The organism is Stutzerimonas stutzeri, from assembly GCF_013522825.1.
Lineage (GTDB): Bacteria > Pseudomonadota > Gammaproteobacteria > Pseudomonadales > Pseudomonadaceae > Stutzerimonas > Stutzerimonas stutzeri_AK.
Window position 1 is genome coordinate 56951 of sequence record NZ_JAAMQZ010000007.1, and the last position, 57671, is coordinate 114621.

Annotated in this window: 55 protein-coding genes and 4 tRNA genes (2 of these 59 running past the window's edge); 22 read left to right on the plus strand and 37 right to left on the minus strand. The window is 60.9% G+C overall.

Going from position 1 to position 57671, the window contains the following annotated elements; translation table 11 throughout:
* The 15 genes from G7020_RS06490 to G7020_RS06560 form a co-directional block, all read right to left on the minus strand.
* Positions 1-159, minus strand: partial view of a YkvA family protein gene (locus G7020_RS06490; RefSeq protein WP_181083118.1) — the beginning only. Its footprint begins 279 nt before the window's first position; the window shows 159 of its 438 coding nt (coding positions 1-159); it begins with the start codon at positions 157-159; its stop codon lies beyond the left edge, outside the window.
* A 509-nt stretch (positions 160-668) separates the two neighbouring features.
* Positions 669-983: a ComEA family DNA-binding protein gene (locus tag G7020_RS06495; protein WP_181083119.1), complete on the minus strand. Its 315-nt coding sequence runs from the start codon at positions 981-983 to the stop codon at positions 669-671.
* Positions 984-1117: 134 nt separating this feature from the next.
* Complete coding sequence (flgL, locus tag G7020_RS06500) at positions 1118-2380, minus strand: flagellar hook-associated protein FlgL (RefSeq protein ID WP_181083120.1); 1263 nt, start codon at positions 2378-2380, stop codon at positions 1118-1120.
* 11 nt (positions 2381-2391) lie between these two features.
* Positions 2392-4422, minus strand: coding sequence for a flagellar hook-associated protein FlgK (flgK, locus tag G7020_RS06505; protein WP_181083121.1), 2031 nt, complete (start codon positions 4420-4422; stop codon positions 2392-2394).
* Between the two features lie 3 nt (positions 4423-4425).
* Entirely contained in the window at positions 4426-5607 is a 1182-nt protein-coding gene (gene flgJ / locus G7020_RS06510; protein ID WP_181083122.1) for a flagellar assembly peptidoglycan hydrolase FlgJ, read from the minus strand.
* A gap of 277 nt (positions 5608-5884) precedes the next feature.
* A complete protein-coding gene (locus tag G7020_RS06515) occupies positions 5885-6985 on the minus strand; it encodes a flagellar basal body P-ring protein FlgI (RefSeq protein ID WP_181083123.1) in 1101 nt (366 codons plus the stop codon).
* An 11-nt stretch (positions 6986-6996) separates the two neighbouring features.
* The gene (gene flgH, locus G7020_RS06520) at positions 6997-7692 is read right to left on the minus strand and encodes a flagellar basal body L-ring protein FlgH (protein ID WP_181083124.1); all 696 of its coding nucleotides are present in this window, start codon (positions 7690-7692) and stop codon (positions 6997-6999) included.
* A gap of 77 nt (positions 7693-7769) precedes the next feature.
* Positions 7770-8555: a flagellar basal-body rod protein FlgG gene (gene flgG / locus G7020_RS06525; RefSeq protein ID WP_181083125.1), complete on the minus strand. Its 786-nt coding sequence runs from the start codon at positions 8553-8555 to the stop codon at positions 7770-7772.
* Positions 8556-8600: 45 nt separating this feature from the next.
* The gene (gene flgF, locus G7020_RS06530; protein WP_181083126.1) at positions 8601-9341 is read right to left on the minus strand and encodes a flagellar basal-body rod protein FlgF; all 741 of its coding nucleotides are present in this window, start codon (positions 9339-9341) and stop codon (positions 8601-8603) included.
* A gap of 174 nt (positions 9342-9515) precedes the next feature.
* Positions 9516-10928, minus strand: a complete 1413-nt coding sequence (gene flgE / locus G7020_RS06535) for a flagellar hook protein FlgE (RefSeq protein WP_181083127.1) — start codon at positions 10926-10928, stop codon at positions 9516-9518.
* A gap of 56 nt (positions 10929-10984) precedes the next feature.
* Positions 10985-11662: a flagellar hook assembly protein FlgD gene (flgD, locus tag G7020_RS06540; RefSeq protein ID WP_181083128.1), complete on the minus strand. Its 678-nt coding sequence runs from the start codon at positions 11660-11662 to the stop codon at positions 10985-10987.
* A gap of 18 nt (positions 11663-11680) precedes the next feature.
* Entirely contained in the window at positions 11681-12124 is a 444-nt protein-coding gene (gene flgC / locus G7020_RS06545; RefSeq protein ID WP_181083129.1) for a flagellar basal body rod protein FlgC, read from the minus strand.
* A gap of 14 nt (positions 12125-12138) precedes the next feature.
* The gene (flgB, locus tag G7020_RS06550; protein WP_181083185.1) at positions 12139-12543 is read right to left on the minus strand and encodes a flagellar basal body rod protein FlgB; all 405 of its coding nucleotides are present in this window, start codon (positions 12541-12543) and stop codon (positions 12139-12141) included.
* A 203-nt stretch (positions 12544-12746) separates the two neighbouring features.
* On the minus strand, positions 12747-13571 hold the full coding sequence (gene cheR / locus G7020_RS06555) for a protein-glutamate O-methyltransferase CheR (RefSeq protein WP_423835567.1): 825 nt from the start codon (positions 13569-13571) through the stop codon (positions 12747-12749).
* A gap of 39 nt (positions 13572-13610) precedes the next feature.
* The gene (locus tag G7020_RS06560) at positions 13611-14537 is read right to left on the minus strand and encodes a chemotaxis protein CheV (protein ID WP_181083131.1); all 927 of its coding nucleotides are present in this window, start codon (positions 14535-14537) and stop codon (positions 13611-13613) included.
* Between the two features lie 81 nt (positions 14538-14618).
* On the opposite strand from G7020_RS06560, the gene flgA reads away from it, so the two are divergent.
* The 4 genes from flgA to G7020_RS06580 all read left to right on the plus strand — a co-directional run bounded on the left by flgA (position 14619) and on the right by G7020_RS06580 (position 17138).
* On the plus strand, positions 14619-15371 hold the full coding sequence (flgA, locus tag G7020_RS06565; RefSeq protein WP_258189264.1) for a flagellar basal body P-ring formation chaperone FlgA: 753 nt from the start codon (positions 14619-14621) through the stop codon (positions 15369-15371).
* A 92-nt stretch (positions 15372-15463) separates the two neighbouring features.
* Complete coding sequence (gene flgM, locus G7020_RS06570; protein WP_181083132.1) at positions 15464-15799, plus strand: flagellar biosynthesis anti-sigma factor FlgM; 336 nt, start codon at positions 15464-15466, stop codon at positions 15797-15799.
* A 46-nt stretch (positions 15800-15845) separates the two neighbouring features.
* The gene (locus G7020_RS06575) at positions 15846-16316 is read left to right on the plus strand and encodes a flagella synthesis protein FlgN (protein ID WP_181083133.1); all 471 of its coding nucleotides are present in this window, start codon (positions 15846-15848) and stop codon (positions 16314-16316) included.
* A 72-nt stretch (positions 16317-16388) separates the two neighbouring features.
* A complete protein-coding gene (locus G7020_RS06580; protein ID WP_181083134.1) occupies positions 16389-17138 on the plus strand; it encodes a flagellar brake protein in 750 nt (249 codons plus the stop codon).
* Between the two features lie 127 nt (positions 17139-17265).
* Here G7020_RS06580 and G7020_RS06585 read toward each other — a convergent pair.
* Positions 17266-17342, minus strand: a tRNA-Arg gene (locus tag G7020_RS06585).
* 532 nt (positions 17343-17874) lie between these two features.
* Here G7020_RS06585 and G7020_RS06590 point away from each other — a divergent pair.
* Together G7020_RS06590 and G7020_RS06595 are read left to right on the plus strand one after the other, a co-directional pair.
* Positions 17875-18057 (plus strand): PA3371 family protein, encoded by a 183-nt coding sequence (locus G7020_RS06590; RefSeq protein ID WP_181083135.1) that lies wholly within the window; start codon positions 17875-17877, stop codon positions 18055-18057.
* Between the two features lie 200 nt (positions 18058-18257).
* Positions 18258-18584 carry an Arc family DNA-binding protein gene (locus G7020_RS06595; protein ID WP_181083136.1) on the plus strand — a complete coding sequence of 109 codons (327 nt, stop codon included), beginning with the start codon at positions 18258-18260 and terminating at the stop codon, positions 18582-18584.
* A gap of 67 nt (positions 18585-18651) precedes the next feature.
* On the opposite strand, the gene G7020_RS06600 is transcribed toward G7020_RS06595, so the two are convergent.
* The 4 genes from G7020_RS06600 to mgtE all read right to left on the minus strand — a co-directional run bounded on the left by G7020_RS06600 (position 18652) and on the right by mgtE (position 23439).
* A complete protein-coding gene (locus G7020_RS06600) occupies positions 18652-19788 on the minus strand; it encodes a sodium ion-translocating decarboxylase subunit beta (protein WP_181083137.1) in 1137 nt (378 codons plus the stop codon).
* A 10-nt stretch (positions 19789-19798) separates the two neighbouring features.
* Positions 19799-21586: a sodium-extruding oxaloacetate decarboxylase subunit alpha gene (oadA, locus tag G7020_RS06605; protein ID WP_181083138.1), complete on the minus strand. Its 1788-nt coding sequence runs from the start codon at positions 21584-21586 to the stop codon at positions 19799-19801.
* Positions 21587-21607: 21 nt separating this feature from the next.
* Positions 21608-21853 carry an OadG family protein gene (locus G7020_RS06610; protein ID WP_181083139.1) on the minus strand — a complete coding sequence of 82 codons (246 nt, stop codon included), beginning with the start codon at positions 21851-21853 and terminating at the stop codon, positions 21608-21610.
* A gap of 140 nt (positions 21854-21993) precedes the next feature.
* Positions 21994-23439, minus strand: a complete 1446-nt coding sequence (gene mgtE, locus G7020_RS06615) for a magnesium transporter (RefSeq protein ID WP_181083140.1) — start codon at positions 23437-23439, stop codon at positions 21994-21996.
* A gap of 323 nt (positions 23440-23762) precedes the next feature.
* On the opposite strand from mgtE, the gene G7020_RS06620 reads away from it, so the two are divergent.
* Positions 23763-24251, plus strand: coding sequence for a DUF4124 domain-containing protein (locus G7020_RS06620; RefSeq protein ID WP_181083141.1), 489 nt, complete (start codon positions 23763-23765; stop codon positions 24249-24251).
* Positions 24252-24299: 48 nt separating this feature from the next.
* Here the strand turns inward: G7020_RS06620 and G7020_RS06625 are convergent.
* The 10 genes from G7020_RS06625 to rnd form a co-directional block, all read right to left on the minus strand.
* A tRNA-Arg gene (locus G7020_RS06625) sits at positions 24300-24376 on the minus strand.
* A 72-nt stretch (positions 24377-24448) separates the two neighbouring features.
* Positions 24449-24525: transfer RNA gene (locus tag G7020_RS06630), tRNA-Arg, on the minus strand.
* Positions 24526-24632: 107 nt separating this feature from the next.
* Positions 24633-24723 (minus strand) — tRNA-Ser (locus tag G7020_RS06635).
* 61 nt (positions 24724-24784) lie between these two features.
* Entirely contained in the window at positions 24785-24970 is a 186-nt protein-coding gene (csrA, locus tag G7020_RS06640) for a carbon storage regulator CsrA (protein WP_003085981.1), read from the minus strand.
* A 180-nt stretch (positions 24971-25150) separates the two neighbouring features.
* The gene (locus G7020_RS06645; protein ID WP_181083142.1) at positions 25151-26386 is read right to left on the minus strand and encodes an aspartate kinase; all 1236 of its coding nucleotides are present in this window, start codon (positions 26384-26386) and stop codon (positions 25151-25153) included.
* A gap of 108 nt (positions 26387-26494) precedes the next feature.
* Positions 26495-29116 carry an alanine--tRNA ligase gene (gene alaS / locus G7020_RS06650; protein WP_181083143.1) on the minus strand — a complete coding sequence of 874 codons (2622 nt, stop codon included), beginning with the start codon at positions 29114-29116 and terminating at the stop codon, positions 26495-26497.
* Between the two features lie 427 nt (positions 29117-29543).
* Positions 29544-30770 carry a hypothetical protein gene (locus tag G7020_RS06655; RefSeq protein ID WP_181083144.1) on the minus strand — a complete coding sequence of 409 codons (1227 nt, stop codon included), beginning with the start codon at positions 30768-30770 and terminating at the stop codon, positions 29544-29546.
* 52 nt (positions 30771-30822) lie between these two features.
* Positions 30823-31272 (minus strand): YcgN family cysteine cluster protein, encoded by a 450-nt coding sequence (locus tag G7020_RS06660; RefSeq protein ID WP_181083145.1) that lies wholly within the window; start codon positions 31270-31272, stop codon positions 30823-30825.
* A 31-nt stretch (positions 31273-31303) separates the two neighbouring features.
* Positions 31304-31597 carry a YcgL domain-containing protein gene (locus G7020_RS06665; RefSeq protein WP_181083146.1) on the minus strand — a complete coding sequence of 98 codons (294 nt, stop codon included), beginning with the start codon at positions 31595-31597 and terminating at the stop codon, positions 31304-31306.
* The gene (gene rnd, locus G7020_RS06670; RefSeq protein ID WP_181083147.1) at positions 31594-32718 is read right to left on the minus strand and encodes a ribonuclease D; all 1125 of its coding nucleotides are present in this window, start codon (positions 32716-32718) and stop codon (positions 31594-31596) included. The genes G7020_RS06665 and rnd overlap by 4 nt, the downstream gene beginning before the upstream one ends.
* A gap of 116 nt (positions 32719-32834) precedes the next feature.
* Between rnd and G7020_RS06675 the strand changes: the two genes are divergently transcribed.
* Positions 32835-33692, plus strand: coding sequence for a sulfurtransferase (locus G7020_RS06675; protein ID WP_181083148.1), 858 nt, complete (start codon positions 32835-32837; stop codon positions 33690-33692).
* Positions 33693-33703: 11 nt separating this feature from the next.
* On the opposite strand, the gene G7020_RS23990 is transcribed toward G7020_RS06675, so the two are convergent.
* A complete protein-coding gene (locus G7020_RS23990) occupies positions 33704-33832 on the minus strand; it encodes a hypothetical protein (protein ID WP_336509712.1) in 129 nt (42 codons plus the stop codon).
* Positions 33833-34073: 241 nt separating this feature from the next.
* On the minus strand, positions 34074-34496 hold the full coding sequence (locus G7020_RS06680; protein ID WP_181083149.1) for a transcriptional regulator: 423 nt from the start codon (positions 34494-34496) through the stop codon (positions 34074-34076).
* Between the two features lie 243 nt (positions 34497-34739).
* Here G7020_RS06680 and G7020_RS06685 point away from each other — a divergent pair, with 243 nt between their 5' ends.
* A complete protein-coding gene (locus G7020_RS06685; protein WP_258189265.1) occupies positions 34740-35273 on the plus strand; it encodes a BRO-N domain-containing protein in 534 nt (177 codons plus the stop codon).
* A 1-nt stretch (position 35274) separates the two neighbouring features.
* Here G7020_RS06685 and G7020_RS06690 read toward each other — a convergent pair whose 3' ends face one another.
* A complete protein-coding gene (locus G7020_RS06690) occupies positions 35275-36126 on the minus strand; it encodes a CAP domain-containing protein (RefSeq protein ID WP_181083150.1) in 852 nt (283 codons plus the stop codon).
* A gap of 92 nt (positions 36127-36218) precedes the next feature.
* On the minus strand, positions 36219-38129 hold the full coding sequence (locus G7020_RS06695) for an alkaline phosphatase family protein (protein ID WP_181083187.1): 1911 nt from the start codon (positions 38127-38129) through the stop codon (positions 36219-36221).
* A 166-nt stretch (positions 38130-38295) separates the two neighbouring features.
* Between G7020_RS06695 and G7020_RS06700 the strand changes: the two genes are divergently transcribed.
* The 8 genes from G7020_RS06700 to G7020_RS06735 all read left to right on the plus strand — a co-directional run bounded on the left by G7020_RS06700 (position 38296) and on the right by G7020_RS06735 (position 46697).
* Complete coding sequence (locus tag G7020_RS06700; protein ID WP_181083151.1) at positions 38296-38694, plus strand: hypothetical protein; 399 nt, start codon at positions 38296-38298, stop codon at positions 38692-38694.
* A 107-nt stretch (positions 38695-38801) separates the two neighbouring features.
* The gene (locus tag G7020_RS06705) at positions 38802-39503 is read left to right on the plus strand and encodes a response regulator transcription factor (RefSeq protein ID WP_181083152.1); all 702 of its coding nucleotides are present in this window, start codon (positions 38802-38804) and stop codon (positions 39501-39503) included.
* Positions 39504-40835, plus strand: coding sequence for a HAMP domain-containing sensor histidine kinase (locus G7020_RS06710; protein ID WP_181083153.1), 1332 nt, complete (start codon positions 39504-39506; stop codon positions 40833-40835).
* Positions 40836-40978: 143 nt separating this feature from the next.
* Positions 40979-43039, plus strand: a complete 2061-nt coding sequence (locus G7020_RS06715; RefSeq protein ID WP_258189266.1) for a TonB-dependent receptor domain-containing protein — start codon at positions 40979-40981, stop codon at positions 43037-43039.
* 120 nt (positions 43040-43159) lie between these two features.
* Complete coding sequence (locus G7020_RS06720) at positions 43160-44458, plus strand: class I SAM-dependent methyltransferase (RefSeq protein WP_181083155.1); 1299 nt, start codon at positions 43160-43162, stop codon at positions 44456-44458.
* A gap of 48 nt (positions 44459-44506) precedes the next feature.
* The gene (locus G7020_RS06725) at positions 44507-44794 is read left to right on the plus strand and encodes an iron transporter (RefSeq protein ID WP_181083156.1); all 288 of its coding nucleotides are present in this window, start codon (positions 44507-44509) and stop codon (positions 44792-44794) included.
* An 8-nt stretch (positions 44795-44802) separates the two neighbouring features.
* Entirely contained in the window at positions 44803-46362 is a 1560-nt protein-coding gene (locus G7020_RS06730; RefSeq protein ID WP_181083157.1) for a PepSY-associated TM helix domain-containing protein, read from the plus strand.
* Positions 46359-46697, plus strand: a complete 339-nt coding sequence (locus G7020_RS06735) for a DUF3325 domain-containing protein (RefSeq protein WP_181083158.1) — start codon at positions 46359-46361, stop codon at positions 46695-46697. The genes G7020_RS06730 and G7020_RS06735 overlap by 4 nt, the downstream gene beginning before the upstream one ends.
* Before the next feature lie 58 nt (positions 46698-46755).
* On the opposite strand, the gene G7020_RS06740 is transcribed toward G7020_RS06735, so the two are convergent.
* Positions 46756-47940, minus strand: a complete 1185-nt coding sequence (locus tag G7020_RS06740; protein WP_181083159.1) for a sugar transporter — start codon at positions 47938-47940, stop codon at positions 46756-46758.
* Between the two features lie 203 nt (positions 47941-48143).
* Between G7020_RS06740 and G7020_RS06745 the strand changes: the two genes are divergently transcribed.
* Positions 48144-50144 (plus strand): peptidase U32 family protein, encoded by a 2001-nt coding sequence (locus tag G7020_RS06745; RefSeq protein WP_181083160.1) that lies wholly within the window; start codon positions 48144-48146, stop codon positions 50142-50144.
* A 65-nt stretch (positions 50145-50209) separates the two neighbouring features.
* The gene (locus G7020_RS06750) at positions 50210-50707 is read left to right on the plus strand and encodes a copper chaperone PCu(A)C (protein ID WP_181083161.1); all 498 of its coding nucleotides are present in this window, start codon (positions 50210-50212) and stop codon (positions 50705-50707) included.
* A 29-nt stretch (positions 50708-50736) separates the two neighbouring features.
* On the opposite strand, the gene gorA is transcribed toward G7020_RS06750, so the two are convergent.
* Together gorA and galU are read right to left on the minus strand one after the other, a co-directional pair.
* Positions 50737-52095 carry a glutathione-disulfide reductase gene (gene gorA, locus G7020_RS06755; RefSeq protein WP_181083162.1) on the minus strand — a complete coding sequence of 453 codons (1359 nt, stop codon included), beginning with the start codon at positions 52093-52095 and terminating at the stop codon, positions 50737-50739.
* A 138-nt stretch (positions 52096-52233) separates the two neighbouring features.
* Positions 52234-53073, minus strand: a complete 840-nt coding sequence (gene galU, locus G7020_RS06760; protein WP_181083163.1) for a UTP--glucose-1-phosphate uridylyltransferase GalU — start codon at positions 53071-53073, stop codon at positions 52234-52236.
* Positions 53074-53663: 590 nt separating this feature from the next.
* On the opposite strand from galU, the gene G7020_RS06765 reads away from it, so the two are divergent.
* The 3 genes from G7020_RS06765 to G7020_RS06775 form a co-directional block, all read left to right on the plus strand.
* Positions 53664-55286, plus strand: coding sequence for a methyl-accepting chemotaxis protein (locus tag G7020_RS06765; RefSeq protein ID WP_181083164.1), 1623 nt, complete (start codon positions 53664-53666; stop codon positions 55284-55286).
* A 186-nt stretch (positions 55287-55472) separates the two neighbouring features.
* Complete coding sequence (gene hemN, locus G7020_RS06770; RefSeq protein WP_181083165.1) at positions 55473-56861, plus strand: oxygen-independent coproporphyrinogen III oxidase; 1389 nt, start codon at positions 55473-55475, stop codon at positions 56859-56861.
* An 82-nt stretch (positions 56862-56943) separates the two neighbouring features.
* Positions 56944-57671, plus strand: the 5' portion of a protein-coding gene (locus G7020_RS06775; protein WP_181083166.1) for an EamA family transporter. 184 nt of this gene lie beyond the right edge of the window; only the first 728 of its 912 coding nucleotides appear in the window; it begins with the start codon at positions 56944-56946; the stop codon falls past the right edge of the window.

The window sequence follows — 57671 nt, forward strand, 5'->3', positions numbered from 1 at the left end:
GGCCTGAAGCAGCCCGAGCTCCTCACGCAGGCCCTTGATCAGCCCGCCTCGCGAGGAGCTCTTGCGAGCGACGGCGAGAAGAACCGCCGGCAGCCTTCCACGGGCCAGAACCCGTTGCGCTATCGGTAGATATTTCATCAATCGCCAAGGTACTTTCATCGCCGCACTCCAAAGCCAGCCCTCAAAGCCCATCCTGTTTGGGCTCCAGCCGCTTATCCACAAAAGCTGTGGATAACACTGTGAACAGATTATGGATGACTGCCTCAAACGCCCGTCTGATGCGGTCTCCAAACAGATCGACGAGTTTTTGCGCAGTCTTCAAAAAAGCTTATAAATCAATAGGTTATGTGATTCAGAGAAAAACCGTGAATCCGCTTTCACAAGCGAGGCAGCTTGCATTCAAGAATGTGCATAACCGTAACATGTCAATGCTTTTTTCACGCGCTTTCAGCTTTTCCTGACAAAGAAGGTTGTTCCAGCAGAGACAATGACGCGCAGCTTGGCGTTCACGGCCAATCACAGCTTTGCTGTCTGCCATGAGAAGACGCCAGCCAAGCATTTTTCACGGCAGCTCACAACGGGCCACATTGCTATAGGCAGGGTATATACCTGAAGCACGACGAAAAAAGCCGGTCGAAAGACCGGCTTCAGGGCGATTAAATACCTGTTCAGTTCAGGCTGAGTTTGGCCCGGTTTCTGTCCAGGATTGACGTACCGATACCCTTGACCTCCAGCAACTCGTCAACGGAGCTGAACGGGCCATGCGCTTCGCGGTATTCGACAATCGCCTTGGCTTTTGCCGCACCTATTCCCTTGAGTTCACGGGTCAGGGTTTCGGCGTCGGCGGTATTGAGATTCACTTGTGCAATCGCCGCCAGCGCAACGCTGGTGGATTCGACAGGCTTTGTCTCGGCGGCGTGGCCGCCCACGGAAAAACCAGTGAGCAGGGCCAGCAATGTTGCGCAGATAAACGACTTGTTCATTGTTCACATCCTTTTGAGTGTCGGAATGATCCGGCGCGGTACTCCATGCGCCGCGCAACCACTTTAAGATGCAATCATCACAAGTCAAACAGGGGACTGCCTGTTTTGTGATTCAGATCGCTCGAGCGCTCTTATCACATTTTGTTGAACAGATTCAGGCCCGCGATCTTCACGTAGCTCTGCTGGGCCGCTTCGAGAATGATGGTCTGGAATGACAACCGCGACAGTGCTTCGGCGTAATCCAGCTCGCGCAGTTCTGCCTGCACCGACTTGTTGACCAGCGCCACATCTTCGTTGTCGGTCAGGGTGGTCTCGATCACGTTCCGTCGCGCGCCGATGTTGCCCCGGGTGGCATCCACACTGACCATGCCGTGATCGAGATTGGTCAGGCTCACGGCCACCGCATCGCGTATGTCGGCATTGCTGGAGGACGGATCTTCCAGGGTCATGCGCAGGCTGGCGATGGTGTCGAGAATACCCTGCTTCTGTGCGCTGGGATCCAGCCGGATTTCTACCGATTCACCTTGGATCGGCACACCATCGAACTTGATCATCACGCCGCGAAAAACCAGCTCGTCGGCAGTTTTCTCATCACCATCGACCACTCCCGAATCGATCACCTGAGACGGGTCGGCATAGGGATCGGAGAAATCGCCAGGTGGATTGGCCAGATCGTAGACGATGTAATCGGTATCGGACGTGAAGTGGATACCAATGCCCGCCGCCGGAAATGCCGGATTCCCCGCAACAGCCACTTCATCCTGCACCAGGGGCGCGGAAACGCTCCACGTCGAGCCTGGTGGGGGTGGAGTCGATACGGTATATCGCCCTGCGTTGGTCACATTCTCGAATACCGCCTTGCCGTTGTCGCTGATGGCGATGTTCAACGAACTGGCGATCTGCAGCTTGCGCTGGCCTTCATCCCCCTGATAGCTGTAACTGCCATCCGCGCCGCGCACGAAAGGCTGGGTCTTGCCCTGGAAGCCGGAGAACAGGTACTCGCCGCGCGCATTGCGGGTATTCATCAGCGACAGCAGCTCGTCTTCACGCTCACGCAGCTCGGCAGCGATGGATTTGCGATCCTCAGCATCGAGAGAACCGTTGCCGGCCCGCAGAGCCAGTTCGCGCACGCGAAGCAGCACGGTATTCACCGAGCTGAGTGTCACTTCTTCCTGGGTCAGGCTGTTGTCCGCCGCCGTCAGGTTGGCGTTGTACTGGCCGAGCACGTTCTGTTGCTGTTCGAGCTGCAACAGGCGCACCGAAGCGACCGGATCGTCGGCCGGCGTAAGAATACGGTTGCCGGAGCTGATCTGTTCCTGGGTCCGGATCGCGTTGGCGTAGTTGCGCTGCAGCCCGGCGACGCCATTGTTGAAGGATTGCAAGGTGGAGATGCGCATGGTCGGGCCTATTAGCGGAAGGTGCTGATCAATGTATCGAACAGAGAGCGCGCAACTTGAATGATCTGAGCCGAGGCGTTGTAGTACTGCTCGAACTTGATCAGGTTGGCGGCTTCTTCGTCGAGATTCACCGCCGACAACGAGTCGCGATTGTCCTGGGCCTGCTTGAGGATCGCGCCGGTGGCCTCGCTGTCCATCCGGGCCTGGGCGGTCAGGGTGCCGACCCGCTCGACCAGCTCACCGTAGCCATCGGTGAGACTGAAGCCCGAACCCGGCACATTGTTATCGACACCCACGGTCTGCTTGCTTTGCAGATCGACCAGTTTCAGGGCGTTGCGGTTGTCCGATACGCCGCTCTGGTTGTATTCCAGGGTGAACTCGTCCCCCTCGGCGGGACGACCGCTGAAGGTCTGTGAGATTTCAACGGTGCTGCCACCCGAGGTGACCGTGTAGTTGAGGGTATTGCTCTGCCCCGGGGTAATGCTCAGGGTGGCCGGTGAGACCGTAACGCCAGCAGGCGCGCTCAATGTGAAAGTCCCCGTGGTAGCCGGTGCGACTGGCGCGGCATAGGTCAGGGTCAAAGGCGACAGGTTGCTCAGATCCGCCGGGACCAGCGGGTTCTGCAGATTCTCGATGGAGGGCTGGCCAATGACGCCGTTACCCCCGTTCTGCAACTCAGCCTGGGAATGCAGTGGCGCGGCAAAGGCCAACTGGTCCGCCTGATCGAGCACGGTGCTGATATCCGTGGCGCCGCGTCGCGTGGGCTGCAGGGTGAACTTGTCATTGAGTGCAGGCGGTGGATTGCCCACGACGACCTCGAAACCCTGAACGCGACCATTCGGGTCGGTGAAGGACAGGACGCCGCCGTTGTTCTGCACCGTCATCGGCTGGTTGTCGCTCAACCGCCGGACCTTGTAGCCGCTCGGGAGGCTGCCGTCATATTCCATCAGGTAGTCGCTGGTGGTCAGCACGCTGGTGTCGGTGATGTTCAGCGCCGGCTGCGCGTTGCTGGCATTGCCAACGAAGGCATTGACGCGCAGTTTTGCCAGCGCCTCATCGTTGTAATTTCCAAACAGTGCCGAGCCCACCTGCCCCTTCAGATCCAGGCCTTGCCCCAGTTGACTATTGACCTGGTCGCTGACCGCCAGCGCCAGTCGGCCCAGCGAGTTCATGGTCGAATCCAGCACTTCTTCGCGATAACGGATCAGCCCGCCCAGCTCGCCGCCGGTGATCTGCGAGGTGATGCCCTGCCGCGAGCCGCCGCTGACGAACTGCACCTCATGGCGGTTGGGATCGCCCTGACCCGGCACGACTTCCAGCCGCGCTGCACTACCGCCCACCACCAGTGGCTGGCCGCTGCCGATGAAGATATTGAAGCTGCTGTCGTCCTGCGGAACCACGGTGACACCGATATAGGTCGACAGCTCGCGCACCGCCTCATCCCGCGCATCGAGCAGGTCATTGGGTTGCTTGCCGTTGGCGGCAGCGACAGCGATGGCCTCGTTCAGGCTGCCGATACTCCCCGCCAGCCGGTTGACCTGGTCGGTTACGGCGGACATCTGCTTGTTGGTGAAGCTGTTCTGCTCCGAAAGCCGGTCATAAACGGTATTGAAGCGACGCGACAGCCCTTCGGCTTCCGCCAGCACCAGTTGCCTGGCCGGGATATTGGCCGGATCTTCGGCAGCCGTCTGCAGCGCCGAGAAGAATTTCTGCAAGGATGGGGTGATGCCCGTGGTAGTACCGGCCAGCAACGAATCAAGTTGATTGATCTGGCTCTTGTAAGCCTCGACATCACTGCTCAACGCGGTGCTGCTGCGCAACTGGTTGGTGAGGAATTCACTGTAGGTCCGGCGAATCTCCACCAGCGTGGTGCCGGAGCCGATATAACCAGCGCCGCTGAACTGCGGCGAACGCGTCGCCTGGGTCGCATCCTGGCGGCTATAGCCCGGCGTGTTGACGTTGGTGATGTTGTGGCCGGTGATGGACAGCTGGGTCTTGCTGGCGGAGAGGCCCGACAGGCCAATGCTCAGTAGGTCAGACATGTTTTAGCCTCTGGTCCGCATGGCGGACGCCGTGCTGGCGTCGGCAATGGTTTGATAGGTCTGTACCTTGCGCGCGATCTGGTTGATCTTGCGCGCGTACTGCGGGTCGGTGGCATAACCGGCCCGCTGCAATTCGTTGACGAAGCCTTCCGAGTCGCCGGACGTGCTCGCCACCTGGATCGCCTTCTGATAGCGACCGTTGTTCTCCAGCAGTCTCACGTAGTCATTGAAGCTCTGCTCGAAGGAGTCATAGGCGCGAAATCCCGCCTTTTCGCGAGTGGCCTTGCCGTTGACATATTCGGTGGTCGTGACGGTCGCCGATGCGCCTTTCCAGCCGGTGGCCTTGATGCCGAACAGGTTGTGACTGTTACTGCCGTCCTGCTGACGGATCATGGACTTGCCCCAGCCGGTCTCCAAGGCAGCCTGGGCGACCAGGAAACGTGGTTCAACCCCAAGCCGCGCAGCGGCTTTTTCGGCCATGGGCAGCATGGTGGCGATGAATTCTGCCGGCGAATCGAAACGGGTCTTGCTCGGAGGACGGGCTGCCGTCGCTTCGACGCCGTTGACGGTCAACGGCTTGTCCTGCGGCGCGGCGAAAGCCGTAGCCGGCTGCCAGTCGGTATTCACTAATGACTGCGGCTTGCCCGACTGCTGGCTTTCAGGATTGTTTTTAGCGATCTCGACAGAGGTCGCGGCCATTGCGGCAAGCTTGCCCGGCAATGCCAGACGCCGCTGATTGAGCAGCCGGGAATCATCCCTGGCGGGTTCTGCTACGGCGTTCGGATTGCTTGCCCATTTGGCGCCTGTCGTTTGCGCAACCTGATTGAACGGATTGGGCTTTTCAGCAGGCTCCTGCCGCTTGTTCAACTGCCGCATCAGCACATCAGCCAGACCGATGCCACCGCCTTCTCTGGCCAGGGTGACCGAAAGCTGCTGGTCATGCATATCCTGGTACTGCTTGCTGGCCTGGCTGTTGAGCGGATTGTCCTGGGACAGCACCTCGGTAGCCGAACGCATCGACTTGAGCATTTCATTGAGGAACAGCGACTCGAACTCCTGCGCCACCTTGCGCACGTTCTCTTCGCCATCCCGATCCTTGCCCACCTTGAGCTGGTTCAGGCGATTCAGGTCGGAGTAGCTGCCACTGTCAAGCGTGCGCTGGCCGAGCCCCAGTCGATTTTCCATGTCCTCGTCCTTAGGGTCTGTTGACGTTTCGGCGCAAGCCGCGTTGCTGCGCCAAATATCGCCAGGCAAGGCGCGGGACGCAGGCAAGGGTCATTCCCTTGCCAAGTTCCGCAACGCCGCATGGCGATATTTGCCGCGCAACCCGAAGGGCCGGGCCTGTTTTTGCGCGGCGCTGCGTTATTCGTCGTTCATTTGGAATGACCAAACTTCTCTCCTCATGCCTTGCTCCGCGCAAAAACAGGCTCCGGCGCGGTCGCGAGCGAAACGTCAACAGACCCTAAATCACGATCAGGTCGGCTTGCAGCGCACCTGCCTGCTTGAGCGCTTCGAGAATGGCCATCAGATCACTGGGCGCAGCGCCTACCTGATTCACCGCCCGAACGATTTCGTCCAGCGTGGTGCCAGGGCCGAACTTGAACATCGGCTTGGCTTCTTCCTCGGCCCGAACCCTGGAGTTGGGCACGACCACCGTCTGCCCATCGGAAAACGGATTGGGCTGGCTGACCTGCGGGTCTTCGGAAATGGTCACGGTCAGGCTGCCATGGGTCACCGCCGCCGGCTGCACACGCACGTTCTGGCCAATGACGATGGTGCCGGTGCGCGAGTTGATGATGACCTTGGCCATTGCCTGGCCGACATCGACCTCAAGATTCTCCAGAATCGACAGGTAATCGACCCGCTGACTGGGGTCCAGCGGCGCAGTGATACTGACCGAACCGCCATCGAGCGCCTGCGCCACACCCGGCCCGAGCAGGTCATTGATCTGATCGACGATGTTCTTCGCCGTGGTGAAATCCGGACGATTGAGGTTCAGCGTCAGCGTGTTGCCCTGGTTGAAGGCAGTCGGCACCGGCCGCTCGACCGTCGCGCCGCCGGGAATGCGTCCGGCCGAAGGCACATTGACGGTAATCCGCGAGCCGTCGGCGCCACCGGCATCGAAACCGCCCACTACCAGGTTGCCCTGGGCGATGGCATAGACGTTACCGTCGATCCCCTTGAGCGGCGACATCAGCAAGCTGCCGCCGCGCAGGCTCTTGGCGTTGCCGATGGACGACACCGTGATGTCGATGGTCTGGCCAGGCTTGGCGAAAGGCGGCAGGTCGGCATGGATGGAAACCGCGGCGACGTTCTTCAACTGGACGTTGCCGCCCGCGGGCACCTTGATGCCGAACTGCGCCAGCATGTTGTTGAAGGTCTGTACGGTAAACGGCGTCTGCGTGGTCTGGTCGCCGCTGCCGTTGAGGCCGACGACCAGGCCGTAGCCGATCAGCTGGTTGCTGCGCACGCCCTGGATGGTGGCGATATCCTTGAGGCGCTCGGCGTGGGCCGATGCGCCGATGGCGAGCAGGCCGAGAAGCACGATGGCTTTTCTGAACATGACGATGACCCTCAGAACGGCCACAGCGGGCTGACGAAGAAGCGGCTCAGCCAACCTGGCTGACTCGCATCGGCGAAAGCGCCCGTGCCTGAATAGGTGATACGCGCATCCGCCACGCGCATGGACGAAACAGTGTTATCGGTGGCGATATCGTCCGCACGCACCAGGCCGGCGATACGCACCAGTTCATCACCGGTATTGAGCGTCAGCCACTTCTCGCCACGAATCGCCAGAATGCCGTTGGGCAACACCTCGGACACGGTGACGGTGATCGAGCCGGACAGGCTGTTGCTCTGCCCCGCCTGGCCTGCGCCGGAGGCTTCGCGCGAAGCGTCGAACTGAGCGTCAAGCGACATCGTGTTGCCAGTCAGCGGGTTAGCCATCGATACCGCGCCGCCGAACAGCGAACCGAGCCCGATGTTGGCATTGCTATCCTTGGAAATCTGCGAGTTGGCGTTCTTGCTGGCCTGGGTCCGCTCGTTGAGCGTGATGGTAATGATGTCCCCGACCCGGAAAGCCTTGCGGTCATCGAACAGGCTGGTCTCGAAACCGGCCTGATAGATAGCGCCATTGTTCTGCGCCGCCGGCAGCGGCGTGCGTGGCAATACCGGGGCGTAATAGGGATCGTCAGGCTTGGGTGCGGGGGCGACGCAACCGCTCAGCGCAACAGCCGAAACCAGCGAGAAAGCAATCAATACGCGACTCATGAAGCACCTCAGCCCAGTCAGGGCCATTGAAACGGCGACAGGCGCCTCAGCCACCTGCCTACAACGGCCAGCACACGTCAGAGCTGCTGGGTTACGAAAGACAGCATCTGATCGGCGGTGGAAATCACCTTGGAATTCATCTCGTAGGCGCGCTGGGTGGTGATCATGTTCACCAGCTCCTCGACGACACTTACGTTGGAGTTTTCCAGCGTGTACTGCGCCACGGTTCCCAGACCGTTGAGGCCCGGCGTGCTGACCTGGGGCGCGCCGCTGGCGGCGGTTTCCAGGAACAGGTTGCTGCCCATGGCTTGCAGTCCGGCCGGGTTGACGAAGTCGGCAGTCTGCAGGTTGCCGATGATCTGTGGGGCCGGGTTGCCAAGCGTAGTGACCGAGACCGTACCGTCTTCACCGACAGTGAATGTCTGGGTTTCCGGCGGCACGACGATTGCCGGTTCCAGGGCGTAGCCATTGGACGTCACGACCTGGCCGTCGGCATTCAGATGAAAACTGCCGTCGCGGGAATAGGAAACCGTACCATCGGGCAGCAGTACCTGAAAAAAGCCACGACCATTGATAGCCATGTCCAGCGGCTGCTCGGTGGTTTGCAGGCTGCCGCTGGTGAACTGCTTCTGGGTGCCGACGATGCGCACGCCCGTGCCGAGCTGAAGACCGGAAGGAAGCTCGCTGTCCTGGGTCGATTGCCCGCCCGGCTGGCGACGGATCTGATAGAGCAGATCCTGAAATTCGGCACGGTCCTTCTTGAATCCGGTGGTGGAAACGTTGGCCAGGTTGTTGGAAATGGTGGTCAGGTTCATGTCCTGTGCGGACAGACCCGTCTTGCTCACCCAAAGTGCTGGAAGCATATTCTTCTCCTCATGCGCCGGTATTCGGGCGCCACGCGCTGTTTACTAGCTGATTTGCAATACTCGGGCCGCAGCGGCGCCATCTTCTTCGGCGGTACGCATCATCTTCACGTGCAGCTCGAACTGTCGGGCCAGCGACAGCATCGAGGTCATCTCGGCCACCGCATTGACGTTACTCGCCTCGAGAAAGCCGGACGTCACACGCACCGCCGCATCCGCCTCCAGAGGCTGGCCGTCCTTCATGCGAATCATGCCGTCGGTGCCCTTCTCCAGCTGCCGGGAATCGGGATTGACCAGCTTGAGGCGGTCGACCATCACCACCACGTTGGGGTCTTCGCCCAGGGCACGAATGCTGATGGAGCCATCGTGGCCGATCTCGACCTTCTCTTCCGGCGGAATGGCAATCGGCCCGGCATTGCCGAGTACCGGCAAACCGTCGCCGGTGCGCAGCATGCCCAGGGTGTCGATGTTGAAGCTGCCGGTACGCACATAAGCCTCGCTGCCGTCGGGCGCCTGGACCGCGATCCAGCCATCCCCCTCTACGGCAACGTCCAGATCCCGCCCGGTCTCCTGCAGGGTGCCAGAGGTGAAATCGGTGCCGGGGCGCTCGGTCATGGCATAGACACGCGCCGGAAAACTGTCGCCGAACACCTGCATCGACCGCGCCTGCTCGAAATCGCGACGAAACCCCGTTGTGGACAGGTTGGCCAGATTGTTGGCGTGGGCCTGCTGGGCGCGCGCGTTCTGGCTGGCGCCGGTCATGGCCACGTAGAGCATCTTGTCCATCGAAACCTCCGAGACGCGGGCTTGACGCCCAGGGTTCTATTGGCGAGATAAAATGCAAGCAGCGTGCCACGCTCACAGACAAGCTGTAATAGATTGATTTAAAAGGTCTTTAAAAGAAAGAAGGCCCCAAATGGGGCCTTCAGCACAGAAACTACGGCGGAATACTGCCGGCCTTTAACGCAGATTGATGATGGTCTGGGTAATGGCGCTTTCGGTTTCGATGGTCTTCGCATTCGCCTGGTAGTTGCGCTGTGCGACGATCAGGTTGACCAGCTGGTCCGACAGCTCGACGTTCGAGTCCTCCAGCGCACCGGCCTGCAACGCACCCAGGGTGCCGGACATCGGCGTGCCGATCACCGGCTCGCCGGACTCGTAGGATTGCACCCACTGTGTCTTGCCGACAGGCGTCAGGCCCTGAACGTTGGCGAAATTGGCCAGGATGATCTGCCCTTGCACTTTGGACTGGCCGTTGGTGTAGCGGGCAAAGATCACCCCGCTGTCATCGATCTCCAGCCCCGCGAGCTCGCCAGTGGTGTAACCATCCTGACTGACCTTGTTGACGGCGAAGGCACTGGCGTACTGGCTGGATTTACTGAAATCCATGACGATGCCCTCGGGATTGGCAAGCGCACCGTTCGGCGACCAGGTGGCCGGCGTACCGCCATCGGAGATCGCCGGTACCCACCCGCCATTGGGGTTCGCAGCCGTGGCGCTATTGAGCGTGACCTTCAGATCCGGGGTCACAGTGAAGAGAGCCGATCCGCCCGTATCAATATCGGTCAGGGCGCCGGAAGAGTTGAATGTCAGCCCCATATTGTATGGCTGCGGCGGCTCCTCGGCAGGATCGGCCGGATTGCGCCCGTCGATCAGCACTTTCATATCCCAGCTGTTGGCGCCGGTCTTGATGAAATATTGCGTCATGACGTGGGCGTTACCCTGGGAATCATAGATATTCAGGGAGGTGGAACTGTTGTAGGTGGTCGGGTCAGCCGGATTGAAGGTGGCATTGGCCGCCGCCAGCGCCGCAGCTGCATCTCCCGAACTATCGAACTCGGCGTCATAGGTCGTCTGCCAGGTCACCGGCGACTTCTGCGTCGAGTTCAGGTTGAAGGCGGTATCGATCCGGGTAGTGGACTTCGGTTCCTGGTTGGTGGTCTGGATCTGCAGGTCACCAACCACACCATTCTGCAGGTTGCCATTGCCATCCACCGGGAAGCCCTGCAACTTGTAGCCGAAGTTATCCACCAGAAAGCCTTCGCGGTCGGTTCCGAAGTAACCGGCACGGGTATAACTCACCGCACCATTGTTACTGACCTGGAAAAAGCCATTGCCATTGATGGCCAGATCAAGCGCATTCTGGGTGTAGTTGATATTGCCCTGGTTGAACTGCTGGGACACATTGGACATCAGCACGCCGCTGCCCTGCGGGTTCTTGCCGGTCCCCATCACCGAGGCAGCATAGACGTCGGAAAATTCCGCCCGTGACTGCTTGAAACCGACAGTGCCGGCGTTGGCGATATTGTTACCGGTGACGTTGAGGTCTTTGCTGGCAGCACGCAAGCCGCTGAGGCCGATATTGAACGACATGAAGAGCTCCTTTGCCGGAACTGCCGGCAGTTACAGCCGATAGTTGCGGCCTATGGTTATTGGCCGATGACCTGCACATGGGAAAGCGGAACACTGCCGAGCCCGGCAAGGTTGAGCAGCAGTTCGTTACCACCCAGCGTCACACTGTCGACGTTTGCTGGCAGCAGCGTATAAAGACCCTTGGTTTCACCGCCGTAGGTGGCCTGCGCTTCGAACTTGTAGGTACCGGGCGGCACGGTATTGCCGCTGGCATCCTTGCCGTCCCACATGAAGGAGACATTGCCTGCTTCCTGTGAGCCCATATTGATCCGATTGACCACCGAGCCAGCCTCGTCATAAATATTGACATAGACGTTGCTGCTGCTGGTGGGCAGGATCAGGCTGGCCTTGAAGGTCTCGCTGGTATCCACCACTGCTTTCTCGGTCGGCACGATCACCTTGCGACCGACCAGCGAAGACGCTTGAAGCGCCTGCGAAGACTGATAGCCGGAAAGAATGGTTTCCATACTTGAATTCAGCTTCTCGACACCCTCGACCGTACTGAACTGTGCCAATTGGCCGATGAATTCGCCATTTTCCTGGGGTTCCAACGGGTTCTGGTTGTTCAACTGGGCTACCAGCAGCTCGAGAAACTCGTTCTTGCCAAGGTCGTTGCCCTTGACCTCGCGATCCTTGCCGAACTGGTATTGATCGAGTACCGAACCGGTACCGTCGACGCCGCCTGTAGTGCTCATGGCAATCTCTCGTAAGGGTTACTGGCCCAGGGTCAGAACTTTCTGCAGCATGGTCTTGGCCGTGTTCATCAACTCGGCATTGGTCTGGAACGAGCGACTGGCCGAAATCATGTCAGCCATCTCTTCCACCACATTGACGTTCGGGTAATACACATACCCCTCTTCGTTCGCAGCGGGATGGTTGGGCTCGTAACGCGCCTGCAGCTCGCTCTGGTCCTCCACCACACCCAGCACCTGAACGCCGGCGCCGGCCTGATCCTGACCGGCGAACAGCGATTCGTTCGGTGCGCCATTGGCCTGCTGCAGGACGGTGGCGAACACCGGGTGGCGCGCACGATAGGTCTGGTCAACGCTGGAGGACACGGTCTCGGCGTTGGCGATATTGCTGGAGATGGTATTCAGGCGCGTGCTCTGGGCACTCATGCCGCTACCGGCGATATTGAAGACACTGCTAAGTGACATGGTGCTGCTCCTTGTTATTCGCCGCGCAGGGCGCTGATCAGCCCTTTGAATTTACTGTTGAGCAGAGTAAAGCTCGCCTGGAAATCGATGGCATTTTCGGCATAGGTCGCCTGCTCCACCTGCATGTCGACCGTGTTCTGATCCAGCGATGCATGCGTGGGGGTACGAAAGCGCAAGCCGGGATCGGCAATTTCCATCCCCTCGGCGGCGATGTGCCTGCTGCTGGTCACGGCCACGCCAAAACCGCTCTGATTCTTGCTGTTCTGCTCAGCCAGAACGGCACTGAAGTCCAGATCCCGCGCCTTGTAATTGGGCGTGTCTGCGTTGGCGATATTGTTGGCCAGCACTTCAGCGCGCTGCGCACGAAAGCCGAGCGCTTTTTCATGAATGCCAAGCGCCTTGTCGAAACTGATGCTCATGATCTGGCCCTCTGCCGGATACAAGTCTGCCTGGGCAAACACCAGCAAAGGCCGTGCCATTACGTCAAAGCATTGATATACAAGGGTTTTTAAAAGAAAGGCGGGGCAAAGGTGTCAAAAGCGGCAAGGCTTTTCCAGTGTTTTGCCGCCCTCAGTCCAGAAGGCGACATTTTTTTGCCGCTATTGCAGGGCAAGCCGGAGACTCACTTGGCCTTGTAGATGATGCCAGGACTGCACTGAACCATCTGATACAACTCGGGCAGGCCGTTGAGCGCCTCGGAAGCACCCAGAAACAGATAGCCGCCTGGTTTCAGGGTGGCATGGATGCGCTTGAGAATGTCCTTCTTCACATCCGCAGAGAAGTAGATGAGCACATTCCGGCAGAACACCACGTCGAACTTGCCCAGCACGGCATAGCTGTCGAGAAGATTCTGCACGCGAAACTCCACGCGGCTGCGGATGGCCGGCTTGACGACCCAGCGCCCAGGCGCCTTGACATCGAAGTAACGCTGCAACCGCTCACTCGACAGCCCGCGCGCAATGGCCAGGCTGTCGTACTCGGCGGCCTTGCATGCCGCGAGCATGGTGCCCGACAGCTCGGTCGCGACGATCTGCACCGACGGCTTGGGCTGGCCCGGATTGCTTCGCTCGTACTCATCGATGGTCATCGACAGCGAATAGGGCTCCTGTCCCGACGAGCAGGCTGCCGACCAGATGCGCAGGCGCTGGCCGGAAGCAGTCTTGAGCAATTCCGGCAGCACGCGGCTTCTGAGCACCTCGAAGGGATAGGCGTCACGAAACCAGAGCGTTTCGTTGGTCGTCATCGCATCGATGACCTGCTCGCGCAATCCCCGGTGTGGTTGCGCCTGGATTTGTCGAACCAGTTCGCCGAGGCTCTTCAGCCCGTGCTGTTCCATCAGTTTGTTGAGACGGCTAGACACGAGATATTGCTTGTTGCCGCCCAGAAGAATGCCGCAACTCTTTTCCAGGAACACCCGAAACTGATCGAAATCCAGATCACCTGACACTAATAACGCCTCACCATTCAAGAGGACATTGCCTCGACATCAATCCGTAGTCCGGATTCGCTCAATCACTCGACTAGCCAGGTCGTCCGGCTGGAACTTGGCGAGGAAATCATCTGCTCCGACACGCTTGACCATGCTCTGGTTGAACACACCGGAGAGCGAAGTATGCAGCAGAATATGCATATCACCCATAGCCGGATCCTGACGAACCTCGGTGGTGAGCGTATAACCGTCCATTTCCGGCATCTCGATGTCGGAAATCATCATCACGAACTCCTCGGATGGCTTCTTGCCCTCGGCGATAAGCCCCTTCAGATAGTCCAGCGCCTGCCGACCGTCGTTTTTCGCGATCACCTCGATACCCAATCCCTGCAGACAGCGAATGATCTGCTTTCGCGCCACCGAAGAATCATCGACGATCAGCACGCGACTGGAAGATGCACGGCTGTGCGTCTCGTCATCCGTGATACCGACCGAGACCAGCTCGGAGACGGGCGCAACCTCGGCCAAGACCTTTTCAACGTCGATGATTTCGACCATCTGGCCATCCACATGAGTCACAGCCGTCAGGTAATGATCAGACCCCACGCCCTGAGGCGGCGGAAGGATATCCTCCCAGTTCATGTTGACGATCCGCTCGACCGAATGCACCAGAAAACCGAGAACCCTGGTGTTGTATTCGACGATGATGGCGAAGCTGTTGGTCAGATCATCCAGCCCCGGCTTGCCGGTTGCCAGCGAGAGATCGAGGATGGAAAGCGTGCTACCCCGTATGTTCGCAACGCCACGAACGACCGGGCTCGACTTGGGCATGTGGGTCAGCCGGGGGCATTGCAGCACTTCCCTGACCTTGAACACATTGATTCCGTAGAGCTGCTTGCCTTCCAGCCTGAACAACAGCAACTCCAGGCGGTTTTGCCCTACCAGCTGAGTACGCTGATTAACCGAATCCAATACACCGGCCATGCCAGTTTCCTCTTGCTTGCGCGATGGGCATATAGACGCTTCGACTGAGCTTGACGGCACGCACCTTGCTTCGTGTGAGCCATGAGCGAACAGATGACTTTTTTCCGGCGTCCCTGCAGGGTTCTTTTCAGAACGATCCTTTTGCCGCTTTTTTGCGGCCTGGGCCAGTTTGCCGAATCGGCAACGGTAACGCGACCCGAACAGCTTATCGGCGCCACCCGTGATTTTCTTGAGCACGAGGTAGCACAATACTTGCAGCGTAGCCAAATCCAGGCGCGCCACCAGATCGAGATCAACCGCCTGGACCCGCGCCTGCGTCTGGCCCTGTGCGATCAGCCCTTGACGACAAAACTCGAAAGTCCTGCCCAGCCGGTCGGCCGGGCCACCGTCCGGGTGAGCTGTGAAGGCTCGGCACCCTGGTCCGTTTTCGTGCCCGCACAGATTCATCTGTTTCGCGAGGTCGTCGTGGCCAGGCGCCCCCTGCAACGCAACAGCACCCTCGAAGCCGCCGACATAATGCTTGCCGAACGGGATGTCGGCCTGCTGAATCAGGGCTACCTGACTTCGCTCGACCAGGCGCTCGGCAACAAGCTGACCCGCGCCGCACAGCCGGATCAGGTGTTGCCCCCCAGCTATGTTTCGCCAGCGGAAATTGTACGCAAGGGCGATCAGGTAGTAATCAGCGCGAAAAATTCGACGATAAATGTGAGAATGCCGGGCGAAGCGCTGTCAGATGGAGCACTGGGCAGCCAGATCAGGGTCAAGAACCAGCGATCCGGACGGGTGATCAGGGCAAGGGTCACAGGCCCTGGTCAGGTAGAGGTTCTGATGTAAGCGCAATCTGCTGCGAGCTGAAATAAAGCTAAAGTTTTGCAGTGCACTGCCGAAAAGTTGGCAAGTGTACTGATTTCTTCGAGGTTTCGATCATGGTTATCGATTTCAACCGGCCAAATGGTGCCGCCAACCTGCCAAACGGTGGGCGCAGCAATGGCGTTCAAAGTACCGACCGGCCTGCCACCCAGCAGGGCCCTGCAGCCGATGCTGCCAAAAGCACGAACAACAGCGCTGTGGCATCGGGCGAGAACGTCCAGCTCAGCCCCGAAGCACAGCGCCTGCAGCAGGCTGCGGAAAAACTCAATCAACAGCCTTCTGTCGACCAGGAGCGCGTTTCCCGCATCCGCCAGGCCATCGCCGACGGCAGCTATCAGGTCGACAGCCAGCGCGTGGCATCGAAACTGCTGTCCTTCGAAAGCCAGCGCTGAATCCAGGCGCCAACGCTAGCCGGGGCATCAACGCACGGAGGTCAACATGCAGGATACTGAAGTGCTTCAACAGCTCACTGAAGATGTCGGCACAGCACAGAAGCTTCTTGAACTCATGGATGCCGAGTATCTGGCACTCGCCGAGCGCAACCTGACAGGCCTGGAAACACTGCTTACGCAAAAGCAGGCACTGCTGGCACTGCTGGGGCAACACGGCACCCTGCGCAGCCAGACACTGACCAAGGCACAACTGAGCATCGATCGAAACGGCCTCGCAGCCTTTGCCGCCGCATCGGCAGTGGGCCCGAGCATTCTGGCGCAAGCGGAGCAGCTCGATGAGGTACTCGAAGCCTGCCGGATCGCCAACGAACGCAACGGCCAGCAAATTCGCACCAACCAGAGCGCAGTCAGCAGCATGCTGAACGTATTGCAGGGCGGCAGCCAGGCCCCGGACCTCTATGATCGACGCGGCAGCGCGGCCAAAAGCTCATACAACCGTCCGCTCAGCCAAGCCTGAACCCCGCAAACCAATAAAGGCACAATGCTACTATACGGTTGATAATCGTTAAGTGCCGGAGAGCAATACAAAGTGTCAAACCCTTTTGCGAAGGAAGAAGGCCCTCAGCCGCCTCAGATCCTCAAGACGCCCGTTGAAGTCTATTCCAGCCTGCGCCCTCTCCTCGACAACCACACGCCTCTTCTGCTCCGCTTTACCGAGCGCAGCCAGCGCTATCAGACCTTTCTGGTTGACATAAACCGGGAAAAAGGCTGGATCGCTCTCGACGAACTGGTTCCCAGCGACGGTGAGCGACTGCTCAAGGCCGGTGAAGCATTCCAGGTCGAAGGCTTCTACGAAGGCGTACGCATCGCCTGGAACAATGATCACCCAGCCCACGCTGGCGAACTGAACGATGCGCCCTGCTACTGGATTCCGCTGCCCGCCGAGATTCTTTACCACCAGCGCCGCAACGCTTACCGCGCGCAACTGACGGGACAGCCCATTGGCGCCGTGCTCGGTGGGCGAACGATCAAGAAGCCCCTGGAAGGCAAGGTGCTGGACATGTCGGCAACCGGTTGCAAGCTGAGCTTCAAGGGTGACGTTCAGAGCCGCTTGCAGACCGGCCAGGTTTACGAGCAGTTTTCCGCCAAACTGCCTTTTGGCACCATCACGACCGAGGTAGAGCTACGACACCTCGCCTTCGATGAAAGAATCGACACCACCTTCTGTGGAATGCGCTTTCACCGCATCAGCGGCCTGACACAGCGCCAGATCGAGCGATTCGTCTATCAGTTGCAGCGCGAAGCACGACGCGACCAGGTTGCCGATCGCCTCGACTAGCGGGCGTACTGCTCGCCTCTTACCAACGGTCGACAGGCATAGTCCGTCATGACTCTCCAGCATGCCGCACGGGCAGGCGAGCAGCGACCCTACGGGTTCAGCAAGCTTGAACAATGATGACTGAAGATGGCGTCCCAGGCGAGGTTCGAACTCACAACCTTCCCCTTAGGAGGGGGATGCTCTATCCAATTGAGCTACTGGGACATCTGCGGGGGCGACATATTAGCGAGCCGCGGAATATTTGTCATGCCCGTGGGCACTTGCATAACCCTTGAAGCCCCTTGGGGAAGCATCCACCCCGCCGACGCAAACAGAACCAATTGCATTTTGCACGAAAAAAACCAGCCGAACCTTGCAAAACGCACCGCGGCGCTTGCGGAACGCAAACCTAACTTATTGATTTAATTAGCTTTTTAGAGAAAATAAAATTGGCATAGCGAATGCTTACTAGCTAGTAATCATAAACGCGAAGGAGACGCCTATGCCCCATTCAGCTTATTTGCTCAGCACTGTCGTGCTGGCAGCCGCAGCTGCGATCCACTTGCAAGACATGAGGTCAGGCATGGATCGTCCACATACGGCCACTTCTTCGGAAGAAAGCCGTTCAATGGCTCCTTCTTACAGGTCACCCTCCCCCCTCCAGACCATTGGCAATGCCGAAGTGAGATCAGCCCAGCAACCTCAGCGCTGGGTTTTCTAGATCCTCACCATCGTTGAATCAACCGAGGAAACAACCATGTCCATCCTTGCTTTTTTCTTCTTGGCGCTCTGTATCGGTTGTACGGCACTGGGACTGAGCGTCGAGCTGGCCGAAACTTGGGCAACCTTGGCGAACGTCGGCGCAGTACTGTTCGGATCGCTCTTTGCAGGTTCATTGGTGATCGGAAAACGAATCAAATTCGACCCCGTTCTGCGCTAGAAAAAGGGCAGCAGATCACAGTGGAGGCACTCTGATACTATTATGCCTTTACTCGGCTTATCATCGACGTATAATTGGCGTCATTAAGTCGTCTGTCATCTTTTCCTTAGGTTACGGAACAGCCGAAGGCTTTGGCTGTCAGACCGATGACTAGAACGGCAATAAGCCACCATCGCCCACCTGACTAACCGGTTTAAAGTATGCGCCCTATGAAGCAGGCAGTTTATTCCAGCCGCACGGCTGACAAGTTCGTGGTTCGGCTACCAGACGGAATGCGTGAGCGTATTGCGGAAGTTGCACGTAACCATCATCGCAGCATGAATTCGGAAATCATTGCCCGCCTCGAGCAAAGCCTTCTTCAGGAAGGTGCGCTGGGTGACGACCTGAACATGCGTCTCGACAGTCCGGAACTTTCGCTTCATGAGCGTGAGCTGCTACAACGTTTCCGCCACCTGGCACACCGCCAGCAGAACGCCCTGATCGCCCTGATCGCGCAAGATAGCGAAGCCACCAAAGTCGAAGAGTGACACGCCAACCTGACAGCTGCACCGTACAGACAAAAACGCCTCGACTGATCGAGGCGTTTTTGTGTGGCTAACCGACGAAACTGAGCAGAATCCCCGCCGCCACAGCCGAGCCGATGACCCCCGCCACGTTAGGACCCATCGCATGCATGAGCAGGAAGTTTTGCGGGTTCGCCTCAAGCCCAACCTTGTTGGAAACCCGCGCCGCCATTGGTACGGCCGAAACACCCGCAGAACCGATAAGAGGGTTGATCTTGTTCGTACTGAACATATTCATAACCCTCGCCATCAGCACACCAGCAGCCGTGCCGGCACAGAATGCAACCAGACCAAGTACCAAGATCCCCAGCGTTTTCATCTGCAGAAAGGCGTCAGCTGACAACTTCGAGCCCACCGTCAGCCCCAGCAGAATGGTCACGATATTGATCAGCGCATTGCGTGTCGTATCCGCCAGCCGATCAACGACACCGCACTCACGCAGCAGGTTGCCGAATGCGAACATCCCCACGAGCGGAGCAGCATCGGGCAGCAACAGACCAATCAGCAAAGCCAGCATCAGCGGGAAGATGATCTTTTCGACATGACCAACAGGACGCAGCTGTTTCATGACAATGGCGCGCTCTTCCTTGGTCGTCAGCGCCCGCATGATCGGCGGCTGGATCAATGGAACCAGCGCCATGTACGAATAGGCCGCTACGGCAATCGGTCCCAATAGATGAGGCGCAAGCTTCGCCGTCACGAAAATGGAAGTGGGTCCGTCAGCACCACCAATGATCGCAATCGATGCCGCTTCGCGCATGGTGAATTCCATTCCCGGAATACCCATGGCTGCCAGCCCCAGGGCGCCCAGCAGCGTCGCGAAAATACCGAATTGGGCCGCAGCGCCCAACAGCAGCGTTTTCGGGTTCGCCAACATGGGGCCGAAGTCCGTCATGGCCCCAACACCCATAAAGATGAGCAAGGGGAACACACTGGTCGGCAATCCCACCTGATAGAACAGATGCAGAATGCCTTCACCCTCGGCCATGTTCGCCACAGGAATGTTGGCCAGCAGCCCGCCAAAGCCAATGGGAATCAGCAACAGGGGCTCGAAGCCCTTGCGAATGGCCAGGTAGATCAGCGCCAGACACACGACGATCATCAGCAGCTGGCCGGGCTCCAGGTGATACAGGCCGGTGCTTTGCCACAGTTTGAGCAACTTGTCCATGCCGCTCTCCTTAAGCGATGGTCAGCAGGCAATCGCCTACAGACACAGCATCACCGACCTTGACGCTGACGGCGGAAACCGTACCGGCCTTGAAGGCACGTATTTCGGTTTCCATCTTCATCGCTTCAAGAATGATGACCAGATCACCTTCCTGCACGGATTGGCCAGGCTGTACCAGAACCTTGAAAATATTACCTGCAAGCGGCGCCGTCTGAGGCTCACCGCCATCCGCCGCGGGAAGCGTACCGGCTGACACTGCCGGAGCAGCACCGGCGGTCGCGCCGAGCGGCTTGATACCCTCGATGTCACCGCCCTCGTCGACCTGCACCACGAATGACTGGCCATTGACCTGAACGGTATACACCTCTGGCTTGCCCGCTTCCCGTGGCGCCTGCTCGTTGCCGGTCGGCGCCGGCTCGAAGGCCGCCGCATTGCCGCGGTTTTCCAGAAACTTCAGGCCGATCTGCGGGAACAGCGCATAGGTCAGTACATCGTCTATCGCCTCCGCTGCCAGGCTGATACCTTTTTCCTGCGCCAATGCCTTGAGCTCACTCGCCAGCTTGTCCATTTCCGGCGCCAGCAGATCCGCCGGGCGGCACGTGATGGCTTCGGCACCCTCCAGAACCCGCTGCTGCAGTTCAATATTGAATGGTGCAGGCGCCGCGCCATATTCGCCTTTGAGAATACCGGCGGTTTCCTTGGTGATGGATTTGTAGCGCTCGCCGGTGAGCACGTTGATCACGGCCTGGGTGCCCACGATCTGCGAGGTTGGCGTGACCAGCGGGATGAAACCAAGGTCTTCGCGCACGCGAGGAATTTCGGCGAGCACTTCATCGAACTTGTCGAGAGCGCCCTGCTCTTTCAATTGCCCTTCCATGTTCGTCAGCATGCCGCCCGGCACCTGGGCTACGAGGATGCGTGAGTCGACGCCCTTGAGCGTACCCTCGAACTTTGCATACTTTTTGCGCACTTCGCGGAAATAGGCTGCGATTTCTTCCAGCAACTCCAGATCCAGGCCGGTATCGCGCTCGGTCCCCTGGAATATCGCGACCACCGATTCGGTCGGAGAATGGCCGTAGGTCATCGAAAGCGAGGACACCGCCGTATCGACATTGTCGATACCGGCTTCGACCGCCTTGAGAATCGCTGCGGTCGACAGCCCCGCCGTGGCATGGCACTGCATGTGAATCGGAATCGAAAGGCTCGCCTTCAGCCGTGAAACCAGCTCGAATGCGATGTAAGGCGTGAGAATGCCTGCCATGTCCTTGATCGCAACCGAATCGGCGCCCATGTCCTCGATCTGCTTGGCCAGATCGACCCACATCTCCAGGGTATGTACCGGGCTCGTGGTATAGGAAATGGTGCCCTGAGCATGTTTGCCCTGACGCTTGACGGCACGCAATGCGGTATCCAGGTTGCGCGGATCGTTCATCGCATCGAATACGCGGAAAACATCGACCCCGTTGATTGCGGCACGCTCGACGAATTTCTCCACCACATCATCGGCGTAATGCCGATAACCAAGCAGGTTCTGCCCACGCAGCAGCATCTGCTGACGCGTATTGGGCATCGCCTTCTTCAACTCGCGAATGCGCTCCCAGGGATCTTCACCGAGGTAGCGAATGCAGGAGTCGAAGGTCGCGCCACCCCAGGATTCCACCGACCAGAAACCGACCCGATCCAGCTTGCCGGCAATCGGCAGCATGTCTTCGAGACGAACACGGGTGGCAAGGATGGATTGGTGGGCATCACGCAACACCACATCGGTGATACCGAGCGGTTGTTTTACTGAAGTCATGCAGGGAACTCCCTTTCGGAATCAACCACGGCGAGCGCGGTGCTGATGAATAGCGGCCTGAATGGCTGCGATGAGGTCGGCATCCGCCACTGCTGCGACGACCGGCCTGTCACATGCCGGCAGGCTTGCCGGCACACTCTCGAAGCGACCGACCAGCAACGACATCAGGCGAATGCAGCCAATCAACAAGATGAGAAACAAAAAGACAGCACCCACGCCGAATAGCATCAATTCGAAGCCTTCGAGCAGGAGTTCGCTTGAGGTCATTGGGGCCTCCTTCCTTTCGGCGGCTCGTGCCGCCTGTTATTCGCATTGAGCGTTGAGGCTTCGCCAATTGGCGAAGCCCGCGAACATTAGCCTGAACGGCAAATGCGAGGCAAACGCCAAATAGCCGCAGCAGGAAAGAATCAGAGGAGAAAAAGCGTCGCCAGACCGAGAAAGATGAAAAAACCGCCGCTGTCGGTAACAGCCGTGATCATCACACTGGAACCCAGCGCCGGATCGCGTCCCATGCGCGCCAGGGTTACCGGAATCAGCACACCCATCAGCGCAGCCAGCAGCAGATTGAGCGTCATGGCAGCCGTCATGACGAGGCCGAGCGACCAGCTGCCATAGAGCCAGTAGACCACCAGGCCAATCACGCCACCCCAGATCAGGCCGTTCAGCAGACCCACGCCGGCCTCCTTGCGCAGCAGCCGGACGCCATTGCCGGTGCCCATCTGGTCCAGGGCCATTGCCCGGACGATCATGGTGATCGTCTGGTTACCCGAGTTGCCGCCAATCCCCGCCACGATCGGCATCAACGCCGCCAGCGCCACCAGCTTCTCGATCGATCCATCGAAAAGCCCGATCACCCGCGAAGCAATGAACGCCGTGATCAGGTTCAGGGCCAGCCAGGCCCAGCGGTTGCGCAGCGATTTCCAGACCGAGGCGAAGATATCTTCCTCTTCACGCAGACCGGCCATGTTGAGCACTTCGCTCTCGCTCTCCTCACGAATCAGGTCGACCATTTCATCGATGGTCAGACGACCGATGAGCTTGCCGCTCTTGTCCACCACGGGCGTGGACACCAGGTCGTAGCGCTCGAACGCCTGCGCCGCCTCGTAGGCATCCTCATCCGGGTGGAAAGTCACCGGATCGCTGGCCATCACCTCGGCCACCTGCTTGTCCGGGTCATTGACCAGCAGCCGCTTGATGGGCAGGACACCCTTGAGCACGCCGTCGTAGTCGACCACGAACAGCTTGTCGGTATGCCCCGGCAGTTCTTTCAGGCGCCGCAGATAGCGCAGGACGACTTCCAGGCTCACATCCTCACGGATCGTGACCATCTCGAAGTCCATCAATGCGCCGACCTGGTCCTCCTCGTAGGACAACGCCGAGCGGACGCGCTCACGCTGCTGCGCGTCCAGGGTTTCCATCAGCTCATGAACGACGTCACGGGGCAGTTCGGCGGCAAGGTCGGCCAGCTCGTCGGCATCCATCTCCTTGGCGGCCGCCAGCAACTCGTGATCGTCCATGTCGGCGATCAGCGTCTCGCGTACCGCATCGGACACTTCTAGCAGGATGTCGCCATCGCGCTCGGACTTGACCAGTTGCCAGACAGTCAAGCGGTCATCGAGCGGCAACGCTTCGAGGATGTGCGCGACGTCCGCCGGGTGCAGCGCTTCCAGCTTGCGCTGCAGCTCGACGAGATTCTGGCGATGCACCAGATTGTCGATCAGCTCCTGCTGCTGGCCGCTGCCCTGGCGATGCGCGAGATCCTCAACGAGCTTCTGACGATGGAGCAGCTCGACAACTTGCGCCAGACGATCCTGGAGACTTTCCTGCGGCTTTTTTGCTTCTACTTCAGTCATGGCGCACTCCACCCCCAACGGACGGAGCGCGCCAGGGGATCAATCATTCAATACGTGATTGGCCAACAAAAATCGTGTACGACTACAGGGCAAATCCATGAGGGGGATCCAGAAGCCCGAAAGGGCGGACCGCGCAATAATACACTGCAGCCACCCTCACAGACCATGAAAATACAGGCAATACAACCGCTTGCGCGGCGCATCACGGCGAGCAACACGTCTCGCATCCTGTCGACGCATTCACGTTGCGAGAAGACACCGCTGCAACGAATGCAATTATTGGCTAGGGTCTGCTGGCTTGAAGATCGTCAAGGAGGACGACCATGAAAAAACTGCTTGCTTCGGGCTGTTATGCACTTCTGCTCACCACCACGCCCGCACTTGCCACAAGCGTTTACCGCTGCGTCGATGAAGCGGGGCATCCGACCTTCACCCACCAGGGCTGCCCGACTCACCAGACCATCGAAAGGCAGCAGGCGTTCAATCCGACGCCTGGCTCCAGCAAGGCCGTGCCCATGGCGAAGCCGCAAAAGCAACGCGCCGAGCGCCGCAACAAGGACCAACCACTGACCATCGTCGGCGAGCAGGATGACGGCTGCGGCAACCGCATAACCGGCAGCGCAAGGCGCAACGCCATGATCAACCAGCAAAGCCGGCCCGGCATGACCCGCGCCGACATTGAAAGCACTTTCGGCAAGCCAGACAGCATCACCAGCCGCAACGGGCAGACGCAGTACCGTTACACCGCCAGCAAGGGCCGAAGCCACAGCATCAGCTTCGATGAAAACGGCTGTGTGCTCGGCAAGCGCTGAAGCCGTAGAACGAAAAAAGGGCCTGCATCGCTGCAGGCCCTTCTTGTGTGGCGGACTCAGGAGGATTCGAACCTCCGACCGCTCGGTTCGTAGCCGAGTACTCTATCCAGCTGAGCTATGAGTCCGTTTTGCGCTTTTAGACCAGATCACCCCTGGTTGAAGCAGTGAAACGCATTGCTGCGATCCACTTTGAATAGTGGCGGACTCAGGAGGATTCGAACCTCCGACCGCTCGGTTCGTAGCCGAGTACTCTATCCAGCTGAGCTATGAGTCCACTAAGGGTGCGCATTATAGGTTCATGATTTTGCTGGTCAAGCTCTTTGATTCAATGATTTTCATTAAACCGAACGCTGAAACCACTCACGACCCCAGGATGCAAAATGGCGGAGAGGGGGGGATTCGAACCCCCGACACCCTTTTGAGATGTACTCCCTTAGCAGGGGAGCGCCTTCGGCCACTCGGCCACCTCTCCGCAACACGGGGCGCATAATACCCGCCTTTACCCCGCTTGCAAAGCGAAAAATCGAGAAAAATTAATGGTTTGGTTCCTGATCTTTCTCTTTCTGGATCCGTTGATAAATTTCCTCGCGATGCACCGCAACCTCTTTGGGGGCATTCACTCCTATACGCACTTGGTTTCCCTTTACACCCAGCACAGTGACGGTCACATCGTCACCCACCATCAGGGTCTCTCCGACCCGGCGAGTCAGAATCAGCATTCCTTTCTCCTTAAAACGGATTCAGTTCAGTAAACAGCCTGCAAAGATAAAGGCGGATAATGCTCCGCAAGACATGGAACCTAGAGCTTTTCACCAGCTATTGACCAGCAACGGCAAGCCTAAAGTTCCTTTCACAGCCTTCCAAACGACGGAAGGTTCCAGGCTCGCATAAAATCAGGATCACTCCCCTTTTCCAGCCGGTGCATCCAGCTCGAACGCGGTGTGCAACGCACGCACCGCCAGCTCCAGATATTTCTCCTCTATGACCACCGACACCTTGATTTCCGAGGTGGAAATCATCTGGATATTGATATTTTCCTTGGCCAACGCTTCAAACATGCGACTGGCGACTCCGGCATGCGAACGCATGCCGACGCCCACAATGGACACCTTGGCAATATCGACATCCCCGATGACTTCGCGCGCCCCCATCTCCTGCGCGATATGCTCCAGTACATGCAGCGCATTCTGGTAATCGTTGCGGTGAACGGTGAAGGTGAAATCGGTGGTGTTATCGTGCGCGACGTTCTGCACGATCATGTCCACTTCGACATTCGCCGCACTGATTGGACCAAGGATCTTGAACGCCACGCCGGGCGTATCCGGCACACCACGGATCGTCAGCTTGGCCTCGTCACGGTTGAAAGCGATGCCGGAAATGATGGGCTGTTCCATGGAGTCCTCTTCGTCAAGGGTAATGAGGGTTCCCGGACCCTCTTTGAAACTGTGCAGCACACGCAGAGGCACGCCGTACTTGCCGGCAAACTCAACGGCACGGATCTGCAGCACCTTGGAGCCGAGGCTGGCCATTTCCAGCATCTCCTCGAAGGTTATCTTCTCCAGGCGCTGTGCCTTGGCTACTACTCGGGGATCGGTTGTGTAAACGCCATCCACATCGGTGTAGATCTGGCATTCGTCAGCCTTGAGCGCCGCCGCCAGCGCAACGCCGGTGGTATCCGAACCGCCACGCCCGAGAGTGGTGATATTGCCCGCCTCATCCACGCCCTGGAAACCGGCAACCACCACCACACGCCCGGCCTTGAGCTCCTTGCGAATGTTCTGCGCATCGATCTGCAGAATGCGCGCCTTGGTGTGCGAGCCGTCGGTAAGGATACGCACCTGGCTGCCTGTATAGGAAACCGCCGGCACACCGATCTTGATCAGCGCCATGGCCAGCAAGGCAATGGTCACCTGCTCGCCGGTAGAGACCATCACATCCAGTTCGCGGGCAACGGGCCGTTCACTGATCTGCCGGGCCAGGTCAATCAGACGATTGGTTTCACCACTCATGGCCGAAACCACCACGACGATATCGTCGCCGTTGTCACGGAACTTCTTGACCTTCGCCGCCACCTGCTCGATGCGCTCGACGGAGCCCACCGAGGTCCCTCCAAACTTCTGTACGATCAACGCCATTTCATCGCCGCCTAAGCCATTCGTTAAACAACCCGACTTTCACCATGCCCATCTTCTGCAGGACGACTCGCATATCGCTCTCGCCCTGCCGGAACCAGCCTGAGCTCCTTAAAGCCCCTCGACGAATGAGCGGGTCAGTGCCAGCGCGTCGTCGAGCTTTTGCGGCTCAGTGCCGCCGCCCTGCGCCATGTCCGGACGACCGCCGCCCTTGCCGCCCACAGCGGCAGCAGCCTGCTTCATCAGGTCACCGGCCTTGAATTTGCCGGTCAGGTCCTGGGTCACGCCAGCCACCAGCACGACCTTGTCGTCCAGAACGCCGCCCAGCAGGATCACCGCGCTGCCCAGCTTGTTTTTCAACTGATCCACCAGCGCCAGCAGCGCCTTGCCATCCAGCCCGTCGATCCGCGCCGCCAGGGTCTTGACCCCCTTCACCTCGACCGCTGAGCCGGCAAGATCATTACCCGTAGCGCTGGCGGCCTTGGCCTTGAGCTGTTCCAGCTCCTTCTCCAGCTGGCGGTTGCGTTCGAGCACGCCACCGAGCTTGTCCAGCAGGTTCTCGCGGTTGCCCTTGATCAGCGCCGCGGCTTCTTTCAACTGCTCCTCGGCGCCGTTCAAATAGCCCAGCGCCTGCTCGCCGGTGAGCGCTTCGATACGACGAACACCCGCTGCAACGCCGCCTTCGCTGACAATCTTGAACAGGCCGATATCGCCGGTACGCGTGACGTGCGTACCACCACACAACTCGACCGAAAAACCGCCACCCATGCTCAGCACACGCACCTGATCGCCGTATTTCTCGCCGAACAGCGCCATGGCGCCCTTGTGCTTGGCGGTCTCGATATCGGTTTCCTCTATTTCCACCACGGAGTTGCCACGGATCTCGGCGTTGACCTTGTCCTCCAGCGCCTTGAGCTGCTCGGGCTTGATCGCCTCGAAGTGGCTGAAGTCAAAGCGTAGACGCTGGCTGTCGACCAGCGAGCCTTTTTGCGTGACATGTTCACCGAGGATCTGGCGCAACGCCGCGTGCAGCAGGTGCGTCGCCGAGTGGTTCAGCGCGGTCGCCTGGCGCACCGAGGCATCCACCACCGCCTCGACGCTGCCACCCACCCGCAGGCTGCCGCTGTCGAGAATGCCGTGATGCAGGAAGGCGCCACCGGCCTTGCTGGTGTCGCGCACATCGAAGCGCAGACCTTCGCTGGCCAGATAGCCACAGTCTCCGATCTGCCCGCCAGACTCGGCGTAGAACGGCGTCTGGTCGAGCACCACCACGCCCTCTTCGCCCGCGCTCAGCGCCTCGACGCTCATGCCCTCACGGAACAACGCGACGACCTTGCCCGCGCCCGTGGTGCCCGCGTAGCCGGTAAAGCGGGTTTCGCCCTCGACCTTGACCAGGCTGTTGTAGTCCATGCCGAAGGCGCTGGCCGAACGTGCGCGCTCGCGCTGGGCCTGCATCTCGCGCTCGAAGCCCTCCTCGTCCAGCGTCAGTTCGCGTTCGCGGGCGATGTCGCCGGTCAGGTCCACCGGGAAACCGTAGGTGTCGTACAGCTTGAAGATCACCTCACCGGGAATGACGCTGCCCGAGAGCTCGGCCAGATCCTGTTCGAGAATTTTCAGGCCCTGCTCCAGGGTCTTGGCGAACTGCTCTTCCTCGGTCTTCAGCACGCGCTCGATATGCGCCTGTTGCTGCTTGAGCTCGGGGAAGGCTTCTCCCATCTCGGCGACCAGCGCCGCGACGATCCTGTAGAAGAAACTGCCCTTGGCACCCAGCTTGTTACCGTGGCGGCAGGCACGGCGAACGATGCGGCGCAGCACATAGCCGCGGCCCTCGTTGGACGGCGTCACGCCATCGGCGATGAGGAAGCCGCAGGAACGGATATGATCGGCGACTACCTTCAGCGAGGCTTGGCCCTCATTGGTGCAGCCGATGGCCTGCGCCGCGGCGTTCAGCAGACTCTGGAACAGATCAATCTCGTAGTTGGAATTGACGTGCTGCAGCACCGCGCTGACGCGCTCCAGGCCCATGCCGGTGTCGACGCTCGGCGCCGGCAGCGGATGCATGACGCCATCGGCGGTGCGGTTGAACTGCATGAACACGTTGTTCCAGATTTCGATGTAGCGATCGCCATCTTCCTCAGGCGAGCCGGGCGGGCCGCCCCAGATGTGTTCGCCGTGGTCGAAGAAAATCTCGGTGCAGGGACCGCACGGGCCGGTATCGCCCATCGCCCAGAAGTTGTCCGAAGCATAGGGCGCGCCCTTGTTGTCGCCGATGCGCACCATGCGCTCGGCTGGCACGCCGACCTCTTTGGTCCAGATGTCGTAGGCCTCGTCGTCGCTGGCGTAGACGGTAACCCAGAGTTTCTCCCTGGGCAGGTTCAGCCACTTGTCCGAGGTGAGGAATTCCCAGGCGTAGGTGATGGCGTCGCGCTTGAAATAGTCGCCGAAACTGAAGTTGCCGAGCATTTCGAAGAAGGTGTGATGGCGCGCGGTGTAGCCGACGTTTTCCAGGTCGTTGTGCTTGCCACCGGCGCGCACGCATTTCTGGCTGGTGGTGGCGCGGGTGTAGGCACGCTTTTCCAGGCCGAGGAAACAGTCCTTGAACTGATTCATCCCGGCGTTGGTGAACAGCAGGGTCGGATCGTTCGCAGGAATCAGCGAACTGGAGGCCACACGCGTATGCCCCTTCTCTTCGAAGAAGCGGAGGAAGGCTTCACGGATTTCTGCGCTTTTCATAGATCTCTTCCAGAAGACTGCGACCGAGTGGCTGCAAAACGACACGCCAGGACAAGGAGTCGAATTGCAACTATCCAAATGGATAATCGGCAAAAGGCAGCATTATATCGGGCCTGCGCCCCGCGCATAGGGGATAGACCCCATTGAATCAAGCTATTTGACTGCTAAAAAACTACCTGCGTTGACAATACGTCGTTAAAAACAAGCTCGGAAAGCCGCTTGCGGCTAACGCGCTTCAGCGCGGCCCGAAGGGCGAACGAAGTGAGTAATGCTCATTTACTCCGCTTGATTCGCTGCGCTCACCCTGCGGGCCAGCCTGCGGCTGTTACTTCGCTGCGCTACGTTTCTCGCCTGTTTTTTCCTCGTCTTGCCTGCCTCGGCTACGTTTTTGCGGCTAGTCTTTGAAACAAATGCCCGCTACGTCACCTCAACGCAGCAGACGGGTATCCAGAACCGCTGAGCCGCCACCGAGCAGGGTTTCGGTGATATTGACGAAATCTTCCGTGGTGACCTTGTCCAGGCGCATCAACCCGCGCGCTACATCATCGAGCGAATGGCGGTTCTTACTGCGCTGGCGGATTTCCCGATCGAGCTCCTGCAGCAGCAGCACCGCACGCGCGGTCACGGGGCCGGTGGAATGCTCGGTACGCAGAGATTTGACCTTGCTGCTCCATGTGCTCAGATGCTTACGGACGGCCTGATAGCGATCCTCGCTCATGCCTCCGGCACGGCGCATCAGCTCGATGGCGTAGTACTCGGCCAGCCCTTCGCTGATCCAGTCGCTGCGATCGGCATCGCTGATGCGGCTGAACACATGAACCAGCTCGTGAACCAGCGAGCTGGTGCCGTTCTCGCTGACCAACGGGCGATCGGCGTGCATGAACAGGGAGTTGGGGCCGGAGAGACCGCCACGCCACATCGGATCACCGGCGCCGACGATCAGCAGCTTTTTCGGATCACGGGGAAAGACGTTCTGCACCTCGGGCCAGACGAAGGTCAGCAGCGTCAGAATATCCATCCGCCGCACCCCTTCGCCCACGGGAGCCGCGACCGTTACGTCGGTTTCACCGAGCCTGGCCCGGCGACTGCCGAGCTTGCCGGCGAGCATCCAGCCGGTCGGCCTGTCGAACTGTCGCTCGGGGTTGTTGATACGAAAGCGATTCTTGCCGATACGCGGCCAACCCGTTTCGACGCTCTTCCAGCCTTCAGGCAATTCGAATGACAGTCGCGACACCAGTCTCACGCCATCGCGCACATCGACTCGCCCGGCCGGCACCAGGTCATCGCCTCGCAACAGCGCCCAGTCGGGAGTCATGCGCGCATCGAAACGACCATTGTCACGCTGATGGCTGATCCGCACCCGATAACCCAACCGCGCCTTGCCCGCAGCCGGTCGCCAGAGACCACGCTCACCCTCTTGCTGCCAATCGCCTTTGGCATCGGTTTCGAAATCGCTGTAAAGCCCTTCATCACCGAGGTTGAAATCGATGTAGGCAAGGGCGCTGCCGTCCTCGAGCACCAGCTCGACCTCGGCCACATCCTCTTCGGGCAGGAATTTGACGTTGAAGTCCAGATCGACGCGCTTGGCCGCCTGCGCCGGGGCGACGACCAGGCACAACAGAACGGCGAACAGCGGTAGCAGGCGGAGGAACATTGGGCGGCTCCAGACAGGGTTCAGTGCTATGACGATGCGCTCCGACGTGAATTCAACCGGCACGAAAAATCAGATGTTCCTCCCAGTCCTCCTCGGCCACCGCACCCTCGGCGAGCATTCGGCCTGACTGGGAAATACGCTCGGCATGCACCGCCTGCGGATCACCGCACACCAGATGATGCCAGAGCGGCAAGTCCTTGCCTTCGGCAACCAGGCGATAGGCACAGGTGGGCGGCAACCATTTGAACCGCGCCGCATCGGCAGCCGTAAGCTGGATGCAATCAGGCACGCTGGCACGGCGATTGGGATAATCCGTACAACGGCAGCTGTGCAGGTCGAGCAGCTTGCAGGCGATACGGGTGTAATAGACGCCGCCATCCTCCTCGTCTTCAAGCTTCTGCAGGCAACACAGACCACAGCCATCGCAAAGCGACTCCCATTCTTCTGCATCCAGCGCGGCAAGGGGCTTGCGCCTCCAGAAGGGCTCGACTTTCGCCGCCATCAATAATCACCTCGAATAAGCAATGCTGTCGTCAGATCGCGTCGTTGCGGCGCAGCAACTCTTCCGGGAGATGCTCGATATACTCGTCCTGAGGCGGCGGCATCTGCAAGTGGAAGCCCTGCTTCTCCAGGTTCTCCAGGACGGTCGCGATATTCTCGCGCGCCAGGGTGCGCTCGGGCGTCAGCACGATGTCGAAGGCATGCTGCGGCGCGCCGAACACGGCGAGCAGCGCTTCCGGCACGCGCGCCAGTGCTTCACTGCGATCGACGTAGAGGTACATCTCGTCCTTGCGCGGACTTTTGTAGATGGAGCAGAGACGTTTCATCGGGTTTCATCCAGTGCATCGAGAAGGGCCTGCCCCAGCCGCTCGCGGCGCCAGCCCCGTAGCGAATCGGGCAGCTGATAGGGGCCATCGGGATAGCCGGTTTTCAACAGTGATTCGAGTACTTTCTTGCGCAACACCAGCTCGGGCGCGATATCCAGAGCCGTCGCCGCACGCTGCCCGACCGCGCGCAGCTTCTTCAGCAACGCCGACGCCTCCAGCGGCAAGGGTTCGGGCAATGGCGCGGGCCAGTTCTGCTCGGGCGTGGCAGCCGCGCTGCGAATCAGTTCGAGCAGGGTTTCACCGTCCTGGCGCACGGTGCGCGGATGCATGTCGTCTATGCGCGCCAGGCTGACCAGATCGCCGGGTTGGGTACGTGCCAGCGGCCACAGGCTGTGTTCGCGCAGCACGCGGTTGCGTGGCTGATTGCGCGCCCGTGCCTGCGTTTCGCGCCAGGCGGCCAGCACCCGCAACACGGCGAGCTGGCGCGGCTTGAGGCGCCAGGCCTGCTTGACCTCGCGATAGGCCTCGTGCGGGTCGGTTTCGCGGCGCTGGTTGTCCACCCATTCGGCGCCATCTTCCAGAATCCACGCGAGCTTTTCCTCGGACAGCCTCGGCAACAGCGCCTGATAAAGCTCGGCCAGATGCTGCGCATCTTCGGCAGCGTATTGAACCTGCATCTCGCTGAGCGGGCGCTGCAACCAGTCGGAGCGCGTCTCACCCTTGGGCAGCTCGATGTTCAGCACCGTCTGCACCAGGCGTGAATACCCCATCGAAAAGCCGATATTCAGGTAGCCGGCAGCCAGTTGCGTGTCGAACAGCGGCGCGGGCAGGCTGCCGGTCAGGCGCAGGAATACCTCGAGGTCTTCACCGCAGGCATGCAGCACTTTGACCACGGCCTCATCTTCGAGCAGGCCGCTGAAAGCCGTCCAATCGGTAATCAGCAAGGGGTCGATCAGGTAGGCACAGCGCCCGTCGCCCACCTGCAGCAGGGCTGCGATGGGGTAGAAGGTGTCGACCCGCATGAACTCGGTATCCAGCGCAACAAATGGCAGCTGCCGCCACTCGGCGCACAGGCGGGCCAGATGCGCATCATCCAGAACCCATTGAGTGTTGATGGCCACTATGGCCTCCTTTATTGTCGGCTGACGACCGAAGAGCGCCGCAGTATATAGGTGCGTTCAGTAATTCGCCGCGCAAACATCAGCCGCGCGGTGCTCACGACCCACGGAGCGCCACCATGCCGCTTGCCCAACTGATCACGCCCCAGCAACTGGCCGAACGCCTGCAACAGCCGGACCTGATCATCCTCGATTGCCGCTTCGCTCTGGATGATCCCCAGTACGGCCAGCGCAGCTACGACCAGGCCCATATCCCCGGCGCCCGCTTCGCCGATCTGGAAAAAGACTTGTCCGGCCCGGTGACTCCCGGCAAGACCGGTCGCCACCCGCTGCCGGAGCCCAGGCAACTGCTCGCCAGATTCCAGGCCTGGGGGCTGAATGGCGAGAGCCAGGTGGTGCTCTACGACGACGGCCCCGGCGCCTTCGCCGCCCACGCCTGGTGGCTGCTGGTCTGGCTGGGCAAGCGCGACGGCCTCCATCTGCTCGACGGCGGACTGCAGGCCTGGCGCGAGGCCGGACTGCCGCTCGACGACAAGCGCCCCGTCCTCACACCGGGCACGCTGCAGGGCGCTCCGGACACCCGCCTGACCATCGACGCGGCAACGCTCTCGAACCAGCTTGCAACGCCTGAACTGACGCTGCTCGACGCCCGTGCCCTGCCACGCTTTCTCGGCGAGGTAGAGCCCATCGACCCTGTTGGGGGGCACATTCCCGGCGCCCATTGCCTGCCCTTCAGTGACAATCTCGATACCGACGGACGCTTCCTGCCACCCGAGCAGTTGCGTATGCGCTTCGAGCAGCACTTGGACGCGAAATCGCTCGATACCCTGGTGGCGTACTGCGGCTCCGGCGTAACGGCCTGCCACAACCTGTTCGCCCTCTGCCTGGCCGGTTATCCACTGGCCAGGCTGTATCCGGGTTCGTGGAGTGAATGGATCACCGATCCACAGCGCCCGGTCGCTCGCTCGCAGGATTAGCGATACCAGCCCTACCCCGGCTTCAACGCCAACAGGACGAAGCCGCAGATAATACCCGCCAGGGCGATCAGCCAGCCGATCCGGTGCGCGCGGTTCTTCTGCGCCTGACGAACCGGGTCCACGGGTTTCTTTTTTCTCACGCATCCACCTCGAAAAATACAAAGGCCATCCGGGCAGCAGGCAATTGAGCGCCGCCCGCGCAAAGCGGCACGCAAGCTACGACGCTCCGCGCTTGCGTGCAAGCCTTCAGGCGCCACCATGGCCGCTCTTTCAAAAGGATATAGGCGTCGGAACATCGGCGTTCAACGGGTCAATCCCCGTGCCCGGGTTCGTCAACGTCGCTACGGCGAGTTCCTGCTTCGCGAGGACTCAGGCCCGCCCTCAGGACGTCTTCTTGTCGCCCTTGCCCAAGGATGTGCCGCCCGCCTTGGCGAAGGCCTTGATCACGTCGCGCACCACCTTGCGCTGCTCGGCTGGCAATGCCAGAAAGGCGTCGATGGCTTCGCGCTCGCGGTAGAAGTTCGGATCTTCCCACTGCGCCCGCTGCTCGCGAATCGCCGATACCGCGCGGTCGCCAAAGCGCAGGGCCTGAGGCTCGACCTTCAGCCATTGGGCGATGACCTGGAGTTTGTCCTGCGACGGAATGGATTTTCCACCCAGCCAGCGCGACACCGCCTGGAAAGTGACTGAGCGCCCCCAATAACGGGAATTGAACTCCCTTTCAAGAACGGCAGGACGATCAGGGTAACCGGCAGCAAGCATGGCGCTGCGCAGGCGTTCGGCGAATTCCATTTTTTCATTCATGGAGGCGGACGTTAAGTGCCCACCCCAGGACAGACTGAACATTCAGTTGTGTTAAAAATTGAATTCATGCTTTCATTCACCCACAGGAAAGCCAGGAAGGAGCGCCGGCACGTGATTCGACCATGCGCGGCTCGTTTCGTCTGCGTCCATGCGCTCCGCGAGCCATACAAATCCGTCACGACACACAACGTCTGAAACCGAGGCCGTGGCCCAAGCACGAAGCGGGCAACGAGAGGAAAAGGAATGCCTACCCTTCATCATGTGACGTTCGAGAACCACACCCTTTGCGTCCTGCATCGGCCCGATGGTGTCCTGCTGCTGGACGGCCCTCCGCTGGCGCAGCTGCTCGGTTATCCCGACGATTTCGGCGCACTGCATGCTCATTGCCGCACCGAAGGTTTCGCATTCGGCAACCAGCCGCGACCGACGATCTGGATCGACATGCACAATGCCTATCGTCTGATATTCCACAGCGAACTGCCGATGGCCGAGCGCCTCGCGCACTGGCTCAGTCATTGGTTGCTGCCGCACTTCAGCAGGCGCTGGCAGCCTCAGACCTTGCGCGCCTACATTGGCGGGCAGCATCTACGGGTACTGAGCTGGCAAGGCGAATGCTGGATTACCTATAACGATGCGCTCGGCACACTGGACCAGAACCTGCTGAAGACCCTGGCGCAGTGCGTGGCGCCTCCCACCGACCCGATAACGACGAGCGCGCCCGTGGAGCCACTCTGGGCTGCGGACGCAACGGGCCGGAACTCGCCATCCGAGCCATGATTCAGGGCGTGCCGAACAGCGCCGTCCAGTAGATGCCCGCATCGCTCTGCGGATCGACCGCATAAGCCGCGCCCAGCTCGCCGAATTGCGGATTCATCAGGTTCGCACAATGACCGGGGCTGGCCAGCCAGCCGTCGACCACCTTGTCCGGCGCATCCAGCGCGGCGGCGATATTTTCACCGATCAGCCGCCCGTCATAGCCCGCCAGCTCCGCACGGTCGCCCGGCGTGCGCCCATCACTGCCGAGATGGCTGAAGAAATTGCCGTTGGCCATGGCCCGACTGTGCCCCTCGGCAGCCTCGCCCAGCCTGGCGTTCCATACCAGCGGCGGTGCCGCAACGAAGGACTGCTCGCCACACCGGCGCGCCTGGCTGCGCGCGACGTTGATCCCCTCCAGCAGTTTCTGCCCTTCCACCAGCCAGTCGCCCAGGCCGCCGCTCAGCAGAGGCCGCGCCAGCACGATGCGCCAGTCACGGCCTTCACGGCTTACGCCGATATCGATGAACTGCGGGTCCAGCAGGATCTTGCAGAAGCTTTCGCGCAAGGCGGTCATGGCCGCCTGGCTGTCGCGCGGCCCGGACAGGCTGATCGCGCTCGCATTGCTGAAGGGATAGGCCTTGGCGTTCAACGCCGGCTGCAAATCGACCTGTCCTTGTACAGACAAGACCAGGCGCAAATCGGGTAGCAGCGGCGGCAACGCCTCGAACGCCTGTCCCGCGCAACTGCGCACTTCGCTGCGATAGTGATTGATCGACTCGACGAGCCGCAGCTCTTCGGTCGCACTGGCGGCACCAGCACCTATCAGCCCCAGCGCCGACAAGGCGAAACGTACAAGCGATGACTTAATGCGCATGAAGTGCTCCCTGACCTGGCTGCCCCAATGATCGTGCAGCGCGCCGCAAAGCACCAGCCATCCGCTACGCGGCTCCTGAGCGGCGTTCCGGCTCAGCGCGGGTTGATCACTCCATCGCGCTCGGCGAGGAACGACGTCGGTGGCGAGCCGTCGGCATTGAGCTGGTAGATCTCGACCGGCCTGCCGCCGGGGTCGAGCACCAGCAGGCCGATGCCGCTGCCGTTCCACAGCCGCTCGCCAGCCTGGCTGCGATCCGGCACGCGCGGCACGACTTCCAGTCGGCGGCGCTTGGTCAGCCAGTTCAGCGGTGACCAGGGCGCGTAAAGCCAGCGATTGAGACGGTCGAACCAGTCCAGCAGGCTCCGGGGAAATTCGTTCTTCACGCCGCTGCTGGTGATCTGCCAGAGCTGCGGGCCGGCGTCACGATCACGGATGTGCAGCTCGTAGACGAACGAGTAATGCACGTCACCGGAGAGAATCACGTAGTTACCGGGCGTTCGCGAGTGGCGGAAGATGTTCATCATCACGTGGGCGGCGCCGCGATGCGCCATCCAGTTTTCCGCATCGACCAGCAGCGGCTGCCCCGCCCAGCTGAAGATGCGCTGGATCACTTCGATCAGTTTCACGCCGAACATCGGCGCCGGCGAGACGATCAGCACCGACGGCTTGTCGAGGATGTTCTGCTGGAATTCGCTCAGCGCCTCCCAGTCCATCAGGCCCGAAGGTCGGCTGAGGTTGCGCTCGCTGCGCCAGCGGCGGGTGCGCGTGTCCAGCACCACCAGCGGCGGCTCGGTGGCCAGCTCGTAACCCCAGCCACGGAACTGGCGCAGGTCTTCGATCAGGTGGTCCTGCGGTTCGCTATCCAGCCAGGCGTCGCGGGCCGAATCCATCAGCTGCTGGGTCTGCGCCAGCAGCTCGGCGAAGCGCTCGGGCTGGTTGCCCCAGGCCTGGCACAGCAGGTAGGCGATCAGCGCATTGCCGATGATCCGCCGCGACAGGGGATGGCCGTAGGCGGTCTGCTCCCAGCGCGCCGAGAGGTTCCAGTCGTCGGTGATGTCGTGGTCGTCGAAGATCATCAGCGACGGCACGTGTGCCAGCGCCCGCGCAACCCGTGACAGGCCCTGGACGAACGCTCGCAGGCAGTCCTCTTCGCGGCGGTAGCGCTCGGCCTGCTCGGCGGTGAGCGAACCCGGCATGGCCGGCGCGATCAGCGACCAGGGCAGCGGCGACCAGACCAGCAGGTACATGGCCATGACTTCGCCGAAGGTGATCAGGTGGTTGTGCCCGTTGGCGGTGGTGAACACCGGCTTTTCCACGCCGCCGAAGAAGCGCTCGCGCAGCGCCTCGTTGGACTTGAACGCCGGCAGCAGGTCCTCGCGCCGGTAATAGGTGGCCGGATGGCGGAACAACTCCTCGCTGTCGTCCACCACCGCGCCTTCCAGTCGCTCGCCATACAGCCCGAGCCGGCGCACCAGCGCATGGATGGCCACCAGCATCGGGCCGGCGACATCGTCGGCGTACACCTGGTCACCGCTCATCAGCAACAGCGCCGGTCGGCCCTGGGGGTTGTCACGCCCGTTGGAGAGCAGCTCGTCGACGCACAGCAGGCCGTCCCTGGCCGGGTGGTGCGGTTTGCGGCAGGAGCCATGCAGTACACGGTCGAGCCGGGATTTGATGACGAAGCTGGGCCGCGCCGCGCCGTCGTACAGCAAATGCGGCGCCCAGTCGGCGGTGCCCTGTTCTTCTTGGCCGCCGATGCGCAGGTCGTATTCGATCAGGCAATCGGTCGGCAGCGGCTCGTCCAGCGACACGTCGATCAGGTGCAGCACGGCATCGCGACCGAACGGCAGCTGCTGGCATGTCGTCCCGTCCAGCGCTACGACGCGACGCAGCTGATGCGCTTGGCTTTCGACAATCAGCGAAAGCTGCAACGGACGCGAGCCCACCAGCCAGAACACCAGCCGAGTGGGCTCGACGCGACGCAGTAGCGGGCCGGCAAGCACCGGGGGGAGTGTTTCGGCGGTGAAATTTGCTTCGATCAAGACGGATTCGCAGTGGGTGACCGGGGTCGCATTGTGACAGCAGCGGCGATGACTGTGTCGCCTGGCAACCCCGTTCGCCTCGCCGGCGATGGCCAAGCAGCGATCCGGCTGGCTATGATCACCCGTCATGACGACTCTTGCGCTCCGCCCGCCCTGCCCGCCCGGCACCTGCGACTGCAGGCGCGACGAGCTGCTGGAAAATCCCGAGGCGGACTGGCGCATCCTGCGCCTGACCCTGCATGAAGAAAAGCGCCTGCTCGACCGTCTGGAGCATATCCAGAGCCTAGCGGATCTCGAACGCATGCAGCAAAAAATGCAGGAGCAGCTCGGCATCCGCCTGAGCGTAACCCCCGGCCACGGCGAAGTACGCAGCATGCGCGGCATCGCCATCGAGTTCACCGAACAGCCGGGGCTGTGCCGCAAGACCCGCCGCTCGATTCCCGCCGCGATCCGCCGCGCCCTGACACAGCATCCCCAGATCGCCTGGCGCCTGCTCGACGCCCACGACCTGTTGGGCGACAGTTGAGTGGCCACCTCCGACTCTTCACACCTATCCAGCCGGTGAACCTTGACTTACAGCTTGCCGCTGCTGCCGAATACTAAACTATAATAATTCGTATTTGAGACGGCGCTATGCCTCAAGCTCTGCAACGACAGATTCTCGCCATCGAGGACGATCCCATCTTGGGCTCGCACCTCAAGACCTCCCTTGAAGCTCACGGCTTCGATGTAACGCTCGTCGATGAAGGCGTCAATGGCCTGGCATTGGCGAGTGACATGGACTTCGACCTTATCCTGCTCGATGTCCTGCTGCCGGAACTGAACGGCCTGGAATTGCTCGCCAGGCTGCGACGCAGCCGCAATACACCGGTGCTGATGATGTCTGCGCTGGGCTCCGAGACCGACCGTATCCAGGGGTTCCACAGCGGCGCCGACGATTACCTGCCCAAACCGTTCAGCATCGAGGAGCTGCAGGTAAGGATTGCAGCGATCCTGCGGCGCGTGGACTACGAGAAAACGCCTCCGGCAGCCGCCGAGGACGATGTACTGCTGTTCGATGACCAGAGCAGCGACCTGCGCCATGAAGGTCGCCGAATCGGCCTGACCTCGACCGAATACCGCCTGCTCAAATTGCTGCACGAATCGATCGGCGAGGTGCTCAGCAAGCCGTTTCTTTATCAGCAGGTGCTGCACCGGGGATTTTCCCAGCATGATCGCAGCCTGGACATGCACATCAGCAATATCCGCCGCAAGCTGTCGCGCGAAGGCGTGAATCGGGTTCGGCTCGAATCGGTCTGGGGCAAGGGTTATCTCCTGAGCAGACAGGACAGCTGAATGCCTGGCCGCCACTCGATATTCTGGAAGCTCGTCATCCTGGTCGCCAGCTTCTGCTTGTCGATGATCTGGGCGGCCGATCATATCGGCCACCAGATCGACCATCACACCTCTTATCTTTCGAAGGAAGCGCATAGCGTCCTCGAAGACTATGCCGCCGAAGCGGACGTAGCGCTGCGCCAGGGGCCGGCAGCCTTGAGTCAATGGCTGGCTGAACTGCGCCAGCGAGAAAATGGCTGGGCGGCTGTGGTGGATCGCCAACTGCTTTCTCGAAGCGACCAGGAGCTGACCGAAGACGAGTACCAGTTACTCACCTTCGTGCGCCACTATGACTGGCCCATGAGTCGCCGAAGCAAGCACCTGCCGCTGGTCAGCATTCCACTCGCAGAGGCGGACGACCAACTGATCATGCGCCTGCCCGAGCGCATGCGCCCCTGGCGCAACCACACACTGCTGACCCTGCTGGCGGTATACCTGCTGCCAGTGCTCTTCTCCGTACTGTTCTGCGGATTGCTTTATGCCCTGCTGATCTCGCCACTGGAACGCCTGCGCCGACAGGCCAACGCGCTGCGTGGTAATCATCTCGACGTGCTGCCGCCACCGGAGATTGCGCTTCGGCGCGACGAACTGGGTGAACTGGGGCGTTCGTTGGTCTATCTGACCCAGCGCCTGCGCAATGCCATTACCCAGCAACAGCAGCTGCTGCGCGATCTGTCTCACGAATTACGCACACCTTTGAGTCGCCTGCGAGTGGCCTGCGAAAGCGAGCTACAGGCCGACGAGTTACGCCAGCGCACCGAGCGTGAAGTCGGCAGCATGCAACAACTGGTGGACAACACACTGGAACTGGCCTGGCTGGACAGCGAGCGACCCCGCTTCGAGTGCCAACCGGTGGACATCGAGGCCCTGTGGGAGGTGCTTTGCGAGGATGCCTGTTTCGAGTCGGGCTGGCCGCGCGAACGCATCCGTTCGGAGCTGCCGGAGGGCTGCCTGGTACTCGGCAACCTCAACGCGCTGGCCCAGGCCATGGAAAACGTCCTGCGCAACGCCATCCGCCACTCCCCCGAACAGGGCATCGTCTGCCTGACGGCCAGGCGCACGGAGGGCTGGTGGAACCTGAGTATCGAAGACCAGGGGAGCGGCGTGTCGGAGAGCGACCTGAAGGTGATCTTTCGCCCCTTCTCCCGCCTCAGCGCCGCACGACCGGGTGGCGACGGTTTCGGCCTGGGACTGGCCATCGCACACGGCATGGTGCGCATGCAGGGCGGTCGGATCTGGGCGGAGAACGGACAGTCCGGCCTGCGGGTGACGATTCGGTTACAAGATGTATAGTTTGTAAATGATCTTTACTATCAAATGAGAATACATAGCATTCACGCCAGATCGGCGTAGCCGCGCCTGTGCCTCGACCGGGCGCCGGCATCCGGGCCGCTGAAAACAATGATGCGTGGATGATTCTCAGGGAGTTGCTGGTAATGGTCATTTTCAAACGAAACAGACTGGCTTGTGCAGTAGCCGTAGCCGCATCCATGAGCGGCCTGGCCCATGCCCAGGATGCGATCGAGCTGCAGCCGACCACCGTGGTCAGTGCGTCGGGCTTCGAGCAGAACATCAAGGATGCGCCGGCAACGATCTCCGTCATTACTGCCGAGGAGCTGAAGAAGCGCTCCTACACGGACATCACCGACGCACTGAAGAACGTTGCCGGCGTGCAGATTTCCGGCGGTGGCGTCGAGCAATCGATCATGGTCCGTGGCATGACTTCGGCCTACACCCTCTTCCTTATCGATGGCCGCCCGGCGCAAGGCAACGATGCCTTTTCCGAGAGGGGATCGCAGGCGGGCACGCCCATCAATTTCCTGCCTCCGCTCGAGTCCATCGAGCGCATCGAGGTCATCCGTGGCCCGGCATCCGCGCTTTATGGCTCCGATGCGATGGGCGGCGTGATCAACATCATCACCAAGAAGGTCAGCAACGAGCTGAGCGGCAGCATCACTACCGAATATACGCTGCCCTCCAAGTCAAACGAACTCAATGAAGATACCTGGCAAACCAGCGCCTACCTCAACGTACCGCTGATCGAGGATGTCCTCGGTCTGCAACTGACGGGCGCTTACCACGATCAGGACGAGAGCCGTTTCGTCGGTGGCAGCGACAGTGCGGCCACCGACCCCGAATACGAAAAGCGTAATGCCGGCGGGAAACTGTCCTGGAATATCGACGAGCAGAACAATCTGACGCTCGGTCATAGCTATACCAAGCAGGAACGCTGGAAAACCCCGGGCAGAAGCCTGCTCGAGACCGACACCCCGACCTACAACGAGTCCATCAAGAAGAACTACTTCATCGAGCATGAAGGCAACTACGACAGCCTTCTGCTGAAGTCCTACGTCAATTACGACCATTCCGAAAATGCCACCACGCTGAACCCCGTGACTGGCAAGGGCATCGAGTACGAGGTGATCACCGCCAATACCCAGGCAACCTATTTCATCGGCTCCCATGCCATCACCGGCGGCCTGACCCACAAGTACGAGAACCTGGAACACAACACCAATGGCCTGCGCGAGCCCGTCGTTGCGGACGCCAACGCCACCGTCGAGATGAACCGTTACCAGAACTCGATCTTCCTCGAAGACAACTGGAACCTGACCGACAGCTTCATCCTGACCCTGAGCGGGCGTCTCGACGACAACCAGGCCTTTGGCAGCCAGTTCAGCCCCAAGGTCTATGGCGTCTATCACCTGAACGACAACTTCACCATCAAGGGCGGCGTCACCACGGGCTACAAGGCACCTGACCTGCGCTCCAGCGCCACGGACTTCGGTTCCACCTCCATGGGCGGCGTGATCATCGGCAACCCCGACCTGACGCCTGAAACCAGTGTGAACCGCGAGATCGGCATCGCCTACGAAGAACAAGATCTGGGGCTGCTCACCACCCTGACCGCCTACGTGATCGATTACGAGGACAAGATCAACCGTACCGGCCGGGTTTGCCCTCAGGACCCCACCGAGAGCGTTCCATGCGTTTACAACGGTACGACGTACCCAGGTCATCGCTTCGGCTACACCGCCTACGAGAACGTGGACGAGGCGGAGCTGCGCGGCATCGAGTGGACCCTGGACTACCGCCTGCTCGACAACCTGACCTATCGCCACAGCTACACCTACACCGAGACCGAGCAGAAGTCGGGCGACTTCAAGGGCAAGCCGCTCAACGATATAGCCAAGCACATGTTCAACGCCTCGCTTGACTGGCAGGCCACCGACCGGATCAACGTCTGGACCCAGTACAACTACCGCGGCAAGACCTCCGGCCGCTGGCAGACCGGCACCAGCGGTTCCGGCACCAACGGTTTCCGCTATCCGGCATACAGCTTCGTCGACGCTGGCGTAGCCTTCAAAGCGACGAACGACCTGACCTTGAAGGCGGGCGTCTACAACCTTGGCAACAAGGAAGTGACCACGGATGGCGAGTACGCCTACAACCTGGACGGTCGACGCTTCATCTTCTCGCTGACCCAGGCGTTCTGATTGGCGCCAGACGAATGCTCCCTGACGGCTCCATCCGTCAGGGAGCATTCGTCTGTATGGAATTCGCACCGCATGCGCAATCGGCACCCGCCCGATCGGTCGCTCAGGAGGCCAGGCAACATGAGCAGCAATGACGGCTACGTGATGGACGTGGCCTATCCGCCACACTTCCACAAGGAACTCCAGCCCGTCTGGCTGGCCAGCCTGGCGCAGTTCCTCGGCTCGACCGCCCCCGACCTCGCCAGACCCTACTCCTATTGCGAACTGGGTTGCGGCATGGGCATCAACCTGCTGGTTGCCGCGGCCACCAATCCCCAGGGACAGTTCGTGGGCGTGGACGCCAACGAACAGGCATTGGCCATCGCCACGGCGGGCGCAAAGGCCATTGGCCTGGATAACCTGCGCTTCATCCATGCCGACTTCGCCCGCTTCGCCCAAGACAACACGCTGTTCTTCGACTTCGTCGTCTGCCATGGCGTCTGGTCGTGGATAGCACCTGCCCAACAGAAGAACATCCTCCAGTTGGTGACCAAGTCACTCAAGCCCAAGGGGCTGTTCTACCTGCACTACATGTGTCATCCCGGCGCGACCCGGATGATCCCGGTGCAAAAACTGCTGAACGACCTGGCACGGCAGTTGCCCGGCACATCCCAGGAAAAGCTCGCTGCCGCACTGGAGTTCGTCGGTAAGCTGGACGCGGTCGGTGCCTTTGCCGACCAGCCCGACCTCAGCAGCAAGATCAGCGCGCTCAAGCAACAGCATCCCGCCTACCTTGCCCACGATTTTCTCACCGACCGCTGGGCGCCCCAGCACTCGGTGGACGTGCATCAATTCGTGGCACAGGCCGGCGTGACCTACATAGGCAGCGCGAATGCCTTCGACAATCTGGAAACCCTCTGCGTACCCGGTGCGATCCAGCCGCTATTGACCGGGCTCGGCTCGCCGGCGCTTCGCGAAACGGTCAAGGACCTGGCCGCCAACCGGCACCAGCGTACCGACCTGTTCCAGCGCGCCCCAGAGCGTCTGAGTCAGCAACAGGTACTGGACCAGGTCGATGCACTTCGCTTCCGGGCATTGCCGGGCACGCCCCGCACGGGCGCCCTGACCTTCCGCACGCCCATCGGCGAAATCCAGGGACCAGCCGAGGCGCTTTCTCCGCTTCTGGAGCGCCTGCACCAAGGCCCTGCGACCTTTGCCGAACTCAGGCAGTTGCCGGCCTTCGCCTCGCACATCGCCACGCTTTCGCAGTCCCTGCAGATGCTGCTCTGGCAAGGCCACGCTCACCCCCAGCGCCCGGAAAGCCTCGCCACGGAAAAGGCGAGCAAGCTGCAGGCCTGGATCGAGCGCAACCAGTTGCGACTGAAGATCGTGTCCGAATGCGGAACGGCGATGCACTGGCAACCTGATACCGAACACTAGGCAAACTCATTTCTGCATCAGAGAACAACAAATGCGAGAGACGCATCCATGACAACCTCCTCCCGTCCTTGGCCGGTGATCTCACGGCTGCTGGCCGCCGTGCTGGGCGGCTACCTGTTCACCTACTGCTTTACCGCAGCCCTGGCCCGCCTTCTGCCCATCGAGCGCCCTGACGCAGCACTGATCTCGACTCTGCTGTCGTTCGCGCTCTACACGGCGTTCATTCTCTGGGCGTTCGCGGTGCATTCGCTGCGCAAGCTGACCCTCGGCGTAGCGCTGAGCCTGCCACTGGCCCTCATCGGCTTCTGGCCGCAACTGCTGGAGCGTCTCGGATGAAATCTTGGATGAAGCAGAAGACTTTCACCCAATCCATGTCCTGGCTGCATACCTGGTGCGGGCTGCTGCTCGGCTGGGTGCTGTTCGCCATCTTCCTTACCGGCACGCTGGCGGTGTTCGATAGGGAGCTGAACTGGTGGATGCAGCCGGAAATCGAGCGTTCGCCGCTGGACCAGGCCGGCGCCGCCGCCACGGCCCAGAAGTGGCTGGAGACCCATCATCCGCAGGAGCAGAACTGGAACATCGGTCTGCCCACCGAACGTTCGCCGGTGCTGTCGGTTTCCGTCGGCGAGCAGCGCCGTGGCGGTGGCACCCTGCTGCATCCGCAAACCGGCGAAACGGTCCAGGCGCGCCAGACCGCAGGTGGCAACTTCTTCTTCCGTTTCCACTACACCCTGCACATGCCGCGCAATATCGGCATCTGGGCGGTGGGTTTCGCCGCCATGGCGATGCTGGTGGCGCTGATCAGCGGCATCGTCATCCACAAGAAGATCTTCAAGGAGTTCTTCACCTTCCGCCCGGCCAAGGGCCAGCGCTCCTGGCTGGACGGGCACAACGCCAGCGCCGTCCTGCTGCTGCCGTTCCACCTGATGATCACCTACACGGGGCTGGTGATCTTCTTTCTCATCTATATGCCGGCGGCGCTCGATGCGCTGTACGACGGCGACCGCCAGGCTCTGCAGCGTGACCTGCGTGGCGCGGTGCAAACACAGGGCGCGCCTGAGCGTGGCGGACGCCAGGCTGGCCGCGAGCGCAGCGAACAGCCGGTGCAAGCCGCTCCACTGTTGCCGCTGGCCGAGTTCATCAGCAAGGGCGAGGCCCATTACGGAGCGGGCATGCTGGCGGGTCTGGCGGTCAGCAACCCCGGCAGGGCCGATGCCCGTGTCACCGTCCGCCCGCTGCTGGGCAGCCGCATCGAACTGACCAAGGGCGAGTCGCTGGTATTCGACGGCGTCAGCGGCAGGGTCGTGCAGGCGCCGCCGCCTTCGCGTGCCAGCCAGCTCACCCAGCGGGTCATGGCCGGCCTGCATTTCGCCCAGTTCGGCGGCTACCCGATGCGCTGGCTGTATTTCGTCTGCGGGCTGGTCAGCTGCGTGATGATCGCCACCGGGCTGGTGCTCTATACCGTCAAGCAGCGCAAGCAGGCCAAGGGTTCGCGGCATTTCCTGAATGTCGTGGAACGGCTCAACGTGGCCACGGTGACCGGCCTCAGCCTGGCCTGCGTCGCCATGCTCTGGAGCAACCGCCTGCTGCCAACGGACCTTGCCGGGCGCAGCGGCTGGGAAATCCGCATGTTCTTCGTCATCTGGCTGGCAAGCCTGGCGCATGCCGCACTGCGCCCGGTGCTGCGCGCCTGGCGTGAGCAGCTGGCTGCAGCGGCCTTGCTGTGCATCGGTCTGCCGCTGCTTGATCTGGCGAGCGGGCTCACCAGCGACGGTTTGCGTCTGGGTGTGGATGGTACGGCCTTGGCACTCGGCCTGCTGCTGGTCTGGGCCGCTCGCAAGATCCCTGCGACCGCCGCTTCTCCTGCGCGCAAGAACCCTCGTCTGATGGAAGCTGCAACATGAACATCACCGCCTTGCTGCTTTCCCTGAGCCTGGCCTACGCCGGCATGCTCGGTTTCTGCCTGGGTATGCAGCGCCACTGGAAACAGCTGGCCAGCGCACGCCTGCCCGCCGTGGCACGACGTATTTGCACGCCGGTCGGCGGGGCGTTGCTGGGCCTGTCCGGCTGGGTTGCAACGGACGTCTGGTCATCCGCAATGGCTGCCGTCGCCTGGTTCGGCCTGATCTCGCTGACCGGCCTGGCGCTTGTAATGCTGATGCCCTACAAGCCGCGCCTGGCGCTTTCGATACCGCTGCTCGGTGCGCTGCTCACAGCGATGAGTACCGTCCTCGGGTAGCCCGGGCTCCGCCATGCCAAGCTCGCCCGATGATCAGCCTTGATCGGGCGGTTTGCCTTCAACTGGCAGTAATCGACGGATAGCGTTTCATCATCAGCCCACACAGCAGCAATGCCGCCAGCGCCAGTGCGCCGCCGAAGAAGCCGATTGTCTCCAACCCCACCTGCTGGCTGACCACGCTACCCAGCAAGGCACCGGCACCGATACCGACGTTGAACAGACCGGAAAAAAGCGCCATGGCGACGTCGGTGGCATCCGAGGCGAAGTGCAGCACCCTGGACTGCAGCACCAGCAGGAAACACAGGACCACCGTTCCCCAGATCACGCTCATCACGCAGAACGCCACCGGCAACCCCGCCAGTGGCCGCAGCGCCAGCAGGCACAGCGCCAGGACCACCAGAGTGCAAACCAGGAACGGTCGCGTGTATCGCGCGCCGTAGCGACTGAACAGCAACGAACCGAAAATCCCGGCGCCACCGAACAGCAGCAGCACCAGGGTGGTCATGTTGTTGCTCATCTGCGCGACTTCCCGGGTGAACGGCTCGATGTAGCTATAGGCCGTGAACTGGGCGGTGACCACCAGCACCGTCAGCGCATAGACGGTGACCAGCAGAGGCCGCTTGAACAGTACCGGCAGGCTGCGCAACGAGCCGGAGTTCTGGCTCGGCAACAGCGGCAAGGTTCGAGCCAGACACAGCAGCGCCAGCGCTGCCGCCACAGCGATGACCAGAAAGGTCGTGCGCCAGCCCATCATCCCGCCAATCACTCGGCCCAAGGGAACGCCCAGCACCATCGCCATGGTGGTGCCGGTGGCGAGCAAACCCAGTGCCTGCGCAGTCTTGCCGGGCGGTGCCACACGTACCGCCAGCGACGCGGTAATCGACCAGAACACCGCATGCGAGAAAGCGATGCCGGTGCGACTGACCAGCAACACCTCGAAGCTCCAGGCAATGCCGGAAAGCAGGTGACTGCCGATGAACAGCAGGAACAGCCAGATCAGCAACTTGCGGCGCTCGATATTGCGCGTCAGCAACATCAGCGGCAGCGAAGCCAGCGCGACGATCCAGGCATAGACCGTCAGCATCAGCCCCACATGCGCGGTGGGCATGTCGAAGCTGCGACCGATATCGCTGAGCAGCCCGACGGGCACGAACTCGGTGGTGTTGAAAATGAACGCAGCCAGCGCCAGCGCGACGACGCTGAGCCAGCGACCGCCGGGAGCGGTCGTTTCCGTATGAGTCATGAGAGAAATGAACCGGGATGCAGGCAAGAAGACCCCAGCTCCTATACTGCGCAGGAAGCTGGTCGGAGCTGTAAACAACGAATCTTATGCCTCATAACGCGCCACGACAACGCTACCCCTGCCCCATATGCCCGGCGGCGGACCCCAAACCCATCCCGAGCCATTACAATGCGTGACTTTCGATTCACATCCGGTCTGCGCTCATGTCTCTGCCCAAGCACCACCTCGAACTGCTCGCCCCCGCCCGCGACGTCACCATCGCCCGCGAAGCCATCCTGCATGGCGCCGATGCCGTGTACATCGGCGGGCCGAGTTTCGGCGCGCGGCACAATGCCGAGAACAGCGTCGAGGATATCGCCGGGCTGGTGGAATTCGCCCATCTGTTCCACGCGCGGGTGTTCGTCACGCTCAACACCATCCTCCACGACGACGAGCTGGAAGCCGCGCGCACGCTGATCCAGCGGTTGCACGAGATCGGCGTCGATGCGCTGATCATCCAGGACATGGGCATCATGGAAATGGACTTGCCGCCCATCGAGATCCACGCCAGCACCCAGACTGACATCCGCACCCTGGAGCGGGCGAAGTTCCTCGATCGTGCCGGCTTCTCCCAGCTGGTGCTGGCGCGCGAGCTGAACCTGGCGGAAATCCGCGCCATCCACGAGCAGGTGGATTCGACTCTGGAATTCTTTATCCACGGCGCGCTGTGCGTGGCGTTCTCCGGGCAGTGCAACATCAGCCATGCGCAGACCGGGCGCAGCGCAAACCGCGGCGACTGCTCCCAGGCCTGCCGCCTGCCGTACACCCTGAAGGACGACCAGGGCCGCGTGGTGGCCTTCGACAAGCACCTGCTGTCGATGAAGGACAACAACCAGAGCGCCAACCTGCGCGCGCTGGTGGAGGCCGGCGTGCGCTCGTTCAAGATCGAAGGCCGCTACAAGGATGTGAGCTACGTGAAGAACATCACCGCTTACTACCGTCAGCGCCTCGACGACATCCTCGAAGACCGCACCGACCTGGCCCGCGCCTCCAGCGGTCGCACCGAGCATTTCTTCGTGCCGGACCCGGACAAGACCTTCCATCGTGGCAGCACCGACTACTTCGTTACCGACCGCAAGATCGACATCGGCGCCTTCGATTCGCCGACCTTCACCGGCCTGCCGGTGGGTGAGGTGCTCAAGGTCGGCAAGCATGATTTCATCGCCTGTACCCGCGAGCCGCTGAGCAATGGCGATGGCCTCAATGTACTGATCAAGCGCGAGGTGGTGGGCTTTCGCGCCAGCGTGGTCGAGCCGCTGAAGGAACTCGAAGAAGACGGCGAAACCCGCTGGCAGTACCGTGTCGAGCCCAACGAGATGCCGGCCGCGCTCAAGCAGCTGCGGCCGAACCACCCGCTCAACCGCAACCTGGACCACAACTGGCAGCAGGCGCTGCTCAAGACCTCCGCAGAGCGCCGCGTCGGCGTGCGCTGGCTGGCCAAGCTGCGTGAAGATGAGCTGGAACTGCACGTCACCAGCGAAGAAGGCGCCTATGCCAGCGTTTCCCTGGCCGGCCCCTTCGGCGAAGCGAAGAAGCCCGAGCAGGTGCCTGGCCAAATCACCGACCTGCTGAGCCAGCTGGGTACCACCATCTACCACGCCGAAGAAGCCGAGATCGACGCGCCCCAGGCATTCTTCATTCCCAATTCCCAGCTCAAGGCCCTGCGCCGCGAGGCCATCGAGTCACTGACCGAAGCCCGCGAAGCCATACGCCCGCGTGGCGCGCGCAAGCCGGTCAGCGTACCGCCGCCGGTCTATCCGGAAGCGCACCTGAGCTTTCTCGCCAACGTCTACAACGAGAAAGCCCGAGCCTTCTACCACCGCTACGGAGTGCAACTGATCGACGCAGCCTACGAGGCCCACGAGGAAACCGGCGAAGTGCCGGTGATGATCACCAAGCACTGCCTGCGCTTCTCCTTCAACCTCTGCCCCAAGCAGGCCAAGGGCGTCACCGGCGTGCGCACCAAGGTCGCGCCGATGCAGCTGGTGCACGGCGACGAGGTGCTGACGCTGAAGTTCGATTGCAAGCCCTGCGAGATGCATGTGATCGGCAAGATCAAGGGCAACATCCTCAACCTGCCGCAGCCGGGCAGCGCGGCCAGCGTGGTCGGGCAGATCAGCCCCGAGGACCTTATGAAGACCATTCGCAGCAGGCCACAGAGCTGACACGTCGTTGAAAAACCTCCTGCGTGCTAAGGTTCGAGCACACTGAAATCACTCTGGAGACGCCCATGTTGCTTCGCCTGGTAACGGCTTTTGTATTCAGCACGACCGCCCTTAGCGCCCTGGCCCATGATGCCCATTCGCATCATCAGCAGATGGCCGAGATGCCCACCGTCAGCGGCGCCTGGTCCCGCGCGATGCCGCCGAGCGCGCCCACCGGCGCGGTGTACTTCACCCTGAACAATCCGGGTGATCGGCAGGAGCGTCTGATCGGCGCGCAGACCCCGCGCGCAGGCAAGACCGAACTGCATACCCATGTACATGAAGGCGACATCATGCGCATGGAGCAAATCGATTCGGTCGAGATTCCCGCTGGCGGGCAGGCGGAGTTCAAGCCTGGCGGCCATCACGTCATGCTGTTCCAGCTGAACGAACCGCTTGTTGCAGGCGAGCATTTTCCGTTGACGCTGATCTTCGAGCATGCCGGCGAGGTCGTCGTCGATGTCGCCATTCAGGAGAACGCGCCGCAAGCCGCTGACGACGCGCACAACCATCATCACCACTGAAACCTGGGCCGGAGCCCAGGCTCCGGCGCTCAGCTACCGGTCGGCGTGCGCATGGTGACGAACTCTTCAGCCGCCGTCGGGTGAATGCCGATGGTTTCATCGAACACACGCTTGGTGGCGCCGGCCTTCAAAGCCACGGCCAGCCCCTGCATGATCTCTCCCGCTTCGGGACCCGCCATGTGGCAGCCCAGCACCCTGTCGGTCTCGGCATCGACCACCAGCTTCATCAGGCTGCGTTCCAGGCTTTCGGTCATGGTCAGCTTCATGGGCCGGAAACGGCTTTCGAACAGCACGAGCTTGTAACCCTGCTCGCGCGCCTGCTCTTCGGTCAGGCCGACGGTGGCCAGATTCGGCAGGCTGAACACCGCCGTGGCGATGGTGTTGTAATCCACCGCTCGATATTCCTCCGGCTTGAACAACTGCCGCGCCACGGCCATGCCCTCGGCCAGCGCCACGGGCGTGAGCTGCACGCGACCGATCACGTCACCGATGGCGAGGATCGATGGCACCGAGGTGCAGAAGCTGTCGTTCACCTTGATGAAACCGCGTTCATCCAGGGCGATATCGACCTGGTCGAGGCCGAGGTTGTCCAGCATCGGCCTGCGCCCGGTGGCGTAGAACACGCAATCGGCTTCCAGGCTGCGGCCATCCTTCAGGGTCGCCAGCAGGCTGCCGTCCGGCTGCTTGTCGATACGCGCGATGTCGGCGTTGAACTGCAGATCGACACCCTTCTTGATCATTTCGTCCTTGAGATGATCACGCAGCGAACCGTCGAAGCCGCGCATGAACAGGTCGCCGCGATAGAGCAGCTTGGTATCGGCACCGCAACCATGGAAGATGGACGCGAACTCCACGGCGATATAGCCACCGCCCACCACCAGGACGCGGCGTGGCAAGGCCTCCAGGTAGAAGGCTTCGTTGGAGGTGATCACATGCTCGCTGCCGGGGAACTCCGGCACATGCGGCCAGCCGCCGGTCGCGATCAGGATATGCCCGGCGCTGTAGCGCTGCCCCTCAACCTCGACGGTATGGCCATCGACCAGCCGCGCGTGGGCCTGCAACAGGGTCACGCCGCTGTCGACCAGCAGATTCTTGTAGATGCCGTTCAGGCGCTGGATTTCCTGATCCTTGTTGGCGATCAGGGTTTTCCAGTCGAAGGTCGCGCCGTCGATGCTCCAGCCGTAGCCCTGGGCTTGAGCGAGGTCATCGGCATAGTGAGCGCCGTAGACCAGCAGTTTTTTCGGGACGCATCCCACGTTGACACAGGTGCCACCCAGATAGCGGCTCTCAGCCACCGCCACCCGCGCACCATAACTCGCCGCGAAGCGCGCGGCCCGAACACCGCCCGAGCCGGCGCCGATGACGAATAGATCGAAGTCGTAAGCCATTGACCGTTATCTCCCTTCAGGAAGGCGCAGCATAACCCAGGCTTTTCGCCTGCTCATCACAGGCGTTTGCATGTGCCCTGGCCTTACCTTCGTCTGTAGGTTACCGAACGCGATCCTGTCTGGCCCACAGGAGCAGAATCAGAATGCCTTGCCGGTGAGATAGAAGTTTTCGTAGCAGAAGTTTGTCGCGGCGATGTAGCCCTCTGCGCTACCGCAATCGAACCGCTGCCCCTTGAACTTGTATGCCAGCACGCAGCCATCTTTCGCCTGGCGCATCAGTGCATCGGTGATCTGGATTTCGCCACCCTTGCCCGGTTCGGTCTGCTCGATCAGTTCGAAGATGTCCGGCGTCAGGATGTAGCGACCGATGATGGCCAGGTTGGAAGGCGCTTCTTCCGGCTTGGGTTTCTCGACCATATGGCTGACGCGGAAGATATCATCGCGAATCATCTCGCCAGCGATCACACCGTACTTGCTGGTTTCCTCCGGCGGCACTTCCTGGATGGCGACGATGGAGCAGCGGAACTGGTTGTACAGCTTGACCATCTGCGCCAGCACAGGATCACCGTCCAGGTTGATACACAGGTCATCGGCCAGTACCACTGCGAACGGCTCATCGCCGATCAGGGGACGACCGCTGAGGATCGCATGGCCGAGGCCTTTCATTTCCACCTGACGGGTATAGGAAAAACTGCACTCGTCGATGAGGCGGCGGATGCCGACAAGGTATTTTTCCTTGTCGGTATTGCGAATCTGGTGTTCGAGTTCGTAACTGATATCGAAGTGGTCTTCCAGCGAGCGCTTGCCACGACCGGTAACGACGGCAATCTGGTTGAGCCCTGCCGCCAATGCCTCTTCAACCCCGTACTGAATCAGGGGCTTGTTCACGACCGGCAGCATTTCCTTGGGCATTGCCTTGGTCGCAGGAAGGAATCGCGTGCCGTAACCGGCCGCAGGAAAAAGGCATTTCTTGATCATGTGAGTCCTTGAAGAAATAGGTTCCGGTTGTTGCGCAGCCCCGACGTCGATAGCCGTTGCCCTGCCGCCTCGTCGGCAGCCCGACGCAGAGGCTACGACCATCGAATTCGAGCGGGGTTCGCGCCTCGGTCACTGCACCAAATGAAAAGTGCATGAAAGAAATGACGGGCGGTAGTTGACCCGCATGGCGATGCATAGCGTGACGCGTGGCACCAGGAATGCCAAGCCCCCTCCTGCTCGTTTTTCTCGCCTTCGACCTGCATTCGGCAGCAAGCCTTCGAACAAGGTCAAAACGTCGCACCGGAAAGCCAAACGACTGATCCAGATCATTGAACTGGCGAATAGTCACCCCAGGCGCAGGCTGACGAGCGTCCGGCAAGACGACCCACTCATACTATGTGAGTATTCACACAAATAGCCTTTGGCCATCAGTCTGGCCGAATGCCGATACCCTTCAAGAAAACCGTTACCGAGCCGATAGAGATGTCTGTCGGGGCCGCCTGACAGGGCGACTCGCGAGATATGCAGCCCTCAGCGAGCCGGTAACAACGGCGACTTGGCCACACCAGCAGCAAATACCAAGGAAAACGATGAACAGCACTCCCGCTACTCGACAAATGTCTGTCCAGGCGAAGATCAACCTGGCCCTGCTGGTGGTATTCGCGCTGGTGCTTTCCGCATCCCTGTTCTATGCGGCCATCACCGAGAAACGGCTGGTACTGCAGGTGGTCGAGCAACAGACCAAGGATGCCGCCGACTCCTATTTCGACAGCATCAACACCATGATGCTGACCGGTACCATGGCCCAGCGCGATGTACTGCGAAACAAGATCCTGGCTCGCCCCGGCGTGATCGATGCACGCATCATTCGCGGCGAGTCGGTCAGCTCGGTCTTCGGTCCCGGATACGCGCACCAGGCACCCGCCGATGCACTGGATCAGCGGGCACTGGCTGGCGAGTCCATCATCGAAGTGGTCCGCGGCCAGAATGGCCGTGTCCTCACCGTCGTCAATCCGATTCTCGGCCACAAGGACTATCGCGGCACCAACTGCCTGACCTGCCACCAGGTGCCGGAAGACTCGGTCATGGGCGCGGTGCGCATCAGCTACGACCTGTCCGCGCTGGATAGCGAGGTCGACCGCAACATCATGATTTCCGCCGGCATTCAATTGCTGCTGCTGCTGGCCGGCCTGCTGGTGATGGGCTACATCATTCGTCGCGTGATCATCAGCCGCATCAACGACATGCGCCACACGATGGAAGCGATGACCGAGAATGAAGACCTCAGTCGTGCCGTCGCCATCCATGCCGAAGACGAAGTCGGCGCCATGGGCCATGCCTTCAACCGCATGATCGGCAAGTTCCGTCACAGTCTCGAAGCGGTTGCGGGGGTTACGCGCAACCTGGGTGAAGTGTCGAAACGTGTCTCCAACGTGGCCGAGAAGACCCATTCGGCGGTCATGGAACAGCGCAACGAAACCGACATGGTCGCCTCGGCCATGAACGAAATGAGCGCCACCGTGCAGGAAGTGGCGCGCCATGCAACCCAGACGGCTTCAGCCTCGAGCGGCGCGGACGATGAATCCAGGCTGGGCGTTCGGGTCGCCACCGAAGCGCTGGACGGTATCGAAGTGCTGATACGTGACATCGAAAATGCCGCCCAGGTGATCAAGCAGGTGGAAGCCGATAGTGTCAGCATCGGCATGGTGCTGAGTGTGATCAACGGCATCGCCGAACAGACCAACCTGCTGGCCCTCAACGCCGCCATCGAAGCGGCACGGGCAGGCGAACAGGGGCGCGGGTTCGCCGTGGTCGCCGACGAAGTGCGTACCCTCGCCTCGCGCACGCAAAAATCCACCGAGGAAATCCAGGCCACCATCGAACAGCTGCAAAACGGCGTGCGCAACGCGGTCAAGGCCATGGAAGAAGCTCAGGTCAAGGCTCATGATGGCTCGGACAGCGTCGCCAAGGTTGCCCAGAGCCTCAACGTGATCGCCGGTGAAGTCGGCACCATCAACGACATGAACACCCAGATCGCCACCGCCGCCGAGGAACAAAGCGCGGTAGCCGAAGAGATCAACCGCAACATCACCACCATCAGCGTCATCGCCGATACCACCTCGACCGATGCCGAGCAGACCTCACAGATCAGCGAAGAACTGGTGCGCCTGGCCGCCGAGCTGAATCGGCTGGTCAGCCAGTTCAAGCTGTAAGGTCGCGCTGCCACCGAAGCCGGGCCTCTGGCCCGGCTTTTGCGTTACAGCGTTGCCGTACCATTCTTGATCTGGGACAGCCGGCCAATGGGCTAGAATCGTCGATAATTCACGTCAGATGCTGTCGGCTGGCCGGTGAACATCCCGGCCAGCCAGAACCCTATCAACCGCAAGGTGAAATTAAATATGGACCAAACGCCGAGCTTCAACCGCGCCCTGGTCGAGAAATATGACCGTCCAGGTCCCCGCTATACCTCCTATCCCACCGCGCCCCAGTTCCATCAGGCCTTCGCCATTGATGACTACCGCAGTGCTGCCCAGGAGACCAACGAGGCCGATGCGCCAAAACCTCTGTCGGTGTACATCCATATCCCCTTCTGCAAAAGCCTCTGCTACTACTGCGCCTGCAACAAGATCATCACCCACAAGACCGAACGTGCCGTTGAGTACCTGGAATACCTCAAGCGTGAAATCCAGATGCAGGGCGCGCTGTTCGACCGCTCGCGCAAGCTGACCCAGCTGCACCTGGGCGGCGGCACCCCGACCTACTTCACCAGCGAACAGCTGGCGGACCTGATGGCGACACTGCATCAGGCGTTCAACATGGACGACAGCGACAATCACGAATTCTCGCTTGAAGTCGACCCGCGCACCGTGACGCCCGAGCAGATTCACGGGTTGCGCAAGCTGGGCTTCAACCGTTTGAGCTTCGGCGTGCAGGACTTCGACGAACAGGTTCAGATCGCAGTCAATCGCATCCAGACCGAAGAGCAGACCCGCGAACTGGTCGAGGCTGCCCGCGCCGCCAGATTCAAGTCCATCAGTGTCGACCTGATCTACGGCCTGCCGCTGCAGACCGTCGACAGCTTCAACACCACGCTGGACAAGATCATCGACATCCGTCCGGATCGCATCGCCGCCTACAGCTACGCGCACCTGCCGGAGCTGGTGCGCGCGCAGAAGCTGATCCGCCCCGAAGACATGCCGCCGCCCGAGCGCAAACTGGAACTGCTGGAGCTGACCATCAGGCGCCTGACCGACGCCGGTTACGTCTATATCGGCATGGATCACTTCTCCCTGCCCGAGGACGAGCTGACCCTGGCCCGCGCCAACGGCACCCTGCAGCGTAACTTCCAGGGCTATTCCACCCATGCCGATTGCGACCTGATAGGCCTGGGCATTTCCTCCATCGGCAAGGTCGGCAACAGCTACAGCCAGAACGTGAAGGAACTGTCGCAATATTACGCACGCCTGAACGAAGGCATGCTGCCGGTGCAGCGCGGCTACAAGCTCAGCGAGGACGACCGCCTGCGTCGCGACGTGATCATCTCGCTGATGTGTCATGGCCGTATCGATTTCGCCGAGATGGAACAGCGTTATGGCATCGTCTTCAAGGACTACTTCGCCGAATCGCTGGCACAACTGAGTGAACATGTGGCCGATGGCCTGGTGGAGATCCGCGACGATGCCCTGCTGCTACTGCCCCAGGGTCACCTGATGATGCGCAACGTGGCCATGGCCTTCGATGCCTATCTCGGTGGCGAGCAGCGGGGGCGGTTCTCGCGCACCGTCTGACCGGACGCGAAAAGACAGACGCAGACAGACGGACGGGGCAGGATTTCGTATCCTGCCCCGTTTTCGCTCCTGAGAAGTGTTCATGTCTGCCAATCCCACCCCTTTTGCCCGCCACATTGCCGTGTTGATGCTGCTGTGCCTGGGCTGCGCGTTCGCAGGCAACCATATCGCCGCCCGTGTCGCCTTCGATGATGGCGCCGGCGTGCTGCTGGCCATCCTGACGCGCTCCGGCGGCACCCTGCTGGCCCTGACGGCACTGGTGTTCTGGCAGCGCCAGACCATTCGATTATCCACCGCAAGCGTCCGCTGGCAACTGCTGCTGGGCCTGCTTATCGCCACCCAGAGCCTGTTTCTATATTCCGCCGTAGCGCGGATTCCCGTGGCGCTGGCGCTGCTGGTGGCCAATGTCTTCCCCATTATTCTGGCGCTACTGACCTGGGGCCTGGGCGGCCCGAGACCCACCGCGCGCAACGCCGTACTCATGGGAGTGATACTGCTCGGGTTATTGCTGGTGCTCGACATTCCGGGCCAGTTGCGCGGCGGCGCAGACCTCGACGCGCAGTGGATGGTCGGCGTGGCGCTGGCCTTCGGCGCCGCCTGCGCATTCGCCAGCGCACTATGGGTCACCGATCACAGACTGTCCCAGGTACGTGGTTCGGTGCGTAGCCTGCTGACCATGCTGGTGGTGTTCTGCAGCGCAGCAATTGCTGGCGCCAGCGATGCGCTGCCCGGCGCGCTGAATACGCCGGCCACAGCCAGTGGCTGGTTCGCCCTGCTGATCCTGATGGTGCTCTATGGCACTGGCTTCAT

Coding starts and splice junctions, on each gene's coding strand:
- G7020_RS06655 (WP_181083144.1), bottom strand. CDS start 30,770: ATGTTCCTCCGCCTGCTACCGCTGTTCGCCGTTCTGTTGTGCCTGGTC.
- flgB (WP_181083185.1), bottom strand. CDS start 12,543: ATGAGCATCAGTTTCGACAAGGCGCTTGGCATTCATGAAAAAGCGCTC.
- flgL (WP_181083120.1), bottom strand. CDS start 2,380: ATGCGCATCTCCACCTTGCAATCCTTCAACAATGGCGTCGCCGGGCTG.
- hemN (WP_181083165.1), top strand. CDS start 55,473: ATGGACCAAACGCCGAGCTTCAACCGCGCCCTGGTCGAGAAATATGAC.
- flgJ (WP_181083122.1), bottom strand. CDS start 5,607: ATGGAAAATCGACTGGGGCTCGGCCAGCGCACGCTTGACAGTGGCAGC.
- G7020_RS06745 (WP_181083160.1), top strand. CDS start 48,144: ATGTCTCTGCCCAAGCACCACCTCGAACTGCTCGCCCCCGCCCGCGAC.
- flgH (WP_181083124.1), bottom strand. CDS start 7,692: ATGAGTCGCGTATTGATTGCTTTCTCGCTGGTTTCGGCTGTTGCGCTG.
- csrA (WP_003085981.1), bottom strand. CDS start 24,970: ATGCTGATTCTGACTCGCCGGGTCGGAGAGACCCTGATGGTGGGTGAC.
- G7020_RS06595 (WP_181083136.1), top strand. CDS start 18,258: ATGCGCCCTATGAAGCAGGCAGTTTATTCCAGCCGCACGGCTGACAAG.
- G7020_RS06740 (WP_181083159.1), bottom strand. CDS start 47,940: ATGACTCATACGGAAACGACCGCTCCCGGCGGTCGCTGGCTCAGCGTC.
- G7020_RS06705 (WP_181083152.1), top strand. CDS start 38,802: ATGCCTCAAGCTCTGCAACGACAGATTCTCGCCATCGAGGACGATCCC.
- flgK (WP_181083121.1), bottom strand. CDS start 4,422: ATGTCTGACCTACTGAGCATTGGCCTGTCGGGCCTCTCCGCCAGCAAG.
- G7020_RS06725 (WP_181083156.1), top strand. CDS start 44,507: ATGACAACCTCCTCCCGTCCTTGGCCGGTGATCTCACGGCTGCTGGCC.
- G7020_RS06710 (WP_181083153.1), top strand. CDS start 39,504: ATGCCTGGCCGCCACTCGATATTCTGGAAGCTCGTCATCCTGGTCGCC.
- G7020_RS06680 (WP_181083149.1), bottom strand. CDS start 34,496: ATGAATGAAAAAATGGAATTCGCCGAACGCCTGCGCAGCGCCATGCTT.
- flgE (WP_181083127.1), bottom strand. CDS start 10,928: ATGTCGTTCAATATCGGCCTCAGCGGCTTGCGTGCTGCCAGCAAAGAC.
- gorA (WP_181083162.1), bottom strand. CDS start 52,095: ATGGCTTACGACTTCGATCTATTCGTCATCGGCGCCGGCTCGGGCGGT.
- G7020_RS06560 (WP_181083131.1), bottom strand. CDS start 14,537: ATGGCCGGTGTATTGGATTCGGTTAATCAGCGTACTCAGCTGGTAGGG.
- G7020_RS06660 (WP_181083145.1), bottom strand. CDS start 31,272: ATGGCGGCGAAAGTCGAGCCCTTCTGGAGGCGCAAGCCCCTTGCCGCG.
- G7020_RS06675 (WP_181083148.1), top strand. CDS start 32,835: ATGCCGCTTGCCCAACTGATCACGCCCCAGCAACTGGCCGAACGCCTG.
- G7020_RS06700 (WP_181083151.1), top strand. CDS start 38,296: ATGACGACTCTTGCGCTCCGCCCGCCCTGCCCGCCCGGCACCTGCGAC.
- G7020_RS06750 (WP_181083161.1), top strand. CDS start 50,210: ATGTTGCTTCGCCTGGTAACGGCTTTTGTATTCAGCACGACCGCCCTT.
- flgC (WP_181083129.1), bottom strand. CDS start 12,124: ATGTCACTTAGCAGTGTCTTCAATATCGCCGGTAGCGGCATGAGTGCC.
- oadA (WP_181083138.1), bottom strand. CDS start 21,586: ATGACTTCAGTAAAACAACCGCTCGGTATCACCGATGTGGTGTTGCGT.
- G7020_RS06690 (WP_181083150.1), bottom strand. CDS start 36,126: ATGCGCATTAAGTCATCGCTTGTACGTTTCGCCTTGTCGGCGCTGGGG.
- flgM (WP_181083132.1), top strand. CDS start 15,464: ATGGTTATCGATTTCAACCGGCCAAATGGTGCCGCCAACCTGCCAAAC.
- G7020_RS06715 (WP_258189266.1), top strand. CDS start 40,979: ATGGTCATTTTCAAACGAAACAGACTGGCTTGTGCAGTAGCCGTAGCC.
- G7020_RS06600 (WP_181083137.1), bottom strand. CDS start 19,788: ATGGACAAGTTGCTCAAACTGTGGCAAAGCACCGGCCTGTATCACCTG.
- galU (WP_181083163.1), bottom strand. CDS start 53,073: ATGATCAAGAAATGCCTTTTTCCTGCGGCCGGTTACGGCACGCGATTC.
- G7020_RS06575 (WP_181083133.1), top strand. CDS start 15,846: ATGCAGGATACTGAAGTGCTTCAACAGCTCACTGAAGATGTCGGCACA.
- alaS (WP_181083143.1), bottom strand. CDS start 29,116: ATGAAAAGCGCAGAAATCCGTGAAGCCTTCCTCCGCTTCTTCGAAGAG.
- G7020_RS06685 (WP_258189265.1), top strand. CDS start 34,740: ATGCCTACCCTTCATCATGTGACGTTCGAGAACCACACCCTTTGCGTC.
- G7020_RS06765 (WP_181083164.1), top strand. CDS start 53,664: ATGAACAGCACTCCCGCTACTCGACAAATGTCTGTCCAGGCGAAGATC.
- G7020_RS06590 (WP_181083135.1), top strand. CDS start 17,875: ATGTCCATCCTTGCTTTTTTCTTCTTGGCGCTCTGTATCGGTTGTACG.
- flgF (WP_181083126.1), bottom strand. CDS start 9,341: ATGGACAAGATGCTCTACGTGGCCATGACCGGCGCCAGCCAGAACGCG.
- flgD (WP_181083128.1), bottom strand. CDS start 11,662: ATGAGCACTACAGGCGGCGTCGACGGTACCGGTTCGGTACTCGATCAA.
- G7020_RS06645 (WP_181083142.1), bottom strand. CDS start 26,386: ATGGCGTTGATCGTACAGAAGTTTGGAGGGACCTCGGTGGGCTCCGTC.
- G7020_RS06515 (WP_181083123.1), bottom strand. CDS start 6,985: ATGTTCAGAAAAGCCATCGTGCTTCTCGGCCTGCTCGCCATCGGCGCA.
- G7020_RS06495 (WP_181083119.1), bottom strand. CDS start 983: ATGAACAAGTCGTTTATCTGCGCAACATTGCTGGCCCTGCTCACTGGT.
- G7020_RS06620 (WP_181083141.1), top strand. CDS start 23,763: ATGAAAAAACTGCTTGCTTCGGGCTGTTATGCACTTCTGCTCACCACC.
- G7020_RS06730 (WP_181083157.1), top strand. CDS start 44,803: ATGAAGCAGAAGACTTTCACCCAATCCATGTCCTGGCTGCATACCTGG.
- G7020_RS06665 (WP_181083146.1), bottom strand. CDS start 31,597: ATGAAACGTCTCTGCTCCATCTACAAAAGTCCGCGCAAGGACGAGATG.
- flgG (WP_181083125.1), bottom strand. CDS start 8,555: ATGCTTCCAGCACTTTGGGTGAGCAAGACGGGTCTGTCCGCACAGGAC.
- G7020_RS06735 (WP_181083158.1), top strand. CDS start 46,359: ATGAACATCACCGCCTTGCTGCTTTCCCTGAGCCTGGCCTACGCCGGC.
- G7020_RS06610 (WP_181083139.1), bottom strand. CDS start 21,853: ATGACCTCAAGCGAACTCCTGCTCGAAGGCTTCGAATTGATGCTATTC.
- G7020_RS06720 (WP_181083155.1), top strand. CDS start 43,160: ATGAGCAGCAATGACGGCTACGTGATGGACGTGGCCTATCCGCCACAC.
- flgA (WP_258189264.1), top strand. CDS start 14,619: ATGAGCGAACAGATGACTTTTTTCCGGCGTCCCTGCAGGGTTCTTTTC.
- mgtE (WP_181083140.1), bottom strand. CDS start 23,439: ATGACTGAAGTAGAAGCAAAAAAGCCGCAGGAAAGTCTCCAGGATCGT.